Source organism: Myxococcus sp. CA039A, assembly GCF_013336645.1.
GTDB lineage: Bacteria > Myxococcota > Myxococcia > Myxococcales > Myxococcaceae > Myxococcus > Myxococcus llanfairpwllgwyngyllgogerychwyrndrobwllllantysiliogogogochensis.
Window position 1 is genome coordinate 1 of sequence record NZ_JABUMQ010000016.1, and the last position, 57,671, is coordinate 57,671.

At 67.7% G+C, this 57,671-nt stretch carries 33 protein-coding genes, 1 tRNA gene and 1 pseudogene (1 of these 35 running past the window's edge); 26 read left to right on the plus strand and 9 right to left on the minus strand.

Annotated features, from left to right (window positions below):
• Nucleotides 1-30 precede the first annotated feature (30 nt).
• The 3 genes from HR086_RS04115 to thrC all read left to right on the plus strand — a co-directional run bounded on the left by HR086_RS04115 (nucleotide 31) and on the right by thrC (nucleotide 2,687).
• Nucleotides 31-675, plus strand: a complete 645-nt coding sequence (locus tag HR086_RS04115) for a protein-L-isoaspartate(D-aspartate) O-methyltransferase (protein ID WP_174464921.1) — start codon at nucleotides 31-33, stop codon at nucleotides 673-675.
• A 117-nt stretch (nucleotides 676-792) separates the two neighbouring features.
• Nucleotides 793-1,353 (plus strand): hypothetical protein, encoded by a 561-nt coding sequence (locus tag HR086_RS04120; RefSeq protein WP_174464922.1) that lies wholly within the window; start codon nucleotides 793-795, stop codon nucleotides 1,351-1,353.
• Entirely contained in the window at nucleotides 1,350-2,687 is a 1,338-nt protein-coding gene (gene thrC / locus HR086_RS04125) for a threonine synthase (RefSeq protein WP_174464923.1), read from the plus strand. The genes HR086_RS04120 and thrC overlap by 4 nt, the downstream gene beginning before the upstream one ends.
• A gap of 69 nt (nucleotides 2,688-2,756) precedes the next feature.
• Here thrC and ribB read toward each other — a convergent pair whose 3' ends face one another.
• Complete coding sequence (gene ribB / locus HR086_RS04130; RefSeq protein WP_174464940.1) at nucleotides 2,757-3,911, minus strand: 3,4-dihydroxy-2-butanone-4-phosphate synthase; 1,155 nt, start codon at nucleotides 3,909-3,911, stop codon at nucleotides 2,757-2,759.
• 214 nt (nucleotides 3,912-4,125) lie between these two features.
• Between ribB and HR086_RS04135 the strand changes: the two genes are divergently transcribed.
• Together HR086_RS04135 and tmk are read left to right on the plus strand one after the other, a co-directional pair.
• A complete protein-coding gene (locus HR086_RS04135) occupies nucleotides 4,126-4,464 on the plus strand; it encodes a hypothetical protein (protein WP_217440105.1) in 339 nt (112 codons plus the stop codon).
• Complete coding sequence (gene tmk / locus HR086_RS04140; RefSeq protein ID WP_141641270.1) at nucleotides 4,461-5,117, plus strand: dTMP kinase; 657 nt, start codon at nucleotides 4,461-4,463, stop codon at nucleotides 5,115-5,117. Before HR086_RS04135 ends, tmk begins: the two co-directional genes overlap by 4 nt.
• A 9-nt stretch (nucleotides 5,118-5,126) precedes the next feature.
• On the opposite strand, the gene HR086_RS04145 is transcribed toward tmk, so the two are convergent.
• Nucleotides 5,127-5,750 carry a hypothetical protein gene (locus tag HR086_RS04145; protein WP_174464924.1) on the minus strand — a complete coding sequence of 208 codons (624 nt, stop codon included), beginning with the start codon at nucleotides 5,748-5,750 and terminating at the stop codon, nucleotides 5,127-5,129.
• 162 nt (nucleotides 5,751-5,912) lie between these two features.
• Between HR086_RS04145 and HR086_RS04150 the strand changes: the two genes are divergently transcribed.
• Entirely contained in the window at nucleotides 5,913-6,650 is a 738-nt protein-coding gene (locus HR086_RS04150; RefSeq protein WP_174464925.1) for a molybdopterin-binding protein, read from the plus strand.
• 24 nt (nucleotides 6,651-6,674) lie between these two features.
• Here the strand turns inward: HR086_RS04150 and HR086_RS04155 are convergent, their stop codons facing one another.
• The 4 genes from HR086_RS04155 to HR086_RS04175 all read right to left on the minus strand — a co-directional run bounded on the left by HR086_RS04155 (nucleotide 6,675) and on the right by HR086_RS04175 (nucleotide 28,578).
• Complete coding sequence (locus tag HR086_RS04155) at nucleotides 6,675-11,753, minus strand: tetratricopeptide repeat protein (protein ID WP_174464926.1); 5,079 nt, start codon at nucleotides 11,751-11,753, stop codon at nucleotides 6,675-6,677.
• A 207-nt stretch (nucleotides 11,754-11,960) separates the two neighbouring features.
• Nucleotides 11,961-13,262, minus strand: a complete 1,302-nt coding sequence (locus HR086_RS48285; protein WP_254614409.1) for a hypothetical protein — start codon at nucleotides 13,260-13,262, stop codon at nucleotides 11,961-11,963.
• 63 nt (nucleotides 13,263-13,325) lie between these two features.
• The gene (locus HR086_RS04170; protein WP_174464927.1) at nucleotides 13,326-25,454 is read right to left on the minus strand and encodes a non-ribosomal peptide synthetase; all 12,129 of its coding nucleotides are present in this window, start codon (nucleotides 25,452-25,454) and stop codon (nucleotides 13,326-13,328) included.
• A 178-nt stretch (nucleotides 25,455-25,632) separates the two neighbouring features.
• Nucleotides 25,633-28,578, minus strand: a complete 2,946-nt coding sequence (locus tag HR086_RS04175; protein ID WP_254626163.1) for a hypothetical protein — start codon at nucleotides 28,576-28,578, stop codon at nucleotides 25,633-25,635.
• A gap of 69 nt (nucleotides 28,579-28,647) precedes the next feature.
• On the opposite strand from HR086_RS04175, the gene HR086_RS04180 reads away from it, so the two are divergent.
• The 7 genes from HR086_RS04180 (at nucleotide 28,648) to HR086_RS04210 (ending at nucleotide 38,769) form a co-directional block, all read left to right on the plus strand.
• Nucleotides 28,648-29,595: a pirin family protein gene (locus HR086_RS04180; protein ID WP_254614411.1), complete on the plus strand. Its 948-nt coding sequence runs from the start codon at nucleotides 28,648-28,650 to the stop codon at nucleotides 29,593-29,595.
• Nucleotides 29,596-29,883: 288 nt separating this feature from the next.
• Nucleotides 29,884-31,620 (plus strand): alpha-keto acid decarboxylase family protein, encoded by a 1,737-nt coding sequence (locus tag HR086_RS04185; protein WP_174464928.1) that lies wholly within the window; start codon nucleotides 29,884-29,886, stop codon nucleotides 31,618-31,620.
• Nucleotides 31,621-32,138: 518 nt separating this feature from the next.
• Entirely contained in the window at nucleotides 32,139-33,443 is a 1,305-nt protein-coding gene (locus HR086_RS04190; RefSeq protein WP_174464929.1) for an FAD-dependent oxidoreductase, read from the plus strand.
• Nucleotides 33,440-36,451, plus strand: coding sequence for an iminophenyl-pyruvate dimer synthase VioB (vioB, locus tag HR086_RS04195; protein WP_174464930.1), 3,012 nt, complete (start codon nucleotides 33,440-33,442; stop codon nucleotides 36,449-36,451). The genes HR086_RS04190 and vioB overlap by 4 nt, the downstream gene beginning before the upstream one ends.
• Nucleotides 36,452-37,741 (plus strand): NAD(P)/FAD-dependent oxidoreductase, encoded by a 1,290-nt coding sequence (locus HR086_RS04200; RefSeq protein WP_174462063.1) that lies wholly within the window; start codon nucleotides 36,452-36,454, stop codon nucleotides 37,739-37,741.
• 7 nt (nucleotides 37,742-37,748) lie between these two features.
• The gene (gene vioE / locus HR086_RS04205) at nucleotides 37,749-38,378 is read left to right on the plus strand and encodes a violacein biosynthesis enzyme VioE (protein WP_174455285.1); all 630 of its coding nucleotides are present in this window, start codon (nucleotides 37,749-37,751) and stop codon (nucleotides 38,376-38,378) included.
• A 115-nt stretch (nucleotides 38,379-38,493) separates the two neighbouring features.
• The gene (locus tag HR086_RS04210; protein ID WP_174462064.1) at nucleotides 38,494-38,769 is read left to right on the plus strand and encodes a hypothetical protein; all 276 of its coding nucleotides are present in this window, start codon (nucleotides 38,494-38,496) and stop codon (nucleotides 38,767-38,769) included.
• 87 nt (nucleotides 38,770-38,856) lie between these two features.
• Here HR086_RS04210 and hutH read toward each other — a convergent pair whose 3' ends face one another.
• Nucleotides 38,857-40,383 (minus strand): histidine ammonia-lyase, encoded by a 1,527-nt coding sequence (hutH, locus tag HR086_RS04215; RefSeq protein ID WP_174462065.1) that lies wholly within the window; start codon nucleotides 40,381-40,383, stop codon nucleotides 38,857-38,859.
• A gap of 107 nt (nucleotides 40,384-40,490) precedes the next feature.
• On the opposite strand from hutH, the gene HR086_RS04220 reads away from it, so the two are divergent.
• The 5 genes and pseudogenes from HR086_RS04220 (at nucleotide 40,491) to HR086_RS04235 (ending at nucleotide 46,231) form a co-directional block, all read left to right on the plus strand.
• Nucleotides 40,491-41,768, plus strand: coding sequence for an aspartate kinase (locus tag HR086_RS04220; RefSeq protein ID WP_174464931.1), 1,278 nt, complete (start codon nucleotides 40,491-40,493; stop codon nucleotides 41,766-41,768).
• Nucleotides 41,769-41,772: 4 nt separating this feature from the next.
• Complete coding sequence (locus HR086_RS04225) at nucleotides 41,773-42,189, plus strand: helix-hairpin-helix domain-containing protein (RefSeq protein WP_174464932.1); 417 nt, start codon at nucleotides 41,773-41,775, stop codon at nucleotides 42,187-42,189.
• A 9-nt stretch (nucleotides 42,190-42,198) separates the two neighbouring features.
• Nucleotides 42,199-42,297: pseudogene (locus HR086_RS49695) on the plus strand (zinc-ribbon domain-containing protein); the annotation flags it as partial.
• Nucleotides 42,298-42,411: 114 nt separating this feature from the next.
• Nucleotides 42,412-44,877: a hypothetical protein gene (locus tag HR086_RS04230; RefSeq protein WP_254626164.1), complete on the plus strand. Its 2,466-nt coding sequence runs from the start codon at nucleotides 42,412-42,414 to the stop codon at nucleotides 44,875-44,877.
• A gap of 169 nt (nucleotides 44,878-45,046) precedes the next feature.
• Entirely contained in the window at nucleotides 45,047-46,231 is a 1,185-nt protein-coding gene (locus HR086_RS04235) for a glycosyltransferase family 2 protein (protein ID WP_174462067.1), read from the plus strand.
• Nucleotides 46,232-46,292: 61 nt separating this feature from the next.
• Here the strand turns inward: HR086_RS04235 and HR086_RS04240 are convergent, their stop codons facing one another.
• The gene (locus tag HR086_RS04240; protein WP_141641285.1) at nucleotides 46,293-47,159 is read right to left on the minus strand and encodes a CHAP domain-containing protein; all 867 of its coding nucleotides are present in this window, start codon (nucleotides 47,157-47,159) and stop codon (nucleotides 46,293-46,295) included.
• A 136-nt stretch (nucleotides 47,160-47,295) separates the two neighbouring features.
• Here HR086_RS04240 and HR086_RS04245 point away from each other — a divergent pair, with 136 nt between their 5' ends.
• The 6 genes from HR086_RS04245 to HR086_RS04270 all read left to right on the plus strand — a co-directional run bounded on the left by HR086_RS04245 (nucleotide 47,296) and on the right by HR086_RS04270 (nucleotide 53,693).
• Nucleotides 47,296-48,987, plus strand: coding sequence for a HEAT repeat domain-containing protein (locus HR086_RS04245; RefSeq protein WP_174464934.1), 1,692 nt, complete (start codon nucleotides 47,296-47,298; stop codon nucleotides 48,985-48,987).
• 53 nt (nucleotides 48,988-49,040) lie between these two features.
• A complete protein-coding gene (locus HR086_RS04250; protein ID WP_174464935.1) occupies nucleotides 49,041-51,122 on the plus strand; it encodes an ATP-dependent helicase in 2,082 nt (693 codons plus the stop codon).
• 89 nt (nucleotides 51,123-51,211) lie between these two features.
• Nucleotides 51,212-52,831, plus strand: a complete 1,620-nt coding sequence (locus tag HR086_RS04255; protein ID WP_141641288.1) for an Hsp70 family protein — start codon at nucleotides 51,212-51,214, stop codon at nucleotides 52,829-52,831.
• A gap of 6 nt (nucleotides 52,832-52,837) precedes the next feature.
• Nucleotides 52,838-53,263 (plus strand): hypothetical protein, encoded by a 426-nt coding sequence (locus tag HR086_RS04260; protein ID WP_141641289.1) that lies wholly within the window; start codon nucleotides 52,838-52,840, stop codon nucleotides 53,261-53,263.
• A gap of 14 nt (nucleotides 53,264-53,277) precedes the next feature.
• Nucleotides 53,278-53,547 carry a hypothetical protein gene (locus HR086_RS04265; RefSeq protein ID WP_141641290.1) on the plus strand — a complete coding sequence of 90 codons (270 nt, stop codon included), beginning with the start codon at nucleotides 53,278-53,280 and terminating at the stop codon, nucleotides 53,545-53,547.
• Between the two features lie 74 nt (nucleotides 53,548-53,621).
• Nucleotides 53,622-53,693 (plus strand) — tRNA-Val (locus HR086_RS04270).
• A 155-nt stretch (nucleotides 53,694-53,848) separates the two neighbouring features.
• Here HR086_RS04270 and HR086_RS04275 read toward each other — a convergent pair.
• Nucleotides 53,849-54,835, minus strand: a complete 987-nt coding sequence (locus HR086_RS04275) for a TerC family protein (RefSeq protein ID WP_174464936.1) — start codon at nucleotides 54,833-54,835, stop codon at nucleotides 53,849-53,851.
• Nucleotides 54,836-55,185: 350 nt separating this feature from the next.
• Between HR086_RS04275 and HR086_RS04280 the strand changes: the two genes are divergently transcribed.
• Together HR086_RS04280 and HR086_RS04285 are read left to right on the plus strand one after the other, a co-directional pair.
• Nucleotides 55,186-56,256: a carbohydrate-binding protein gene (locus HR086_RS04280; RefSeq protein WP_174464937.1), complete on the plus strand. Its 1,071-nt coding sequence runs from the start codon at nucleotides 55,186-55,188 to the stop codon at nucleotides 56,254-56,256.
• A 245-nt stretch (nucleotides 56,257-56,501) separates the two neighbouring features.
• Nucleotides 56,502-57,671, plus strand: the 5' portion of a protein-coding gene (locus HR086_RS04285; RefSeq protein ID WP_174464938.1) for a Rieske 2Fe-2S domain-containing protein. It continues 447 nt past the right edge of the window; 1,170 of the gene's 1,617 nt are visible here — the first part of the coding sequence; it begins with the start codon at nucleotides 56,502-56,504; the stop codon falls past the right edge of the window.

Genomic DNA, 57,671 nt, shown 5'->3' on the forward strand with positions numbered 1-57,671 from the left:
CGCCCACCCCGTCATGGTTAGACTCAATGCATGGGTGATCGGGGACGCGCCGAGTACCTGTCGAGTCAGGGCATCCGTGATGGACGGGTGCTGGAAGCCATCTCGCGACTGACGCGCGCGGACTTCGTGTCGGAGGCAGAGCGTCTCGAGGCTGGCGCCGACGTGCCGCTCCCCATCGGCCATGGCCAGACCATCAGCCAGCCCTATGTCGTGGCGCTGATGACCGAAGCGCTGGCCTTGAAGGGGCATGAGCGCGTCCTGGAGATAGGCACCGGCTCCGGCTACCAGACGGCGGTCCTGTCGCTGCTCTGCCGCGAGGTGTACACGGTGGAGATCGTCCCAGAACTCGCCCGCTCGGCGCGATGGCGGCTACTGCGACTGGGCTTCGAGAACATCTACTTCCGCCAAGGCGATGGCACCGAGGGCTGGCAGGAGCAGGCGCCCTTTGATGCCATCCTCGTCACCGCCGCGCCGGCCGAGGTTCCCAGCACGCTGCTTGGCCAGCTCCATCGCGGTGGCTGGATGGTCATCCCCGTGGGGCCCACGGGGGGCACCCAGGAGCTGCTGCGCATCCATCGAGCACGAGAGCCGGGGGCCTTGCCCCAGGTGGAGTCCCTGCTTCCCGTCCGCTTCGTCCCGATGACGGGGGGACCGCCTCGTCCGGTTCTCCCCTGAAAGCTGTCGGCCTTGGCCTGGCGCGGAGGAAGGGATGGTTCGCCCGGATGCTTGAATGCCGTCAGGGCCCTCGAAGGCGCGTTGCCCCCGAGCAGGGCCGCCCGCTAACGTCGCGCAATGATCATCTGCCCGGTCTGCGACCACGTTCAGCCCGAAGGGACCGAATGTGACGTCTGCGGAAAGCGGTTTCCCACCGCCGTGAATGTGGCGACTCCCCCCGTGGCACAGCTGCCGGAGCTGGAGCTGACGCCGCATGCGGGGGGCCGTGACGCGGTGGACGCGCCCGTGCTGCCGGAGCTGGACGGAACGCGCTTGCGCAGTGGGCCGGACCTGCCGGCCCAGGTGGTGCAGGACCTGGAGCTGACGCGCGCGGCACCGACGGGTGAGATGCCCGTGGCGGCGCTCGAGGAGCTGGACACGGGGCGCGCGCAGGATGACGGCGTGAGGACCCCAGCCCCGCTGGGCGCCGTCACCTGCCGCTACTGCCGCAACGTGCAGGCGGTGGGACTGCTCTGCGACAACTGTGGCATGCGACTGCCGCGCGCTCGGATCGCGGCGACCGCCGTGGCGGCGAAGGGGGATGAGGACGGGTGGATGGCCTGCCCCTCGTGCCATACCCGAGGGCGGCCCGGACGCGCCTGCTCCGAGTGCGGCACCCGGCTCCAGGAGGGGGCGTGAGCGCCTCGGAGCCCGGCTTCCGGGCGGAGTACGCGTGCAGCGAGGGCTGTGACTTCCGCGCCTCGCTCCTGGACGTCGTCTACCGGTGCCCTCGCTGCGAGGGGCTCCTGGAGGTGCGTCACGACGTGGCGGCCCTGCGAGCCGTGCCCGCGGCGGAGTGGAAGCGGCGCTTCGAGTCGCGCTTCGGCTCGGCGCGGCTGCCGGATGGCTCGGGCGTGTGGGGCAAGCGTGAGTGGGCCTACCCCCAGCTTCCCGTGGAGGACATCGTCTCCCTGGGCGAGGGCCGCGTGCCCTTGAAGCCCCTGCCGCGCATGGCGTCGGAGCTGGGGCTGGCCGCGTTGGACTTGAAGGAATGCGGCGTGTCGCCCACGGGCAGCTTCAAGGACTGGGGCATGACGGTCCTCGTCTCCGCCGTGAAGCACATGCGGGCCCAGGGCGTGCCGCTGCGGGCCGTGGCGTGCGCGTCCACCGGTGACACCTCCGCGGCGCTGTCCGCGTACTGCGCGGCGGCGGGCATTCCGGCGGTGGTGTTCCTGCCCCGGGACAAGGTCTCCCTCGCGCAGCTCGTGCAGCCCATCGCCAATGGCGCGCGCGTGCTGTCGCTCGACACGGACTTCGATGGCTGCATGCGACTGGTGCAGGCGGTGACGGCGGACACGGGCCTGTACCTGGCCAACTCGATGAACTCGCTGCGCATCGAGGGGCAGAAGATGGTCGCCGTGGAGCTGTGCCAGGACCTGGGCTGGGAGCCTCCGGACTGGGTGGTGATTCCGGGCGGCAACCTCGGCAACGCCAGCGCGCTGGGCAAGGGCTTCGAGCTGATGCTGGAGCTGGGGCTCATCACCCGCCGGCCGCGCATCGCCGTCGCACAGGCGGAGCGCGCCAATCCGCTGACCCAATCCTTCCGGGGCGGGTTCAAGGAGCTGGTGCCCATGCAGGCGCGGAGCACGCTGGCGTCCGCCATCCAGATTGGCAACCCGGTGTCCTTCCGACGCGCGGTGCGAATCCTCAAGGCCTTCGACGGCGTAGTGGAGGAAGCCACCGAGTCGGAGCTGTCCAACGCCGCCGCGCGCGCGGACAAGGAGGGCACCTTCACCTGTCCCCAGACGGGCGTGGCGCTCGCGGCGCTGGAGAAGCTGGTGGCCCAGGGAGTCATTGCGAAGGGCTCTCGCGTGGCGGTGGTGTCCACCGCGCACGGGCTGAAGTTCGCGGACTTCAAGGTGGGCTACCACCGGGGCACGCTGGCGGACGTCACCAGCCGCTATGCGAACCCTCCCGTGCAACTGCCCGCGAACCTGGACGCCGTGCGCGAGGCCCTGTCGGACCTGGGCTGACGCCGCGCGGTGCGGCAGGGCGGGGCTCCCGTAGGAGGGGAGCCCCCGGGTTTTCCGAGCGCGGGTGCTTCAGTCCGCGAGCAGCGGGACGCGCTTGTCGATGGTGAGGCCGAAGCCGGCGAGCCCGCGGTAGGTGATGTCCGTGTTGGTCATCACCTGGAGCGAGCGCACGCCCAGGTCATTGAGGATCTGGCAGCCCATGCCCAGGTCTCTCGTCTCGTGCGGGCCCGTGCGGATGTCGGCGCTGCCGTCCGTGTTGCGCTTGTGGCTGATGCCGAAGTCGCCCCCGTGCATCCCGGGCAGGTAGACCAGGACGCCGGTGCCCTCGCGGGCGATGCGCGCGAGCGACTGGTCCAACAGCACGTTGCAGTTGCAGGTGGGGGAGCCGAACACGTCGCCCAGGGTGCAGGCGGCGTGCAGGCGCACCAGGGCGCTCGGGCGGGAGGCGGGGTCACCCTTCACCAGCACCAGCGACTTGGCGCCGTCCGGCAGCCACGTGTAGGTGAGCGCGGTGAAGTCGCCGTAGCGCGTGGTGACGGTGTGCTGGCCGGGCTCGCGGCGCACCAGCCGGTCCTTGCGGCGGCGGTACTCGATGAGGTCGGCGATGGTGATGACGGCCAGCTTGTGCTCCAGGGCGAAGGCCTTGAGGTCCGGCATCCGCATCATGGTGCCGTCGTCCTTCACCAGCTCGCACAGGATGCCGGAGGAGCCCAGGCCCGCCAGCCGCGAGAGGTCCACGGTGGCCTCGGTGTGGCCGGCGCGGCGCAACACGCCACCATCGCGGTAGCGCAGCGGGAAGATGTGGCCGGGGCGCAGGAAGTCGTTCGCCTGGCTCTCCGGATCCGCCAGGGCCAGGATGGTCTTCGCCCGGTCCGCCGCCGACACGCCCGTCGTCGTGCCATGCCGGTAGTCCACGGAGACGGTGAAGGCGGTGCGGTGGGACTCGTTGTTGTCCGCCACCATCTGCGGCAACCGCAGGGCGTCCAGCCGGTCCGCCAGCATGGGCATGCAGACGATGCCGCTGGTGTAGCGCACCATGAAGGCCAGGTGCTCCGGCGTCACCTTCTCCGCCGCCATGATGAGGTCGCCCTCGTTCTCCCGGTCCTCGTCGTCCGCGACGATGACGAACTTGCCGTCGCGGATGTCGCGGATGGCGTCCTCGATGGAGGAGATCTGGAGGTCGTCAGGGCGCATGGAGGATTCGGTCCGCTCGCGAGTCTGCATGTGTTGGCGCATGTAGCGTCTGCGTCCGGGGCTGGCAAGCCAACCTGCTTGACGCCGTGCGCTCGGGTGATGGGGTGGATGAGCCATTCGCGAGGGCTCCCTCGCTCGCCCGTTGCGGTGTCGCTGGAATTAGTTGGGACCCAGAAGGTTGGAGTCGCCAGGGGCGAGTGACTCGACGCGTGGGACAGGCTGCTGTAGGGTGCCCGGCTCCGTGATGAGCGCCGATACCCAGGATTTGAGGACGCAGCTCGACCAGCTCCAGGAGAGCCTGTCCGTCCGCCAGAGCACCACCCACTTCGCCCACACGGGGGTCGCCACCCTGGCGGCCCTCATGTTCGCGGGGGCCGCTGGCAAGCTGTTCTATGACTCCCTTCGCACCCCGCTGATGGCCTGGGGCGTGACGCTGCTGGCGCTGGGCCTGCTGGCGTACGCGTTGCGCCGCTACGTGGTGGGGCGACGCGTGCTGGCCGACGAGCTGACGCGCTTCCAGACGCTGCTGGAGCTGCGCAGCCAGCTGCGGCTCGACGACCCCGCGGCGCTGCTGCCCCGGTGAGCGCGGCCCGCAAGTCCGCCCGACGGGGGCGGTTCATCGTCCTGGAGGGGCTCGACGGAGCCGGCACCACCACGCAGGCGGAGCGGCTGGCCTCCGCCCTCCGCGCCGAAGGGCACGCGGTGCTCACCACGCGTGAGCCCTCGGATGGCCCCGTGGGAACGTTGATTCGCCAGGCCCTCACCGGACGGCTGGGCCTGCCGAATGGCGCGGGCCCGCTGGCGCCGGAGACGCTGGCGCTGCTCTTCGCGGCGGACCGGACGGACCACCTCGCGGCGCGGGTGCTGCCCGCCCTCGAGGAGGGGAAGCTCGTCCTGTGCGACCGGTACGTCCTGTCCTCGCTGGCCTACCAGGGGGCTTCGTTGCCCATGGCCTGGGTGGAGGCGGTGAACGGGTACGCGGTGTCCCCGGACCTGACGCTGTTCGTCGGTGTGGCGCCGGAGGTGGCGGCGAAGCGCCGGGCGGCGCGCGGCGGGGCCGCGGAGCTGTTCGAAGCGGATGAGGCCCAGCGGCGAATCGCCAAGCAGTACCTGGCCGCCATCCGCCGCCGCGCGAAGAAGGAGCGCATCGTCCACATCGACGGTGAGCAGGGGATTGAAGCGGTGACGGCGGCTTCGCTGGCGGAGATTCGCAAGCTGCTGGGCCGCAAGCGCTGAAGGAGCGGGTCAGCGCGCGACGTCGAAGCTCAGCGCGACCTCCGCCCCATCTCCCGAGCAGCGGCCCGCCGTCTTTCCGACGCTGCGCAGCACCAGTCTCCCGCGGACCCGGGTGTCGCTGTTCTCCTCGAGGACGAGCTGCCCGGCCACCTCTTGCGTCAGGGCTTCCTTGGGGACGGTGCCGTAGCAGCCCGTCGCCACGAAGACGGCCTGGAGCTCCGGGGAGTGTCCCTTGCGCGGGGTGAAGGTGATGTCCCGGAACGAGTCCGTGGGGGCGGCGATGGCGTCGCCCGCCACCGCGAGCGTCACGGGGCCCGCGCCAAGGACCTCCTTGTCGAAGCGCACGGAGACGCATGCGGAGGTCTCGTCGTCGGCCACGACGCTCGACGGGTCGTTCAGCCCGCACAGGCGAAGCGTCCGAGGTGCTCCGCTCTCGAATTCGGCGGAGCGGTGCTGGTCGAACGCCATCCAGCCCTCGTCGTACGTCACGCGAAACGTTTCGCCCGAGTCCTCATAGTGCTCGATGGACGAGTCGAGGGGCGGGTCGCTCACCGCGTCGTCACCGCAGGCGGCGAGGGACAGCAGCGACGCGAGGAGCAGGGCGGACGGACGTCGGGCGGACCGGGGGGGCATGGAGCGCATGCCTCCCGGAAATGCAATCCGGATGCCCTTGTCCCCCGGGGAGAGAGGCCCTCCGGAGGGGGTCTGCCGCGCCTCGGAATTCTGACGCGACGACGGATCCTCGTGACTCGCGCGGCGGACTCCCTGGCCGTTGCGCTACAGTCCGCCCTTCCTATGGAGCGCACTGGCGCGGCGGCAATCATCATCGGCAACGAGGTCCTGACGGCGAAGGTCCAGGACCAGAACGGCCCGCACCTCATCAAGAGGCTGCGCGAGGTGGGCATCGTCCTGCGCTCGGTGGAAACCATCCTGGACGACGTGGACGCCATCGTCGATGCGATGAACCGGGCGCGTCAGCGGGCCCGCTACGTGTTCACCAGCGGCGGCATTGGCCCCACACACGACGACGTCACGGTGCGGGCGGTGGCGCTGGCCCTGGGCAAGCCCGTGGTGCGGCTTCCGGAGATGGTGTCCCTCATCGAGGCGCGAGCGCCCGATGGCAAGGTGACGCCGGAGGGCATGCGGCTGGCGGACGCCCCGGAGGGAGCGGTGCTGCTGCCGCAGGCGGGCACCTGGTACCCCGTGCTGACGGTGGGGGACGTGTTCCTCCTGCCCGGCGTTCCCCAGCTCTTCCGGATGCAGTTGGAGACGGTGCTGGCGCGGCTGAGCGGCACCCCGGTGGTGCTCAGTTGCCTGTACCTGCGACTGGGCGAGAGCGACATCGCCGCCGTCCTGGACAACGTGGCGCTGAACATGCCGCACGTGGCCATCGGCTCGTATCCGGAGTTCGACCCGGGGAAGGACTACCGGGTGAAAATCACGGTGGAGGCCGCGGAGAGCGGCCCCGTGGAGGAAGCCGTCGCGCGAATCATCGGCGGGCTCCCCGAGGGCGCGGTGCTGCGGCGGGAGTAGCAGCCCTCCCGCCGTGCGCCTCGACTACAGCGACAGTCCCAGCCGCTGACGCAGCCGGAAGAAGTCGTCCGTGAAGGACCAGGCGAGCAGGGTGCGCAGCCGCTCACCCTCGCGCACGGCCTGAATCATGGGCTCCGGGGTGTCCAACCTGGCGCCCGCGAAGTTCGGGTCCTCGCGCAGCACCATGCCCAGGCCCACGGACACGTCGCCGGCGATGAGGAGACCGGCGCGGTCCGCCGAGTAGTCCAGCGCGTCCAGCCACGGCGCCAGCTCCAGCTTCTGCACGTCGCCCAGGGCCATCGCCGGCCCTTCCAGCGCCTTGATGGCCTTGCGCGAGAAGGCCTTGCGCAGCTGCTTCACCGTCTCGTCGTTGCGACGGCCGAGCGCGGAGAACTGCTGCGCGTGGATGCGGATGGCGCTGCCGAACAGCTCCGCCGTCTCGCCCTGCGACAGCTTCTCCAGCACCGCCGCCTTGTTCAACAGGCCCAGCGCCGCGCGGCCCAGGAGGAACTTCTGCTCGCGCGCGTTGAAGCGCCGCACCACGTCCTGGCCGATGCACACCGACAACGGCTCGGTGGTCTCCAGCACCGTGAGGCCGCGCCGCGCCTGGTACGCGTCGAACTCCTCCACGCCGAACACCTGCGCGACGGTGCGGATGGCCTTGTAGACGGCGCTGTCCGTCTTGAGCTTGTCCGTCTTGGGGTTGACGCCGACGATGTCGAAGCTCGGGGGGTAGACCTTCTCGAGCTGGTCGCCCATGGCCCGCAGGACCTCCAGCAGCGGCCCCCGGACGCCCGGGTGCAGCAGCATGGAGTCCACGTCCGTCGACGTGAGCCCCTCGCGAACCTCCTGCGCCAGCCGGGTGCGGCCCTCCGTGTAGAAGGCCAGCTCCGCCTCGTTCGTGGAGCGCAGGAACTGGAGCACGGACGCCACGCAGAAGGCCTTGTCGAGCTGCTTCAGGCCCTCCCACAGCTTGAACAGCGCGTGCAGGCTGTCCACCCGCGTCGGGTCCTGGCGGAGGATCTGCCGGTGCTCCTCGACGGCGAGCGGCACGGACGAAGTGTCCCGTGCGTACAGGCCCGCCAGCGCGGTGCGCGCAGTGAGGTTGGTACCGTCGCCTTCCACCACCTGCCGGTACAGCGCGGTGGCGCGCGCGGGCTCGGACAGCGGGCCGGCGAACAGCTCCGCCACGCGGATCCGCAGCGCCGCCGCGCGCTTCGGGTCCGTGGCCGCCGTCGTCTGCGCCTGCGCCTCCAGCAACTGCGCAAGCTCCGGCAGGTTGCGCGCGCGCTCGTACAGCGTCACCAGCCGGTCCACCAGCGTCGGGTCTCCGGGCGTCAGCTCCAGCGCGCGGCGGTACAGCGGCGTGGCCGCGCCCGCGTCGCCCAGGCCTTCGTCATACGTGCGCGCCAGCTCCAGCGTGAAGCGCGCGCGGGACTCGGCGGGCAGCTCCTGCTGGAGCAGCTTGTGCAGGCAGTCCACCGCGCCCGACCAGTTGCGGCCGTGGGCATGCAGCGTGGCCAGTCGCTCCAGCGCCTCCAGATGGCGCGGCTGCGCGGAGAGCACCGTCATCAGGTGCGAGGACGCGCGGCCTGGATCATTCAGGTGCGTTTGGTACAGCGAACCCAGCGTGAGGTGGAAGGGCGCGAGCGTCCGGGCGTCTCCGCCCTGCTGCACGCGCTGGCTCAGCATGGCCGCGGCCTCCGCGTACTGCTGTGCCTCCAGGAGCAGCGAGCCGCGCAGCTCCAGCGCCTCGATGTGGCCCGGCTGCGCGGCCAGGGCCTTCTCCAGCAGCGCCACCGCGCGCGTCCGGTCTCCCAGGGCCGCGTGGTGCAGTCGCGCCGCGCTCACGAAGCCCGTGGCCGCCGCGGTGTGGTCCTTCTGCGCCAGCTTCGCGTCGGCGCGCCGCTCGTGCAGCGCGGCCAGGTCCGCGGAGCCTCCACGGTGGGCGAGCAGCTCCTCCAGGCCCGCCTGCGCGGCCGGGTGCAGCGGATCTCTCTCGAGCGCCTGCTTGTAGAGGGCCGCCGCGCCGTCGGTGTCCTTCTGGACGAACGACGCCAGCCGCGCCGCGCCGATGAACGCATCGATGGCGCCGCGCGGGTCCTTGCTGAGCCGGGCCTCGGTCTCCAGCGCGGCCCGGGCCTCGGCCGCGTCTCCGCGCCGCATCGCCACGCGCCGCGTGCCCTGCAGCGCCGGAAGGCACTGCGGATGCAGCTCCAGCGCCTGCTTGTAGAGGGCCGCCGCGCGCTCCAGGTCGCCGAAGCGGATCTCCGCCAGCTCCGCCGTGCGCAGGAGCATCTCCAGCGCCTCTTCCGCGTCGCGCGCGTGCGCCAGTCGCAGCGTGTAGAGCCGGGCCAGTCCCGACACGTCACCGGCGAGCTTGAGCGAGCGCTCCAGCGCGAAGGCCAGCCGCGCGTCGCCAGGGTCCGCCTCGAAGGCGCGCTTGTATGCCTCCAGCGTGCCCTCGGCGGGGCCCTTGTCCAGGTCCACCGCGGCGGACAGCCGCAGCGCGGTGGCCAGGCGTGGATCATTCACGCGCTCGGCGATGCGCTGACGCAGCTCCGCGCGGCGCGGCCGGTCCGACGCGCGAATGCGCTCCAGCAGGGTGAGGGCGGTGAGGTTGCCCGCGTCCAGGCCGAGCACCGCTTCGCAGCACAGCGCCGCGCGCGAGGGCTCCTGGAAGCGGTCCAGGTACAGCCGCGCCAGCTTCAGGTAGGCCGTCACCTTGGCCGTGGGCGTGCCGCCCACCTGCGTCTCGCGGTCCAGGATGGACACCAGCTCCTTCACGTTGTCCTGCGCGAGGAACAGGCGCTCCAGGGCGCGCAGCGTGGCGGCGTGGCCCGGCGTCAGGCGCAGCACTTCCTGGTACGTCTCGATGGCCAGCTCCGGCCGCTTGAGGGCGTCCTCCCAGATGGCGGCGGCCTGGAAGAGCGCGTTGGCGCGCTCCAGCGGGTCCGTGCGGTTGGCGGCCTCCTCGCGCAGCATCTCCACCAGGTTCTCCCACGCGCCCTGCGCCCGGTAGATGCGGGCCAGCGCGCGCAGCGCCGGGAAGTAGCTGGGCGCCAGCATCAGCGCCTCCTGGTACGACGCAATGGCCTCGTTCTCCTGCGACAGCCGCTGCTCGTACAGCTCGCCAATCTTGTAGATGAGCGCCGCGGCCTGGTCGGTGGAGGGTGAGCTCTCCGACTCCGCCCGGTACATGTCCACCAGCTTCGCCCAGCGGCCGTCCTGCGCGTACAGCCGGCCCAGCGCCTTGAGCGCGGGCAGGTACGACGGCGACAGCGCCAGCACGCGCTCGTAGGCGGAGATGGCGCCCGGGCGGTCCTTCAGGTTCTCGTCGAGGATCTCCGCGTTGCGGTGCAGGAGCGACAGCACCTGCTTGGTGTCGCCCGCGAGCGACGCCTCCAGGTCATGCGTCTCCAGCAGCTCCCGGTAGCGGCCCGCGCGCTCGTACAGCCGCGCCAGGTTGCGGATGGTGGGCAGGTGGTCCGACGCCAGGTCGAGGATGCGCTTCATGCACTCGATGGCGTGGTCCAGGTCTCCCAGCCGGTCCTCGTACACGCCCGCCATCTTGTTGAGCGTGGTGATGAGCTGATCCCTGTCCGACGTCTGGAGCAGGTCCTGCTCGAACATCGCCACCAGCTCCGCGAAGCGGCCCTGGCGCTCGTAGAGGCGGGTGAGCGCCTTCTGCGCGGGGAGGTAGCCGGGCTGCAACTGGAGGCAGGAGTTGTAGCGGGAGATGGCGTCTTCCTGCCGACCCAGCCGCTCCTCGAGGATCTCCGCGGCCTTGTACATGCGCGCGGCCTTCTGCTTGGCGTCCTCGGCGGCGGCGACCTCCGCGTCGAAGACGGCGACCAGACCCTCCCAGTTCTGCATCCGGTAGTTCAGCTTGCCCAGACCCGCGAGCGCCGCCGCGTGGCCGGGGATGCGCGCGACGATGGCCTGATATCGCGCCGCCGCGTCCACCTCGCGCTTGAGGACCTCCTCGTACAGCGCGGCCAGGCGCAGGTTGGTGGCCACCAGCTCGCTCTCGTCGTTGAGCGAACCCACGCGCGCCAGCAGCACGTCCGCCAGCTCCTCGTAGCGGCCCTGCGTTTCGTAGATGCCGGCCAGCTCGCTGAGCACCAGCGGCTCATGGGGCGCGGCGTGGCGTGCGTCCAGCAGCGCCGCCAGGGCCTCTTCCTTCTGGCCCAGGCGCTCATGCACCTTGGCGATCTGCAGATAGGCGGGCGCGGCCTGGGAGCCCAGCGCCGTGGCCTCGGCGGTCAGCGCCGCGAGCAGCTCCTCGGTGCGTCCCTCTCGCTCGGCCACATGCTTGAGCGCGGCGAGCAGCAGCGGATCCGAGCGGTCCAGCGCGAAGGCCTCGCGCAGCAGAGCGGCGGCGGGCTCGCGCTGCTTGAGGCGCTCGTCGAGCAGCAGGCCCGCGGAGGTCAGGTAGTGCGCGCGCAGCGACGGCTGCTGCATGGTGGCGGCGAGCAACCGGTAGACTTCCACCAGCGCGGCGGCGTCGTTGCGCGCGGCGTAGACGGACTCGAGCTGCGTGAGCACGACGACGTCCGTGGGCCGCCGCTCCAGGCACTGGCGCAGGCAGGCGCTGGCCTCGTCGTCGCGAGACAGCCGCTCCTGGAGGACGATGCCCTTCTCGAACAGGAGCGCGGCCTGGTGGCGCGCGTCCTCGGTGGCGGCCAGCTCCGCGTCGAGCAGCTGGATGACCATCTGCCAGTTGCCCACGTCCGCGAAGAGTCGCCGCGCGGCGCGGATGTTGACCAGGTACCGGGGCGCCAGCTTGTAAGCGTTCTGGAAGGCGACCGCCGCGTTGCGGGGGTTCTTGAGCGGCTCCTCCCAGAGCAGGCCCACCTCATGGAAGAGCTGGGCGGCCGCGGGACCATCCGTGGTGCTCAGCGTCCGTGCCTCGCGCTCCAGCGAGGCGATGCGCTCGCGGGCCTCGTCTTCCGCACTGGGCGCGGGCGTCGCCTGGGGCGCGGCCTGCACGGACTGCGTCAGCACTTCGGTGGCACTGGGGCCGGACTTCGCGGGCGCCCCTGAAGGCGGAGGAGGGGCGACCGTGACTGGGGGTCGCGGGATGTCGTTGCGCTCGCTCATGGAAGGCCGGCTCCGGGGGCCAGTTCTGAGAGGAGGAGAATGGCCGGGAGCGGTCGTAACACGCGCTTGGCCGGTCCCTCAACTTCCCGTCTTTCCTGGCGATTTGGGTGTCCGGATACCCGGGGAGCAGGCAGGCCCCCGCTCTGGACTCCTGGTGGGCGCCTCGCTTGCGCCCACCGTCTCTTGTCGGCTTCAGGCCCGTGAAGCTCAGAGCCCTTCGCGCAGGTTTTCCTCGGCGATGTGGATCAGCCGGGTCACATGCTTGTGAAGCCAGAGCCCGAAGGGCTGGATTCGACCCGCCGGGGTCTTCTTGGGGAGGTCCTGGATGCCCTCGTCGAAGGAAATGACGGCGTGCTCGCCCGTGGGTGACGTCGTGCGCTGGTCGAAGGCGAAGGACCGGCCGACGTGCCACCCGCCGTGGAACACGAAGAGGTTCTCCAGGTCCTTGTTCTCGGTGGCCTCGACGAGCCCGTCGATGTCGTACACGTCGTCGGCGATCTCCAGGCAGCTCCAACCGCCGCCCGTGACGTTGCCGCAGGGAAACGTGGGCAGGCCGCGGTCCATGGCGTTGTCCACGATCCACGTGACAGTGCCGTACACGCGCTGGAAGTAGTCCCAGCTCGACTCCTTCTTCAGGGGCTTGAGCGCCTTCGCTCCCTCCCAGCTCCCGATGCGGTGCTTGTACTGGCGCTTGAAGATGGACAGCTGCTGGTCGAGGGAGTCCATGCGCTCGGGCTCCTTCTTCACGTCGAGGTGCTCCGCGACGAAGTGCGCCTTGGGGTAGCGGTCGTGGAGGTCCTTCAGCATCGCGATGGCCGTGTCGACGGCCTCGTAGGCGTTCTTGGGCTTCGTGAACGACGGGCCCTTGGGCGCGGAGGGCTTCTTCGGCGCGCCCTTGGGTGCCTTCGGTTCCGGATTGGGATGCGAGGCATCGCGGAGGTCGATGGTCCGCAGGACGAAGCCGACCTTCTCCTTGGCGCGGATGCGCTTCTCCGCCCGCTCGATGGCCGCCTCGTGGCTCTCGGTGGCGGTCTCCTTGTCGTAGCCGTCCATGATGACAGGCCCATCGACCTTCATGGCCCAGAACGTGGAGTCGCCCTGGATGTATTCGCGAATGACCACGCGCTTCTTCGTCGCGTTCCACGGGTTGGCGTCGCGGAATCCGAGCGTGCGATAGCGGGCCACCAGGGCTTCGCCCGTCGTTGCGTCGAGGAGCGAGACGTTGAAGGCGCCGTTGATGGTGCCGCGTCGGACCACGGCCTGGGCTCCTCGTACTTCCACGTCGACGAAGAGCAACGACATGGGCTTGAAGAGCGTGAATCGCGCCTGCACGGGCGAGCTGAGCTTCAACGCCTCGGGCTGATTCTTGGAGAGGGTTCCGTCGCTCCAGACCCGCAGCTCACCACCCGCAGAGTAGAGCCAGACCTCGCCCTTCAGTGAAAGCTGGGGGTCGGAGTACCAGATGGCCTCGCCATTGTTGAGCTTCTGCAGGTGCTTCCAGTTGGGCATGGGCGATTGTTCGCACGGGACGAGGGAGGGGTAAACGGGTGAGTTGACTCGCGAGGGGGGCGCTCAAGTCCCCGTGGATTTCGGAAGGACCGCTTCTTCGATTCGCCGCATGAAGTCGTTCAGGTGCCGGGCCATCACGGTGACCTGGGGCGGTTCAATCATCGTCTGGTGATTGCCGGGGACGCCGATGAGTTCCAGTCCGCCTTTGACGAGTTCCTGCCACGGCCGCTCGGGGTGTCGAGGGTGTGGCGGGACGTACTCCTGGGCGCGCAGGTAGATGGCGGTGCCCTCGGTGGGCGACGGCTCGTAGCTGAACAGCGCGCGCATATGGGCCTTCCAGACGGAGAGGAAGACCTGGAGGTCCACGAGGGAGAACGAGTCGGGTACCACGGCGCCGTCGCGGGCGCGTCGCAGCACCTCGAGCATCTGGGCCTGCGGGTCCAGTCCGCGCAGGAGGGAGATGAGCGCCTCCGACGAGTCACCGAACGTGGCGGCGAGCAGCTCCGCGTCGTCCTCGAAGCGCTTGGGGAGCTGACCTGGCCCTGGCGTGTCGAGGAACACGAGCAGCGAGGGTGGGACTCCCAGACGCCGCAGGGTCTGCGCCATGTCGTAGACGATGGTGCCGCCCATCGACAGGCCCACGAGGTAGTACGGCGGGCGCGGACGCAGTTGGAGCAGGGCGTTCAGGTGGACGGAGGCGAGCTGCTCGATGGTCTGCAGTGGCTCGCATTCGCCATTCACGCCCGGGGCCTGGAAGCCGTAGACGGAGCGCTCCGGACCGAGCGCGCGCACGAGGTCCTGGTAGCAGAAGACGGTTCCGCCAATCGGGTGCATGCACAGGAGTGGCGGGAGGTCGTCGCGTCCGCGTTGGAGCAAGACGATACCGTCGGGAAGCGCGGGCGCGGTGTCGAGTTCACCGGGCGTCAGCTTGTCTTGAACCCAGGAGGCGAGCGCCGCCACGGTGGGACTCTGGAAGAGGACCTGGAGCGGGACCTTGAAGCCGAAGCGCTCGGACAGCTTCGCGACGAGCTGTGCGGCGAGCAGCGAGTGTCCACCCAGGTCGAAGAAGCTCGCCGTCACGCTGATGGACTCGCGGCCGAGGACCTGCGCCCACAGGGATGCGATGTCCTCCTCCAGCGGCGTGCGCGGCGCCACGCGTGCATTCGAGTCATCCCCTGCAGCGGAGGGTCGGGGCAGCGCACGGTGGTCGACCTTGCCGTTCGCCGTGAGCGGGAGTGACGGGAGGACCACGAAGTCGGAGGGGACCATGTGCGAAGGGAGGGTCCCCTGGAGGAAGGTGCGAAGAACCGTGGACGTCAGCTCCAACTCTGTCGCGACGTAGCCGACAAGGCGCCTGTCTCCCGGCGTGTCTTCGCGCACAAGGACGATGGCATCGCGCACGTCGGGGTGTGAGCGGAGCGCGGACTCGACTTCGCCAAGCTCGATGCGGAAGCCGCGCAGCTTCACCTGGTTGTCGCGGCGACCGATGAAGTCGAGAGCGCCGTCGTGGCGAAGGCGGACGAGGTCACCGGTGCGGTAGAGGCGCGCGCCGGGAGCCGAGCTGAAGGGATGGGGGATGAATCGTTCGGCGGTGAGGTCGGCCCTGTCCCAGTAGCCCCAGGCGAGGCCATCGCCACCGACGAAGAGTTCCCCGGTGACGCCCGTGGGGACAGGCCGCAAATGCACGTCGAGCACATAGGCGGTGCTGTTGGCGATGGGCCTGCCGATGGGAACGGAGAGCTCGTGGTGGAGGAGGACAGGGTGCCAGGAGCTGAAGGTGGTGTTCTCGGTAGGGCCGTAGACGTGGAGGAGACGCTGAGGAGGCCCGAGAGAGAGGACGCGGTTGACGCAGGAGGTGTCCGCGTTCTCGCCGCCGAAGAGGAGGAAGCGGAGACGGGAGAAGGCGGAGGGCTCGGAGCGCGAGACGAGGTTGAAGAGAGCGGTGGTGAGGAAGAGGGCGGAGATGCGCTCGTCGAGGAGACGGCGGGAGAGGATGGAGGGGTCGATGACGTCATCCTTGTCGAGGATGACGAGGGAGGAGCCGTTGAGGAGGGCGCCCCAGATTTCGAAGGTAGAGGCGTCGAAGGCGACAGTGGCGGCCTGGGCGACGCGGTCATCATGTCCGAGCTGGACGTAGTCGGAGTCGAGGACGAGTCGAAGGACGGCGCGGTGGGGAATGCAGACACCCTTGGGGCGACCCGTCGAGCCCGAGGTGTAGGTGACGTAAGCGAGATCGTCGGGCCCCATGTCGTGAGTGAGCCGAGGAAGCTCGTCATCGGAGACAGGTGGCAGGGCATCGATGCACAGCGGCTCGATGTCACCGTGGGGAACGCGCACGGACAGCGAGGTCTGCGTGACGATGCGCTGGACCTGTGAGTCGCGAGCCATGAAGTCGAGGCGCTCGGAAGGGTAGTCAGGGTCGAGCGGGACGTAGGCGCCGCCTGCCTTGAGTATGGCGAGCAGCGTGACGATCAACTCGGGAGAGCGGGGCAGGCAGACTCCGACCTGGGGACGTGCTCTGTCGACCCCCTGCGCACGGAGGATGCGCGCGAGTCGAGTGGAGCGCATGTCGAGTTCGCCATACGAGAGCGAGTCGGAGCCGTGCTGCACGGCGATGGCGTCGGGACGCAGCGCGGCCTGGGTGGCGAATCGCTCGACGATGGACGAATGGGCCGGATACGGCCGGCCGGTGTCGTTCCATTCGACGAGCCACTGGCGACGCTCGTCGGTTGAGAGCAGCTCCAGGGAGTGGATGGAGGCGTGCGGAGTCCGGACGACCTGCTCCATCAAGCCGCGGAGATGGTCCACCATGCGCGAGATGGTCGCGGGCGTGAAGAGCGCGGTGGCGAACTCGAAGACACCGTTGAGTCCGTGAGGCGTCTCTTCCAACGACAGGGTGAGATCGAACTTCGACGTGCGCGGGTGCAACTCCAGGGTATCGACCACAAGTCCCGGGAGCTGAAGCTGTCCAGCCGGAGCATTCTGGAGAGCGAACATGACCTGGACGAGAGGGCCATGGCTCAAGGAGCGCTGGACGTGGAGTTCCTCGACGAGCTTCTCGAAAGGAAGCTCCTGGTGGGAGTAGGCACCGAGGCAGGAGTCGCGAGTGCGAAGGAGGACGTCGAGGAAGGAAGGGTTGCCGGAGAGGCGAGCGGGGAGAGGGAGTGTGTTGACGAAGAATCCGATGAGGGATTCGAGCTGAGGACGGGTGCGGTTGGCGATGGGAGAGCCGACGAGGAAGTCGAGCTGGCCGGAGTAGCGGGAGAGGAGGAGCTGGAAGGAGGAGAGCAGTGCCATGAAGAGGGTGGCACCGTGGAGACGGGAGAGGGAGTCGAGGGAGTCGCGAAGGTGGAGGGGAAGGGAGAAGCGGTGAGTGGAGCCCTCGAAGGATTGAAGAGAGGGACGAGGAAAGTCAGTGGGAAGAGAGAGGACGTGAGGGACGCCGTCGAGGAGGCGAGTCCAGAAGGAGAGCTGGGAGGAGAGGGTGTCGCCAGAGAGCCAATGACGCTGCCAGGAGGAGAAGTCGGCGTACTGGATGGAGAGAGGGGGAAGGGGTGAGGCCACGCCCTGAAGGCGAGCGAGGTACTCGGCGGAGAGCTCCTGGTAGAGGACGCCGAAGGACCAGCCGTCGGAGATGATGTGGTGGAGGTTGAGCAGCAGCAGATGCCGCTGAGGCGCGAGGAGGAAGAGACGCGCACGGAAGAGAGGACCGAGGGCGAGGTTGAAGGGAGCCTCGGCATCGAGCTGGAGGAGGCGAAGGGCTTCGTCGTCGGGGCTGGGAGCGGCCGAGAGGTCGATGAGTCCCCAGTCGAAGTCGGGAGCATCGGAGATGCGTTGGGAAGGCTCGCCGTCGCCCGGGAAGCGAGTGCGGAGAGCCTCGTGACGAAGGACGAGCGCGCGGAGGCTGTCGTGGAGTGCTGAGACGTCGAGAGCACCCTCCAGACGAAGCGCGAAGGGCATGTTGTAGACGGCCTGCTGCTCATGGAACTGGTTGAGGAACCAGAGGCGCTCCTGCGCGAAGGAGAGCGGCAGCGGTGCATCCCTGCTCACCGTCGAAATGAGCGAGGTGTTCTGAACCGTCTGCGCTGATTGGAGGCGCTGATCCACGGCCTGTGCGAAGGACTCGATGGTCGGTGCTTCGAAGAGCATCCGCACGGCCAGCGGAACACCGAGACGTTCCTGGCTCCGCGAGATGATCTGCGTGGCGAGCAATGAATGCCCACCGAGGTCGAAGAAGGTCGCGGTGACGCTGACCTTGTCGAGCTGAAGCACCACTGCCCAGATGACTGCGAGCTGCGACTCCAGCTCCGTGCGTGGAGCGACGAACGCCTCACCGTCGACGCGATTCGCCTCGGGCGCGGGGAGTGCGCGGTGGTCGATCTTCCCGTTGGGCGTGAGGGGCAGCGCGGCGAGGACGATGACCGTCGAGGGAACCATGTGGCTGGGAAGTTGTTTCCCCAGGTGCTCGCGCAATACGGAGCCGGCGAGCTCCGTCGCGACGTAGGCGACCAGTCGCTTGTCACCCGGCGAGTCCTCCCGCACGAGTACGACGGCGTCGCGCACGTCGGGGTGAGCCCGGATGGCGGACTCGACTTCACCCAGCTCGATGCGGAAGCCACGCAGCTTCACCTGGTTGTCGCGGCGGCCGATGAAGTCGAGAGCACCGTCAGTGCGAAGCCGGACGAGGTCACCGGTGCGGTAGAGGCGAGCGCCGGGAGCCGAGCTGAAGGGATGGGGAATGAAGCGCTCGGCGGTGAGGTCGGGCTTGTTCCAGTAGCCCCAGGCGAGGCCATCGCCACCGACGAAGAGTTCCCCAGTGACGCCCATGGGCACGGGCTGCAAATGCACGTCGAGCACATAGGCGGTGCTGTTGGCGATGGGCCTGCCGATGGGGACGGAGAGTTCCTGGTGGCAGAGGGTGGGGTGCCAGGTGCTGGCGGTGGTGTTTTCGGTGGGGCCGTAGCCGTTGACCAGTCGCTGAGGAGGCCCGGAGGAGAGGACGCGGTTGATGCAGGAGGGGTCCGCGTTCTCACCGCCGATGAGGACGAAGCGGAGGCGAGAGAAGGCGGAAGGCTCGGAGCGGGAGACGAGGTTGAAGAGAGAAGTGGTGAGGACGAGGGCGGAGATGCGCTCGTCGCGGAGACGACGGGCGAGGACAGCCGGGTCGATGACGTCATCCTTCTCAAGGATGACAAGGGCGGCGCCATTGAGGAGGGCGCCCCAGATTTCGAAGGTGGAGGCGTCGAAGGCGACGGTGGCGGCCTGGGCGACGCGGTCGTCGGGCCCGAGTTGAACGTCATTGGAGTTGAGGACGAGGCGGAGGACGCCTCGGTGGGGGATGCAGACACCCTTGGGTCTACCCGTCGAACCCGAGGTGTAGAGGATGTGCGCCAGGTCATCTGGACCGAGGTCGCACTCCAACGGCGCCTTGCCGTTCGCACTCAGCGCTTCGCGAAGCAGGTCAAGACTCAGGAGTCGCCAATCACCCGAAGGCACGCTCTCTCTGAGCGACTCGTGAGTGATGACGGCGACGACTTGTGCGTCGCGAGCCATGAAGTCGAGACGCTCGGAGGGGTAATCCGGGTCGAGCGGGACGTAGGCGCCGCCCGCCTTGAGGATGGCGAGCAGCGTGACAATCAGCTCGGGAGAGCGAGGCAGGCAGACCCCGACCTGAGGACGCGCCCTGCCAATTCCGTGAGCACGAAGGATGCGAGCGAGCTGGTTCGAGCGAGCATCCAGCTCGCCGTACGAGAGCGAGTCGGAGCCGTACTGCACGGCGATGGTGTCGGGACGCAGCGCGGCCTGGGTGGCGAAGCATTCGACGATGGACGAGTGGGCCGGATACGGCCGGCCGGTGTCGTTCCATTCGACGAGCCACTGGCGACGCTCGTCGGCGGAGAGCAGGTCCAGTGAGTGGATGGAGACGTGCGGAGTCCGGACGACCTGCTCCATCAGCCTGCGAAGGTGGTCCGCCATGCGCGCGACGGTGGCTGGCGCGAAGAGCGCGGTGGCGAACTCGAAAACGCCGTGAAGGCCATCCGGCGACTCCTCCAAAGAGAGCGTGAGGTCGAACTTGGAAGTGTGGGGATGGAGTTCGACGTGTTCGACGCTGAGCCCCGGGAAGGACGGCGGTGCACCGGGCGCGTTCTGGAGAGCGAACATGACCTGGACGAGAGGGCCATGGCTCAGGGAGCGCTGGACGTGGAGTTCCTCGACGAGCTTCTCGAAGGGAAGCTCCTGGTGGGAGTAGGCACCAAGGCAGGAGTCGCGAGTGCGGAGGAGGACGTCGAGGAAGGAAGGGTTGCCGGAGAGGCGAGCGGGGAGAGGGAGAGTGTTGACGAAGAATCCGATGAGGGATTCGAGCTGAGGACGGGTGCGGTTGGCGATGGGAGAGCCGACGAGGAAGTCGAGCTGGCCGGAGTAGCGGGAGAGGAGGAGCTGGAAGGAGGAGAGCAGTGCCATGAAGAGGGTGGCACCGTGGAGACGGGAGAGGGAGTCGAGGGAGTCGCGAAGGAGGAGGGGAAGAGAGAAGCGGTGAGTGGAGCCCTCGAAGGATTGGAGAGAGGGACGAGGAAAGTCAGAGGGAAGAGAGAGGACGTGAGGGACGCCGTCGAGGAGACGAGTCCAGAAGGAGAGCTGGGAGGAGAGGGTGTCGCCGGAGAGCCAGTGACGCTGCCAGGAGGAGAAGTCGGCGTACTGGATGGAGAGAGGGGCGAGGGAGGAGGCCACGCCCTGGAGGCGAGCGAGGTACTCGGCGGAGAGCTCCTGGTAGAGGACGCCGAAGGACCAGCCGTCGGAGATGATGTGGTGGAGGTTGAGCAGCAGCAGATGCCGCTGAGGCGCGAGGAGGAAGAGGCGCGCGCGGAAGAGAGGACCGAGGGCGAGGTTGAAGGGAGCCTCGGCATCGAGCTGGAGGAGGCGAAGGGCTTCGTCGTCGGGGTTGGGAGAGGACGAGAGGTCGACGAGTTCCCAGTCGAAGTCGAGGGAGTCGGAGATGTGCTGAGAGGGAACGCCGTCGCCGGGGAAGTGAGTGCGGAGGGACTCGTGCCGAAGGACGAGCGCGCGGAGGCTGTCGTGGAGTGCGGCGACGTCAAGAGCGCCCTCCAGACGCAGCGCGAAGGGCATGTTGTAGACGGCCTGCTGCTCATGAAGCTGGCTGAGGAACCAGAGACGCTCCTGCGCGAAGGAGAGCGGCAGCGGCGCGTCTCTGCTCACCGTCGGGGCGAGGGCCACGTCTGTCGGAGCAGGAACGGCGTTTCGGCGCTGCTCGACGACGCGAGCAAGGGCCTCGATGGAGGGCGCCTCGAATAGCGCGCGAACGGGAATCAGCGTGCCCAGGTGCTCCTGGATGCGAGAGATGACCTGGGTGGCGAGCAAGGAGTGCCCGCCCAGGTCGAAGAAGTTCGCGGTGACGCTGACGCTGTCGAGCTGAAGCACAGCGCCCCAGATGGCCGCGAGCCGCGACTCCAGCTCCGTGCGCGGAGCGACGAACGAGTCCGTCTCCAACGCTCCGAACTCAGGCGCCGGCAATGCGCGCCGATCCACCTTGCCATTGGGTGTGAGTGGAAGCGCGTCGAGGACGACGACCGCCGAGGGCACCATGTAGCTGGGAAGCTGTTGTCCCAGGTGCTCACGCAACAGTGTCCCGGAGCTTCGCGTCACGACGTATGCGACCAGTCGCTTGTCACCCGGCGAGTCCTCTCGCACGAGCACGACGGCGTCGCGCACGGCGGGATGGGCACGCAGCGCGGCCTCGACCTCACCCAGTTCGATGCGGAATCCGCGCAGCTTCACCTGGTTGTCGCGGCGGCCAATGAAGTCCAGCTCTCCGTCCTGACGGAAGCGAACGAGGTCGCCCGTGCGATAGAGGCGCGCGCCCGGAGTCGTGCTGAAGGGATGGGGAATGAAGCGCTCGGCGGTGAGGTCGGGTCTGTCCCAATAGCCCCAGGCGAGGCCGTCGCCTCCGACGAACAGCTCACCCGCGACACCCCGAGGAACAGGTTGCAGATTCGCATCGAGCACATAGGCGGTGCTGTTGGAGACAGGCCTTCCAATGGGGACCGACAGCTCGGTGGAGGGCTGGGCCTGATACCAGGTGCTGTACGTGGTGTTCTCGGTGGGGCCGTAGCCGTTCACCAATGCGACCGGTGCTCCGTGTGTGAGCACGCGTTGAACAGTCGTTGCGTCGGCGGCCTCTCCTCCGAAGATGACCCAGCGCAACCCCGCGAACGCATCAGGGTGCGTGCGCGCGGTGTGGTGGAAGATGGCGGTCGCGACGACCAGCGCGGAGATGCGCTCCTCCCGCAGGTGGCGCGCGAAGACGTCGGGCTGGATGACCTCGTCCTTGTCGAAGATGACGAGCGCGGCGCCATTGAGCAGCGCACCCCAGATCTCCAAGGTGGAGAGGTCGAACGTCACCGTGGTCACCTGGGCGACCCGGTCGTCTGGCCCCAGGCGGACCTGGTCCGGGTCGAGCGCCATGCGAACCACACCCCGGTGTGGAATGCAGACACCCTTGGGACGCCCCGTGGACCCGGAGGTGTAGATGATGTGCGCCAGGTCATCGGCGGTGCTGTCATCCACCCACGGAGTTGACGCCGAACCCTCCAGCGCATCCCCGAGCCGATCCAGGTTCACCACGTGCCACGGTCCCTCGGGAAGCCGCGTGCTCAGCGCATCGTGAGAGACGATGGCCGCGAGTCGGGCGTCATGGGCCATGAAGGCCAGTCGCTCCGTGGGGTGCTCGGGGTCGAGCGGAACGTACGCTCCGCCGGCCTTGAGACTCGCGAGGAACGCGACGATGAGCTCCGGGGACCGAGGCAGGCACACGCCCACCTGCGGATGCCGGCGGTTGACGCCCTGGGCTCGCAGTACCTGGGCCAGCGCATTGGCGCGCGAATCGAGCTGGGCATAGGTGAGCGCGCGCTCTCCCTGTCGAACCGCCACGGCTTCGGGCCGCAGCGCCACCTGTGCATTGAAGAGGCGCACGAGAGACGACTCGGACGGGTAGGCGCGCGCCGTGTGGTTCCAGTCGATGAGCCACTGGCGTTGCTCGTCGTCGGAGAGGATCGGCACTTGTCCGCAAGGACGCTCGGGTTCCCGGACGAACGCCTCGACGAGTCGCACGAAGTGCTCCGCCATCCGTTCGATGGTGTGCGGAGCGAACAGCGCGGTGGAGTACTCGATGGAGCCCCGGAGTCCCTCGGGGGATTCCTCCAGCGCGAGGAACAGCTCGAACCGCGACGTCCGTGTCTCCAGATCCAGCGGAGCGACCTGGAGCCCTGGAAGCTGAAGCTGTCCCCCGGGAGCGTTCTGGAGCGCGAATAGGACCTGGACCAACGGACTGCGTCCGGGCTCGCGCTCGACGTGGAGTTCCTCGACGAGCTTCTCGAAGGGAAGCTCCTGGTGGGAGTAGGCGCCTAGGCAGGAGTCGCGAGTGCGAAGGAGGACGTCGAGGAAGGAAGGGTTGCCGGAGAGGCGAGCGGGGAGAGGGAGGGTGTTGACGAAGAATCCGATGAGGGATTCGAGCTGAGGACGGGTGCGGTTGGCGATGGGAGAGCCGACGAGGAAGTCGAGCTGGCCGGAGTAGCGGGAGAGGAGGAGCTGGAAGGAGGAGAGCAGTGCCATGAAGAGGGTGGCACCGTGGAGACGGGAGAGGGAGTCGAGGGAGTCGCGAAGGTGGAGGGGAAGAGAGAAGCGGTGAGTGGAGCCCTCGAAGGATTGGAGAGAGGGACGAGGAAAGTCAGAGGGAAGAGAGAGGACGTGAGGGACGCCGTCGAGGAGGCGAGTCCAGAAGGAGAGCTGGGAGGAGAGGGTGTCGCCGGAGAGCCAGTGACGCTGCCAGGAGGAGAAGTCGGCGTACTGGATGGAGAGAGGGGCGAGGGAGGAGGCCACACCCTGGAGTCGAGCGAGGTACTCGGCGGAGAGTTCCTGGTAGAGGACGCCGAAGGACCAGCCGTCGGCGATGATGTGGTGGAGGTTGAGCAGCAACAGATGCTCATGTTCGTGAGCAGCGGTCGTCACCAGCAGCGCTCGAAAGAGCGGACCACGTGCGAGGTCGAACGGACGTTCCGCCGCGGCACGCAGCAGGGCGTGGGCCTGTTCGACTGAACTCACGGCGCTCCGCTCCAACCGCACGGACACGGACTCCGCCACGAGTTGCACGGGAGCGCCTTCGCCCGGGAAGGTCGTGCGCAGGGACTCGTGACGGTCAACGAGTGCCTGGAGGCTTTGCTCCAGGGCCGTGACGTCGAGAGCCCCCTCCAACCGGAACGCCATGGGCAGGGAGTAGACGGCCGTGTCCGGCATCCACCGGTCGAGGAACCACAGGCGCTGCTGCGCGAACGATGGGCTCAGGCGCGCCTCGCCCTGGGCGGGTCGGATGAGGTCCTCGGAGAACGCGCTCGTGGTCTCCTCAAGATTGGCGCACAGCTCGCGAAGGACGGGCCTATCGAAGAGCGCACGCAGCGGAAGGTGGAACCGTGTCTCCTCGCGCATCCGGGTGATGACCTGCGTGGCGAGCAGCGAGTGGCCCCCCAGGTCGAAGAAGTTCGCGGTGGCGCTCACGGCGTCCATGCCCAGCACCTCCGCCCAGATGCGCGCGACGGCGGTCTCCAGGGCCGACTCCGGCGCGATGAAGTCCTCGGAGTGCGCCTGGGGTGTGGGCAGCAACGCGCGGTCCACCTTGCCGTTGGGCGTGAGTGGCAGTGCGTCCAGCACCACGATGGCGGCGGGCACCATGTACCCGGGGAGCAGGCGTTGCACGTGCTCGCGCAGCTCGACGGAGGACGCTCGCGCGACGACGTACGCGACCAGCCTCCGGTCTCCCGGTAAGTCCTCTCGCACGAGCGCGAGGGCCTCCAGCACGGAGGAATGCTGGCGCAGCGCACTCTCCACTTCCCCCAGCTCGATTCGGAAGCCACGCAGCTTCACCTGGTGGTCGCGACGGCCGATGAACTCCATGACTCCATCGACGCGCCGCCGCACCAGATCTCCGGTGCGGTACATCCGCCCACCGGGCGTATCGCTCCAGGGGTCGGGCAGGAAGCGCTCTCCCGTCAGGTCCGCGCGCTCCCAGTATCCCCACGCGAGGCCCAAGCCCCCCGTGTACAGCTCACCCACGGTTCCGACGGGAACGGGCCGCAGCGCCTCGTCCAGTACATACATCCGCGTCCCGGAGATGGCGCGGCCAATGGCGACGGCCGTGGTGTCATCTGTCTCCAGTGCTCCGCGCATCGGGTGGAAGCTGGTGAACGTCGTGTTCTCGGTGGGCCCGTAGAAGTTGACCAGCCGGATGTGCGGAAGCTGCTCCAGCGCCTTGCGCGCATGGGGCACGGAGAGGACCTCGCCTCCCGTGAGCAGCTCGCGCACGCGGCCCATTCCAGGCAGGCCCAGCTCGACGAGTTGATGGAAGAGGCCCGTCGTCACCCAGACCACCGTCACTCCCTGCGCCTCCAGGAAGGGACCCAGCTCGTCCAGCCCCGCGGCGCCCTGGGTGAACACGGCGAGCCGCGCGCCATTGAGGAGCGCTCCCCAGATTTCAAAGGTCGACGCATCGAAGGCCACGGGCGCGAGCTGCAGCAGCACGTCGTCGGGGCCCACGTCCACGTAGTTGGCGCCCAGCACCAGCCGCAACACGCCCCGGTGGGGAACACAGACGCCCTTGGGTTTGCCCGTGGAGCCCGATGTGAAGACCACGTAGGCGAGGTCGTCCGGGCAGACCTCCCGCTTGGGCGGATGCGCGGGAAGCGCGTCCAGCTCCGCCTCCAGTGCGTCCAGGCACAGCGTGGGCACACCGCCCGACGGCAGGCGGGAGCGCAGGCCCGTCTGCGTGACGATGGCGTGGACCCCCGCGTCCTCCGCCATCAACCGCAGTCGCTCGGACGGGTAGTCGGGATCGAGCGGAACGTAGGCGCCGCCCGCCTTGACGATGGCGAGGAGGGTGACCAGCAGCTCCGCCGAGCGCGGGAGACAGACGCCCACCTGGGGATGCTCTCGACCGATGCCCTGGGCGCGCAGGCGCCACGCGAGCTGGTTCGCCCGCGCGTCGAGTCCCGCATACGTCAGGCTCACGCTGTCGCTGCTGACCGCGACAGCGTGAGGACGCAGCGCTACCTGGGCTTCGAAGGCGTCCGCGATGTTGGAGGGAAGAGAAGCCGGAGAGGGAGCCGACAAGGAGAGGGCGTCGAGCATGTCAACGCGTCGCCCTCACAGGATGAGAAAGCGACGGCTGCCGCGGGGGGCACGGCAGCCGATGAGACGGGGCGGAACGCGTGAGTCATATCTAGGAGGCTTGCCGAGACATGCGCAAGATTGGCTGGTCCTCCCCGCCCTGATGAGGCGGATCTCCGTTGAGTTGTGTTTCAGTTTATTACGGGTGACTCGTCGGGTCCGCCGGGTTCGTGCCAGCGGAGCGCTCGTCGCCATCGCGGAAGCCGTCGAGGTCCCGGTCGATGCCGATGCGCGTTCCCGAGCCCGGGGGCACGCACGTGTACGTCAGCACGCCGTTGCTCGCCGTGGTGGCGGCGCGAAGGTTTGCGTCCGACACTCCTGGCAGACCCTGTCGGTCGACGATGAACTGACCTCCTCCCACGTAGAGGAAGCCCGCATCGTGCGGGCCCACCCGGCCCTTGGCGACCAGGTCGCACTCGCCCGCGTTCGCTCGCGCCACCAGCAGGTTGATGCGCGGCCCCACCACGGCGGCCTGGGCTGCCGTCAGCGTCACCTGCTGGCCGACGATGGGCGCCAGGTTCGTGTCGAAGACGAAGATGAACTGCTCCATGTTCTTCTTCGCCGCGACGCCCTCCGGCGTATCCGGGATGCCCACCGAGTTGAAGATGGGGTGGAAGTCGAAGCCGCTGTTGAACGTGAAGAGGGTGGGGACGGTGCCGTCGCTGTTGAAGCCGAAGCCGCGCACCTGGTCTCCCATGAAGGGATCCACGGGCAGGTTGCCCGTGGCGAAGGGCGCGCCGAACATTCCGACCTTCTGGTACGCGTTGCGCAGGTGCGGCACCTTGGGAAACTGCGGCACCACGTCGAACGACGACCGACCGTCCGTGCCGAAGAAGCCCTTGAAGACACCTTCGCCAGGGTTCGCGTTGGGGTCGAGCGTGTGGCACGAGCCGCAGGGCCCGTGGAAGAACGTCGTCGTGTTCAGGAAGAAGTCCCGGCCCGCCTGCTGCGTGGTCGTGAGGGAGTTGTCCAGCTTGCGGATGGGGTTGGGCGGATAGACGACCTGGAGCGCGAAGTCGGTGAACTTCTGGAGCTGCTGCGGCGTGAGCTGGGCGTTGCGGCCCAACAGGTCCATGAAGGCCGGGTTGAACTGCTTGAAGGCCTCCGACTCATTGAAGGAGCCGTTGTTGGGCTGGGCGTTCGCCGCGCTGTCTCCGCCGTTGCGGTCTCCTCGCCAGTGCATGGGGCCGTGGTTGGCCATGCCTCGGAGGCTCTGCGTCGTCATCGGGCCCTTCAGCGGGTGGAAGGCCGTGCTCTGGCCGAACGTCGGATCGCTGCCGAACTCGGGCATGATGGGGACGACGGGGCTGGGGTTGTTCTTCACCGCGCCGTCCGGGTTGCCCAGGTCCCAGGCCAGGCTGTCGAAGTCGCCGAAGATGTGGCAGCTGGCGCACGAGGAGTCGCCGTGGCTGGAGCTGTTCCGGGCGTCGTAGAGGAACGGACGGCCCTCCACCACGCTCGCGGGCTCCGGGTTGTACATGGGCAGGTGGGCGATCTCCTGGCGCGTCGTCGTGTTGATGACGGAGATGGCGTTGTCGAAGCGGGTGAGCACGTAGAGCCGCCGCCGCGCCTCGTCCAGCACCAGCCCCGTGGGGCCGCCGCCGGTGAGCTGAATCTGGTTCGCGGCGTTCGGCACGAAGGTGTCCGCCTCCAGCGCCGCGGTGGAGTAGACGCCCAGCTTCGAGGAGCCGAAGGCCGTGACGAACAGCGTGGCGCCGTCGGAGGTCACCGCCATGCCCAGCGGCTGCGCGAGGCTCTTCTCGCTCTCCGGATTGGGCGTGGGCGCGCAGCAGGTGCCGTAGTTGATGTGCTTGTTGAGGTGGCGCGGCGTGACGCTGGTGGGGCCGAGCACGGTGATGCGGCTCTCGTGGATGTGGCCGCGCAGCGTGGTGTTGGCGAAGGTGCCGGGCCCCTCGAAGCGCAGGTCATTCCGGGCCTCGGTGTTGCTGACGTACACCTTCCCGTTGGCGGGGTTGACCACCATGTTGAACAGGATGGTGCCCACGCCGGCGTAGACGCTCCCGCTGCCGGTGAGCGGCGCGGGCGGGTTGGAGGTGGCGTCGATGGCGAAGACGTCCTTGTCCGGCAGGGACAGGCGCACCTGCGGCGTCCACGAGCGGTTCACCACGTCCACCCAGTCCTGCCCGTTGTACTTGACGATGACGGAGACCTCCGGGGCGGGGACGCCCGCGAAGTTGGTGTTGGGGCTCGGAACGCCGCCCGCGGCTTCGCCACCGTTGGGAATGGCCGCCTCGTGCAGCACCGTGGTGCGATTGCCGGAGTGGAAGGCCGCCGCGTACACCCGCGAGCCGTCGGGCGTCGTCGCCAGGGCCCGGGGCGTGTCGGAGAACAGCGACAGGATGGTGAGCGGCGTGCCACCCAGCGAGCTGCCCAGGTGGTCCGAGTCGAAGACCCAGACGTCGGCCCGGCCCACGCCCGGCGTGGTGAGCTGGGGGTCGAACGGCGCGTTCTGTCCGCGATGCGCCGCGGTGATGAACGCGCGCCGCCGGCCCGGGCCCGCGAAGACCAGGTCGCGAGGCTCGTCACCCACGAGCAGCGTGCGCGTCACGATGCCGCTGTTTCCCTCACCGTCCACGCGGACGATGCTGACGCTGTCAGACAGGTGGTTGACGACCCAGACCTCGTCGTTCGTCCTCGCGGCGACGGCCACGGGCTCCAGGCCCACCGGCACCGAGCCCCGGTGGCTGAGGCCACTGTTGCCGACGCGGAAGATCTCCAGGCGGTTGTCCGGAGTGTTGACGGCGAACAGCAGCCTTCCGTCAGGGGAGAGGGCCAGGGGCCGCACCTGTCCGCTTTCGAAGAGCGTGAAGGGCGCCGCCACGGCTTCGCGGCTTGAAAAGACTCCCGCCAGCAGCAACGTCAAGACAACGCTTCTCAGCGAACCAGCTCGAACGGCAGTGCACCGGGGTTTCACATCATCCTCCAGGGGAGAGGGACTCTTCCCTCCCTCCGTCGAGGGAGTGACGGTTGGAAGGGAATGCGGAATCTTCCGTGGATACGGTGTGAACCGTAAATACTGGCATTCGCTTTCGTGGAAATGCCCGTGACGGTGACGCAGTCTCATGGGTCTGGAGTGTCCGGACCTACCCATGGCATGTCCGGACGGAGCGAATTTTTACAGGAGTGTGAGCCGATGGCCTGGAAGATGCCCGAGGAACCCTATGTCGACGCGGAGCCTGGCTCCGCGCTGGAGACCGTCATCGTTCCGCGCACGCGGGACCTGGGGGATGGCTTCGAGGTGCGCCGGGCGCTGCCGTCGTCGCGGCGGCGGATGGTGGGCCCGTTCATCTTCCTGGACCAGATGGGGCCCTCGGTGCTCCAGGCGGGCAAGGGGCTCGACGTGCGGCCCCATCCGCACATTGGCCTGGCCACGGTGACGTATCTGTTCGATGGCGAGGTCCTGCACCGGGACTCGCTGGGCGTGGTGCAGACCATCCGGCCCGGCGCGGTGAACTGGATGGTGGCGGGACGCGGCATCGTCCACTCGGAGCGCACGCCGCCGGAGGCGCGCGTGAAGGCGAACCGGCTGTTCGGCATCCAGTTCTGGGTGGCGCTGCCCGGCAAGCACGAGGAGGTCGCGCCGTCCTTCGTACACACGCCGGTGGAGGCGCTTCCGGTCATCCAGGACCACGGCCTGGAGCTGAGGCTCATCGCAGGCGAGCTCTTCGGCGAGCGTTCTCCGGCGAAGACGCAGTCAGAGCTGTTCTACGCGGACGTGAAGCTCGACGTGGGCACCCGGCTTCCCGTGCCGTCCGTGCATGAGGAGCGGGGCCTGTTCATCGCGGAGGGGCAGGTGGAGGTCGGCGGCGAGAGCTTCGGTCCCGGTCAGCTCCTGGTGCTGCGTCCGGGCGCGGACGTCGTCGCCCGGGGCGGCGGGGCCACGCGCTCGCGCTTGTTGCTCTTTGGCGGCGAGCCCATGGATGGGCCGCGTCACATCTGGTGGAACTTCGTCTCCAGCTCGAAGGAGCGCATCGAGCAGGCCAAGGAAGACTGGCTCGCGGGGCGCATCGGCCAGGTCCCGGGTGAGACGGAATTCATTCCGCTCCCGGAGCCCGAGCCAAACGTGCCCCGCTATCCCTGACACGCCCGCAAGGTTGATTGAGACAGCCCCGCAGGAGGTCCTTCTGCGGGGAGTGTCTGTGTGCCCCGAGGCAGCTCAATCCTTGTGCAAACACTCTCCATTTCAGTATCCGCCGCTTGGATTGATGGGAAGCCGACGGGCGAGGGAGGGCAGGGTTTTCACGGATTGAGTTGTGAGGCTCGCGATGCAAATCCTTTCGCAGTGACCTTGGGTGTCTGGAGATGCCCGAGCGAGTCTCTTGTGCGGGGAGGAATCGCCGTGAGCCATCCGAACATGAAGTCGCGAGAAATGTCCGTCTCTGTCGGAGATTATCTGCTGGCCCGCTTGCAGGAGCTGGGCATCCACCATGTCTTCGGCGTCCCGGGAGACTTCAACCTGGGCGTGCTCGAGCAGTTGCTCAAGCATCCGGGGCTGCGGTGGGTCGGGTGCTGCAACGAACTCAATGCCGCCTACGCCGCGGACGGGTATGCCCGCATGCGAGGGGTTGCCGCGCTGCTGACGGCCTATGGCGTGGGGGAGCTGAGCACCATCAACGGCATCGCCGGCGCGTATGCCGAGCGGGTGCCCGTGGTGGCCATCACCGGAGCCCCTCCGCTGTCCCATCTCCAGAAGCGCTCCGTGATTCACCACAGCCTGGGGGATGGAGACTTCGGCAACACGCTGGCGAGCGTGGCGCCCTTCACTGTTGCGCAAGCGGTGCTGACGCAGGCGAATGCACCCCAGGAGATCGACCGGGTGCTGCGCACGTGTCTCCGGGAGCGGCGGCCCGTGTATCTCCAGCTCCCCTCCGACGTGACGTTCCAGCACGTCCCAGCTCCCGAGGCGCCGCTGGTGCAGGAGGCTCCACGGAGCGACCCCGACAGTCTTCGGCTGCTCCTCGAGGAACTGGTGCCAAGGTTGAGGGGCGCCCGACGGTGCGCGCTGCTGGTGGACAGCGATATCCAGCGCTTCGGCCTCGCGCCGAAGGTGCTCGCGATGGCGGAGGCCGGCCGACTTCCTATCGCGTTGCTCAGCTCCGCGCGGGGCCTGGTCGACGAGGGGCATCCGGCGTTCCTCGGCTTCTATGGCGGGCGCCTGTCCGATGCATACGTGCGGGATTGGGTGGATGGCGCGGACTGCGTGGTGGCCCTGGGCACGCGCTTCACGGACCTCAACACGCACTCCTTCTCTCATCGCCTGGAGTCCGCCCGGCTGGTGGATCTCCAGCTCTTCAGCGCCGCGCTGGGGCAGGGGACGCAGGGTGAGCCACCGTCCCTGTACAGCGGATTGGTGTTGAGCGAGGTGCTGGAGGCGTTGACGGAGTCGCTGGGCGCTCGGGGGGCCCAGGACTTTGTTCCCCGCTCCGCCCGGCTGCGAGCCACGGCGGCGGCCCGGGCGCCAGTGCCCATCCCCAAGACCGGGACGCCGCTGACCCACGCGCAGCTCTGGCCCGCGCTCGCGGGGGTGCTGGAGCCGGAGGATGTCCTCGTCGTCGAGGCGGGCAGCCCCATGGTGGGCTTTTCATCCACGCAGCTTCCCCGAGGCGTGAGCTGGGTGGCCCAGCCGCTGTGGTGCTCCATCGGCTACACGCTGCCGGCGTTGCTGGGCACCAGCCTGGCGGCGGCCCCGGAGCGGCGCCACCTGCTCTTCATCGGCGACGGCTCCTTCATCATGACGGCCCAGGAGCTCTCCACGTTGCTGCATTTGAAGCTCAAGCCCCTCGTCTTCCTCATCAACAACGCGGGCTACACCATCGAGCGCCTCATCGTCGGTCCGGAGTCCGTCTACAATGACATCCCGAAGTGGAACTACCCGGCCGTCTGTGATGCGCTGGGGGCTCCAGGTCAGTCGCTGACCTTGCTCATCGAGAAGCCGGAGCAGGTGGCGCCTGTCTTGGCCGAGGCGGTGCGTGCCCAGCGCGGCGGACGGCTGGTGTTCGTGGAGGTTCGGCTGGCTCCGCTGGACGCCCCCGCGGGCCTGGCTCAGATGGGGGCCTCCCTCTATTCCTTGTCATACCGGGACGACAGCGGACTGCCTCGCTTCTGAGCCCCTGGTGCATTCCCTTGCGGGGCGGCGGGATGGGGAAGTTACTCCCAGTGTGTTGGTCTGGGAGTGCCGTACACCCCATAAGCTGTCCTCGACTACTCCACCGCGGCGCGTACGGTGATCGTGGGGTACAGCGGCTGCGGACCCTGGACGAGGTGGGGCCAGACGACGACATACACTCGTGCCACGAGTCTGTGCCCCACGCCGCCTGAAGCATGAATGAGCAGACGTCGTCGTGAATCGAAAACGGCCCGCCCCGGAATGTCTCCAGGGCGGGCCGTCGCATTTCCGCTTCCTGAGCAGTCGAGAGAGTGATTGGCAAAGCCCGTTAACTATCGGGGCGGCGTTTATCAACATTCTCCTAGTACTGCCTGGTCGGTTGTATTCAGCGGGCGAGCGTGACTTACTCCAGGGGCCATCAGATCTTCGTCGGCTGGATTCCGAGGGCTGAGCCATGCTTTTTGCTCAGCACGATGAGGATCCGCCCCAGTGGTCCCTCTTCTGTCCAGAACCTTGAGATGACACATCATTCAGATGTCTGCATTGTTGGTGCCGGAATCGGAGGGCTGACCTGCGCCACTGGATTGGCGACTTCCCCCCTGAGCAACCGTCTGCGCGTCAGAGTGTTTGATTTGAATGCCAGCGTGGGAGGCCGCATCCAGTCAAGAAAGCTGGACGGTGGGGAAATCACCGAGCTGGGGGCCGCTCGCTACTCGCCGCAGTTACATCCACGTTTCCAGGCGCTCATGCATTGTTTCCAACATCAACATGAGACCTACCCATTCACTCAGGCCGTATTTCAAGACGACATGCAGGGAAAGCTGAGAGCGACCTTGCTCGGCTTGCTCTCCAATCTGGATGAGCATCCCCAGGCCTCATTCCTGGAATTCGTCAGCCACTATCTGGGGGAAGGGGAGGCCAGGAAGATCATCAAGGCCATGGGGTATGACGCCCTCCTTCTGCCGATGGTCTCTGCGTCCATGGCATACAGCATCATCAAGAAGCACCCGGAAACGCAAAGCCTGGTGGATGACGCAAGCAACCAATGGCGCTATGCCCCGGAAGGCTACGGCCAGCTGCTGGCGCGCCTTCAGTGTCAGGCACAGGAGGGCCGGGTCGAGTTTCGGATGGAACACCGGTTGCTCTCCGTTTCGCGCGCTGGAGATGGATACGGCCTCGCCTTCAGTCATCAAGACAACATACAAATACATCGGGCGCGGCACGTCATATTGGCCATCCCACCCTCCGCCATGACACCGCTCAATCTCGGCTTTCCCACCCATTGGAGTCCCTACCAATATGGCTCCCTTCCCTTGTTCAAGGGGTTTCTGACCTTCAATAGCGCCTGGTGGCGAGACTGTCATATGACCGACAAGGTCCTGGTGGTTAACAACCCTTTGAGGAAGATCTACTTCAAAGGCGAAAAATACGTACAGTTCTACACCGACGGCGAAAACGCGACGTATTGGCAGGACAGCCTGGAGCAAGGCGAGGACGTCTATTTGAAGAGGGTGCGCGCCTGCCTGGAACAGGTTCTCCCCCTCGGTGGAAAGCCCCTACCTCCCATCAAGGACCATTTTCACAAGCATTGGCCACATGGAGTGGAGTTCTGTCTGGAATCCAAGGCGGATCAGCCCACCGCCTTGGTTCATCGCGATGGTGTCATCGCCTGCTCAGATGCCTACACGCCGCATGGCGGCTGGATGGAAGGTGGACTGCTCAGTGCGCATCAAGCAGTTCGGCTCTTGCTGGAACAGCTCACCAGCGCTTCAGAGAACCGGTATCAACAAAGCCCTCGTAGCACCGCTTGTCGAACGCCATGAGTATCCTCTATTTTCCTCGGCTGTTCTTTCGAGGCTTTGCTCGCGCCAATGTTCCAACCGCGAATCGAAACACGCATGGCCAGATCGACATCGCCACGAATACCGTCTTCATGGAGGGCGCTCCGTTCGATCTTCGCCGTCCGCCGTCCGAATTCCACGAGCATCTGAAGCAGCTGGCTCCCAGATTCGACGCGGAGGGGAGGGCGGCCTCCGGAGGAATCTTCAGCGAGGCCGCCGGCTATAACTTCGGCGGCAACAATCACTTCTCCTGGGAGAACGTCAGGATCACGGGCGTGCAGTTGCGGGAAGGGGACCTCGACACCAGCGACAGTCTGGTGGGGGCCCAACTGGCACTCTGGGGAAACTACAACGAATACCTTCGCACGACGTTCAACCGCGCCCGATGGGTGGACAACAACCCCAGCCGGGCCGACACCACCTTGATATACGCCGGACAGGTGACGCTGAGCGACAGGCACGCCACGCCTCACACTCCGGCTCTGCTCACGGCGACCATTCCGCGGGCTCATTCCGTTCGTTGGGTGGGGACAGGGCATGTCGTCGAGCGCAACGAGCACTTCCTCGCCGAAGAGTTCACCCGCTCGCGGCTGTTTCAATTCTCCGTTTCAAAAAACGACTCCCAGTTCCTGCTCACGTCGCAAGCTTCTTCATCCCCTGGTCTGCGGGCCGTGCTGCAAGCGCTGGAGGGCGACGAGGTACAGGGACTGACGGTCCAGTACGCCTTGTTCAACATGTCGACGCCGCGGGGGGCGGATTCACCTGTCTTTTATGATCTGATTGGCACCGTGGGCCTGTGGTGCCGGCATGAGCTGGAAACCTATCCGGCGGGGCGTCTGCTGTTGCCGCGCCAGCCCGGCCTGGGACCGGTCGTGGTGAGCGTGCAGTCGGACCGGGTGTCACTCAACATGCCGACCGCCGTCCCTTTCACGACTCGAAGCGCCCAACCTGTCTCGGACCAGCATCCCACCCATGCCTTGGGCGGAAAACTGCCGCTGGGAGATCTTGCACTCCTCAACCAGTCCGGCGCACTGGTTGCCAGAATCCCTGAAAAACTCTACCTCGATTATTGGCGCCATCATGGCGTGCTGGATGTGCCGCTGTTGAACTCCGCCACGGATTCGCTTCTCCTGACAAGCGAACACGCCCAGTGGAGAGAAGCCGATTGGGTGGTGCAGTCCGACAGCAATCACCTGTTTCTGGAGGCGCCCAACAAGCGGAAGGACCAGGTCTTCCCGGAGACCATCACCGTGCAAAGCCGCCTCCGTGGCGAACTGGCATCACACTCGGCGCTCGCGGTGCAGGCTGAAGACTCCGGCATGCTGACCGCGCACCTGGCTCCTTCGCCGCAGGGGGCTGGCTATGCGCAACTCACCCTCACGGGCCAGCGCCCTGGCGCGACTCGCGTTGCGCTGAGCGCCGGAGAAGACAGCCAGTCCATGGGCGTCAGGGTATTGCCCGACGACTGGCACCTGGATGAGGTCCCCGCCGAGCAGGTGGACTATGCATTCTTGTATCAGCACGTCATGAGCTATTACGAGCTGGTATACCCCTTCATGTCGAACAAGGTGTTCAGCCTGGCGGACCGCTGTAAATGCGAAACGTATTCCCGGCTGATGTGGCAGATGTGCGATCCGCTCAACCGGGACAAAAGCTACTACATGCCGAGCACCAGGGAACTCTCCCTGCCCAAGTCCAAGTTGTTCCTGAAATACCTGACGCACCTCGAAGCGGCCTCCAGGACCTCCCTTCCTGAGCCTCCTGGTCCGCAGCCGATCAGCAGTAGGGCCCACCTGGTCAAGGAGTTGAAGAGAGCGATCGACCTGGAGCTGTCCCTGCTGTTTCAGTATCTGTATGCCGCCTACTCCATTCCCAACTACGAACAAGGGCTCAAGCAGGTTCAGGCGGGCCGTTGGCAGATGGCGGAGCTGGAGCTGGCCTGCGGCACCGAGGACAGGCGCCGCAACAGTGGTGTGCGCGGCACGTTGCTGGAAATCGCGCATGAAGAGATGATTCACTATCTCGTGATGAACAATGTGCTGATGGCCTTGGGCGAACCCTTCCATGCGGGCACCCCCATGGTGGGAGCGCAGGCGCGGCTCCATTTTGGTCTGGATACCGAGTTTTCCTTCGAGCCCTTCTCGGAGCATGTGCTCGCCAGGTTCGTTCGGTTTGAATGGCCTGGACATATCCCCGTGCCAGGAAAGTCCATCGCGGATTTCTACAGCTCGATTCGCCAGGCGCTTCGTGAGCTGCCTGACCTGTTCGACACCCGCCCCGGCAAACGCGGCGGGGAACATCATCTCTTCTTGAATGAACTGACGAACAAGCTGTTCCCAGGGTATCAGCTGGAGGTTTTTGATCGGGACAGCGCGCTCTTCTCCATCGACTATGTCACCGAGCAGGGAGAGGGTGTCGCGGTCGATGCCCCATCCTTCGAGTCCTCGCATTTTCAAAGACTGCGCCGCATGGCCACCCGATTCAGCGCCCAGAAGAAACCGTTTGAGCCGGCCGTACCGGCATTGAGGAATCCGGCCCTGGAGCCACGCGACGATTGTGTCCAGGTGGTGAACGAGGATGCCAGGTCGCTGATGGGCCTGTATCAAGGGTGTCATGAGTTGATGGTGCTACTGATGGCCCATCATTTCGCGCAAAGACCGCTGGGCAGTTTGCGCCGCTCCCGCTTGATGAATGCCTCCATCGACATCATGACGGGTCTGCTGCGCCCTTTGTCGATCACCTTGATGAATACGCCGTCGGGTCTGCCCGGGCGCAATGCCGGACCGCCAGTGCCCGAGCCAGTCAAGGGCCAGGTCGGCGGCGATTACGCCTCGGGATGCCAGATGCTGGCTCAGAAATGCCTGACATTGGCGCAGGTGGCCCGCGGCATTGGCGCGGACCTTGTCGGCGTGGCACCGATAGAAATGTTGGAGTTCTTCAATCGTCAACTGACCGATCTGGCCCAGGGGAACATTCCAAGGGAGGCCTGAATGCACAAAGCCATCATTGTGGGCGGCGGACTGGCAGGCAGCCTGACCGCCATTTATCTGGCGCGGCGTGGGTACGACGTTCGTGTCGTCGAAAGGCGGAGAGACCCGCTGCAGAACACCTTCTCCTCCCTGGAGATGACCAGCTCGCGCGCCATCGGCGTCAGCATGAACGTCAGGGGCATCAAGGCGGTGCTGCGGGCCGGGATTGAGCCACAAGAGTTGAAGCGGTGCGGCGAACCCATCGCCGGCATGGCCTTCTCTGTTGGCGGAAAGTACAGGATCCGCGAACTCACTCCGTCCGAGGGGATTTCCCCTCTGTCCCTGGATCGGTTGGCGTTTCAAAGGCTGTTGAACAAGCACGCCGCCCTTCTCGGCGTGAAGTACCACTTCGAATCCAGATGCCTGGGTGTCGACCTGGAGAAGAAGTCAGTCCTCGTCCAGGAAAACGACGGTGGGGTCCAGCGCCATCAAGGGGATTTGATCATCGGCGCGGATGGCGCACACTCCGCGGTACGCCAGTCCATGCAGAGCGGCCTGCGGCGCTTCGAATTCAAACAGACCTTCTTCCGCCACGGCTACAAGACGCTGGTCCTCACCAATGCCGCGGAGTTGGGCTATCGGAAGGACCTGTTGTATTTTTTTGGCATGGACTCCAAGGGGCTCTTCGCCGGCCGCGCGGCGACCATCCCCGGTGATAGCATCAGCTTCGCGATTTGTCTGCCATACACGGGGGCCCTGAGCCTGGCGACGCAAGATGGAGACACCCTGCGCGCCTTCTTCAACCACTATTTCGGGGGCCTGCCGCTCGCCCGCCGGCAAGAAATGCTGGAGCAGTTCATGACACTGCCCAGCAACGACCTCGTCAATGTTCGCTCCAGCACCTTTCACTATCGTGGGAATGCAGTGCTGATGGGCGATGCGGCGCATGCCACCGCACCCTTCATGGGGCAAGGCATGAACATGGCCCTGGAAGATGCCTATGTCTTCTCCACCCTGCTGGACAAACACGCCCATGACCTTGAGGTCGTGCTCCCGGAGTTCACCCGCCAGCGGAAGGTGCAGGCGGATGCGATGCAGGACATGTCCATCGCGAACTACGAGATGCTGAGCAATCCTCGCTTCATCTTCTTCTTGCGGGCCCAGTATGCCCGCTACATGCATCAGAAATTTCCCAGCCTCTATCCGCCGGACATGGCGGAGAAGCTGTATTTCGATTCGGTCCCTTACGACGAGTTGCAGCGAATCCAGCGGAAGCAGAATGTGTGGTACAAGCTTGGAAGGATGAACTAGCTCGGCCATGCAAGCACATCCCCCTCCGCCGCTCCTGCCAATGCAGTGGAGTAGCGCCTATGTCTCCTATTGGTCGCCCATGCTGCGTGGCGACCAGATGACTTCTGGCTACTGCTGGTTCAACTACGCTCGCGATGTCTGCCGAATTGACGGGCTGTTCAATCCCTGGCCCGAGAAGGAGAGGGGGGAGCACCTCTGGATGTCGGAGGTCGGCGATGTCGCGCGCGGACAGAGCTTCAAGAGGAAGATGGCCTACTGGAAGAAGGCGACCCCCATCGGGGAACGCCTTTGTGAGACCTTGTTGCCGGATGAAAGGTCGTCGTTCCATGAGTTGTTCCTGCCTCGCACCGTATTGCTGGACGGGAACGCGCGTCATGCTGGATGTGACCCTGTGCTGGGCCAGTTGGCGGATGTCTGGACCATCGAGAGGCCGAACAAGGCGCCCCTGACGCTCTACCTCCAGGCTGGAACCAACCTGCTGCTCCGCATGGTTTCCGGCAACGACAAGGTGCACGTCTCGGTGCGTGATTTCCCGAACGTATTCGTCGGAGACATCCCCGAGAGTGTTTTCGCGATGCCGAGAACCCCGTTCCCACCCGGCATGGCCGGGGAGGTCCCGCGCGTCGTTGAAACTTGAAGGGGACTCGACTCGATGCGGCATCCCCTCTCATGCCTGGCGAGATTCTCGCAACCTGTCCAGTGTGCTAAACTGGAAAAGTCGTACAGACCATGGACTGTCCCTGGAGGCACGAATGCAGGCTGGAAGGTTCGTCAGCGGTGCGTTGCTTGCGGTGGGGTTGATGCTGGCTGGCTGCGGTGGTGCGGCGGTGGAAGACACCGAGGCCCAGGACCTCACCTCGCGCGAGGACGCCGCCCAAAACTGCGATGGGCTCAACTACGAGTACACGTATTACAGCGACGCGACGTACACCACAATTGTGGGCGGCCGGGGCTGTGACTGCTCCTTCTGGTCGGCCTGGGGGAAGATTACGGCTTTCCGCGAGTACGTCGGCGGGACCTGCTGGTAACGCGCGCTCCGCGTCTCGTTGAATGAAGACGGCCCGCCCCCGAGTGCTTCCGGGAGCGGGCCGTCGCACTTCAGTCTGGCATTGCGCTCAGGCGGTGGCGGAGCGCACGGCCGCGAGCAGCTCGCCGGAGTCGACCAGCTGGCTGACGGCCTCGATGTCCTTGTGCAGCTCGCGGTCCCTGTCCATGTGCGGCACCTTGGAGCGGATGAGCTCGTAGGCCGCCAGCGCGCCCTTGCCGGGCTTCCCAGGCAGGCGGAAGTCCAACGCCTGCGCGGCCACCAGCAGCTCGATGGCCAGACACGAGCGGGTGAAGTCGCTCACCTGCCGGCCCTTGAGCGCCGCCGTCATGCCCATGGACACGTGGTCCTCGCGGCCCGCGGAGGACGGAATCGAGTCCACCGACGCGGGGTGGCTGAGCACGCGCGACTCGGCCACCAGCGCCGCGCTCGTCACCTGGGCAATCATGAAGCCCGAGTTGAGCCCGGAGTTCTTCGCCAGGAACGCGGGCAGGCCCGACAGCGACGGGTTCACCAGCTGCTCCACGCGGCGCTCGCTGATGGAGGACAGCTGCGTGAGCGCCATCGCCACCACGTCCATCGCCAACGAGATGGGCTGGCCGTGGAAGTTGCCGCCGGAGACGATGCGCTCCGTCTCCGTGAAGACGAGCGGGTTGTCCGTGGCGCTGTTGACCTCCACCTCCAGGATGCGCCGGGCGAAGGACAGGCCCTCGCGCGCCGAGCCGTGCACCTGGGGCATGCAGCGCAGCGAGTAGGGGTCCTGCACCTTGCTGCAGTTGACGTGCGTCTCCACCAGCTCGCTGTTGACCAGGATGCGCCGCAGGTTCGCCGCGCAGGCCTTCTGGCCCGGATGCGCCCGCACGTCGTGAATCTCCGGGATGAACGGCTTGTGGCTGCCGAGCAGACCTTCCAGCGTCATCGCGCCCGCCACGTCGGCCAGCTCCGCGAGGGACTCGGCGCGAAGCTGGAGGAGGGTGCCCACCGCGCACATGGCCTGGGTGCCGTTCACCAGGGCCAGGCCCTCCTTGGCCTCCAGGACGACGGGCTGGAGGCCCGCCATCTCCAAGGCCTTGCGCGCGGGCAGCCGCTGTCCCTCGTGGAAGGCCTCGCCCTCGCCGATGAAGACGAGCGCCAGATGCGCCAGCGGGGCCAGGTCACCGGAGGCGCCCACGCTGCCGCGCTCGGGGACCACGGGGATGACGCCCCGGTTGAGCATCTCCAGCGCCAGCGTCAGCGTCTCCGAGCGGATGCCGGAGTAGCCCTTCGCCAGCACGTTGCAGCGCAGCAGCAGCAGCGCGCGGGCCTCGGGGAGGGGCAGGGGCGTGCCGACGCCACAGGCGTGGGAGAGGATGAGGTTGCGCTGGAGGTCGCGCAGGTCCTTCTTGTCGATGCGGACCTCGGCCAGGGTGCCGAAGCCGGTGTTGATGCCGTAGGAGGGCGTGTCTCCGGCGGCGACCCGGTCCACGAGGGCGCGCGCGGCGCGGACTCGGGTGGCGGCCTCGGGGGCCAGCTCCACGGTGACCTCGTTCCGGGCGACCTGGAGAATCTGCTCCAGCGTCAGGGTGTCTCCGTCGATGAGGATGCGGGGGCGCGACATTGGGGCTCCAAGGGAAGGCGTATTCAGGGGTCTTCGGCAGCGGGGCTTTACACCCGGGAGCCGTGCTCGTATAGGTCCGCCGACTGAAGAGGGAGGTCACGGACTCCGTGGCGCTGATCGTCCAGAAGTATGGCGGTACCTCAGTGGGTGACACCGAGCGGATGAAGAATGTCGCTCGCCGCTGTCTGGCTGCCCAGGGGGCGGGCCATGACGTGGTGGTCGTCGTCTCCGCGATGTCGGGAGAGACCAACCGGCTGCTCAAGCTCGTGGCGCAGATCACCGACCGGCCAGACGAGCGGGAGCAGGACGTGGTGGTGGCCACCGGCGAGCAGGTCTCCATCGGTCTGGTGGCGATGGCCATCCATGCGCAGGGGGGCAAGGCGACGAGCTTCCTGGGACATCAGGTGCGCATCGTCACCGACAGCACCTTCTCCAAGGCGCGCATCAAGAGCATCGACGCGCAGCCCATCCGCGCGGCCCTGTCCAAGGGGCACATCGTGGTGGTCGCGGGCTTCCAGGGCGTGGACGAGGAGGGCAGCGTCACGACGTTGGGGCGCGGTGGCTCGGACACCACGGCGGTGGCGGTGGCGGCGGCGCTCAGCGCGGATGCCTGTGAAATCTACACGGACGTCGACGGCGTCTACACCACGGACCCGAACATGGTCCCCGCCGCGCGCAAGCTGGAGCGCATCGCCTACGAGGAGATGCTGGAGCTGGCGAGCGTGGGCGCGAAGGTGTTGCAGATCCGCTCCGTCGAATTCGCCATGAAGTACAAGGTGCCGCTCTGGGTGAAGTCGTCGTTCTCCCAGGACCCGGGCACACTCGTGTGTGAGGAGGACAAGTCCATGGAGGACGTGCTGGTCCGCGGCGTGGCGTATGACCGGAACGAGGCGAAGATCACCGTCTGTGGCGTGCCGGACGTGCCGGGCGTCGCCGCGAAGATCTTCGGACCGCTCGACGAGAAGCACATCGTGGTGGACCTCATCGTCCAGAACCCGTCGCGGGATGGGCGCACGGACCTGACCTTCACGGTGGGCAAGTCGGACTTCCTCAAGGCGCAGGAGGTGGTGCGCGAGGCGGTGAAGGAGATTCACGCCGCCGGCATCGAGACGGACGAGAACATCGCCAAGGTGTCCATCGTCGGCGTGGGCATGCGCAACCACTCGGGCGTGGCGGCGCGGATGTTCACGGCGCTGTCCTCCGAGGGCATCAACATCCAGATCATCTCCACCTCGGAGATCAAGGTGTCGTGCGTGGTCCACGCCAAGTACACGGAGTTGGCGGTGCGGGCGCTGCACACGGCGTTCGGGTTGGATCAGCCGCTGCCTCCCGAGGGTGTCGCCACCGTGTCGGAGACGGCCGCGCTCAAGGGCGAGAAGGTCTGAGCCGGTGGCAGGGCGCACCGCCGCGCTCGCCGTCGTCGCGCTGGGAGTGATCGGGCTGGGGGCGGTGGCTCGCTGGCGCTGGCCGGATTCCGAGCCAGCGCTGGATTGTGCTCCAGAGTCCGTGCGGCTTCGGGCCGATGGCGTGGCCACGTGTGGCGAGGGTGAGGTGCCGACGGGGGCCACGGCGTTGGCGCTGGGGCGGCGGTTGGACCTGAACGCCGCGACGGAGGAGGAGCTGGCGCTCTTGCCGGGCGTGGGGTCGTCGCTGGCGCGGGGGCTGGTGAAGGCCCGTGAGGCGGCGGGTGGCTTCAGGAGTTGGGACGCGGTGGACGAGGTTCCCGGGGTGGGTGCTGCCCGGTTGAAGACCCTCCAGGCGGCCACCCTGTTGGGGCCGACTCCGGATGCCGGGCCCGTGTGGTAAGCACGCGACGTGCAGATCGCCTGCCCTCAGTGCTCGATGCAGTATGTCCTTGATCCCCGCCTGCTGCCGCCGGGAGGGGCATCGGTCCAGTGCACGCGTTGTGGCCATGTGTTCATGGCCTCGCCGCAGGCGGAGGCTCCGCGTCCGCCACCGGTGGACCCCGCGGGGCCACGCACACCGAGCGGCTCATGGGCCTCGGCCTCGAGTCCCGCCGCGTCGAGCATGCTGAGGACGCAGATCTTCGGCTCGGGCCAGAATCAGGGCGCGTCCGGTGCGGTGCCTCCTGTGGACGCGGGGACCGCTGCACATGGCGCGGTGCCGAACACGACGCAGACGTTTGGCGCGGTGCCGCCGGTGCGCGCGGGTGCGGGTTCCCAGGGAGCGGTGCCAAACACGACGCAGACTTTTGGCGCGGCGCCTCCGGTGCGCGCGGGGGCGGGTTCCCAGGGAGCGGTGCCAAACACGACGCAGACGTTTGGTGCCGTGCCTCCGGTGAGTGCAGGGCCGCACGGCGCGGTGCCGAACACGACGCAGACGTTTGGCGCGGTGCCGCCGGTGCGCACGGATTCGGGCCCGCACGGCGCGGTGCCTCCGGTGCGCACGGATTCGGGGCCGCACGGCGCGGTGCCGAACACGACACAGACGTTTGGCGCGGTGCCGTCGGTGCGCACGGATTCGGGGCCGCACGGCGCGGTGCCTCCGGTGAGTTCGGGGCAGCACGGCGCAGTGCCGAACACGACGCAGACGTTCGGTGCAGCGCCTCCGGTGCGTTCGGATTCAGGCCCGCATGGCACGGTGCCGAACACGACGCAGACGTTCGGTGCAGTGCCTCCCGTGCGCTCGGATTCAGGCCCGCACGGGGCGGTGCCGAACACGACGCAGACGTTTGGTGCAGTGCCTCCCGTGGGTGCAGGCCCGCACGGGGCGGTGCCAAACACGACGCAGACGTTCGGCGCGGTGCCTCCGGTGCGCTCGGATTCAGGCCCCCATGGGGTGGTGCCGAACACGACGCAGACCTTCGGCGCGGTGCCTCCGGTGAGTGCGGGCCCGCACGGCGCGGTGCCCAATACGACGCAGACCTTCGGTGCGGCGCCTCCGGTGAGTTCGGGCCCGCACGGGGCGGTGCCAAACACGACGCAGACGTTCGGCGCGGTGCCTCCGGTGCGCGCGGATTCGGGCCCGCACGGCTCCGTGCCGAACACGACGCAGACCTTCGGCGCGGTGCCGGGCCCGGCGCACGCATCGAGTGGGGATCCCTCGGGCCAGGGCTCCTCCGCCGGGGGTGTGAGGCAGTCCACCCAGGTCTTCGGTCTCGCGGCCCAGGGAAGCACCGTGCCGCCCTCGATTGCGCCGGTGACGGGGGGCTCGACCGAGGCCCCTGCGTCCCTTGGACGGACCCTGACGTTCGGCGCGATGGCCGCTCAGTCCACACCCTCCGCCCCCGGCGAGGCACCGTCGCTCGCGGGTGAGGCCCAGACTCGCGCCTATGGGGATGCCCCTGGCGGCACCCAGAGCTACGGAGCCATCGGTTCCGAGTCGTCGCCCACGGGCCTGCTTTCGGCGCCGGTGGAGCGCAAGACGACGCTGTACGGCGCGGCCCTGGGGCCTGGGGCCCAGTCCGGGAGTGTGCGGTTGCCGCCCGAGGACATGTCGGGTGTCGGGACCTTTGGCGCGGGAGCCAGTCTCGGAGCCTCCGAGCCGAGAACCCCGTCCTCGCGCCGGGTCCCCGTGTCGCTTCCTCCCGAGTTGCTGGCGGCGGGCAGGGACGACTCGGAGTTCCCCGGGATGGCCCCGTCGAGTCGGTCCTCCCGGCTGTGGCTCGGGTTGCTGGTGGCGGCGGGAGTGCTCCTCGCGGGAGTGCTCGCCTATCCGGCCTGGAGGGATCGCAACGCGAACATGCCGGCGGACGCTGTGGCGGACAAGGACCGCGCGGCGGCGCTGCTTCGGAGGGATGACGCGACCTCCAGGGACCAGGCCATCAAGACCCTCCGGGGGCTGACGACCGTCCATCCCAAGTACACCGAGGCACGGGCCGAACTCGTCGGCGCGCTGTCCTTGCGTCTGGGAGAGCTCCAGGCCCAGGCCGAGCGACTTCGAATGCGGAGCGAGTACCTCCAGCGCGAAATCGAGATCCTCACCCGGACCCGCGAGTCGGTGGATTGGGAGAGCCGGGTCAACGTGCTGCGGGAATCGACGGCCGAGGTCGTTCAGCTCAGCGGCCCGCTGCGGGTCGAGGTCGACACGCTTCGCAAGGAAGTAGACGTCCTCGCCTCCGAGCTGGAAGCCGCGCCGGAGGTGGAGCCCGCCCCGGCCCTGGCGGCTCGGGTGAAGGCGCTGGCCCTGCACGCGGGAGTGACGGCGGCTCCGGATGCCCTGGCCCTGGCGGAGCGCCTGCGCAACGTGGAGAGCGCCCCGAAGATCTGGAGCACCGTGGCCAAGGCCGAGTACGTGCTCAGCTCGGGTTCTCCTCCGGACTCCGTGGCCCAATCCGTGAGCGAGCTGGAGGCATTGCGCCAGGCCGACGGCACGCTCCTGCGCGCCCATGTCCTGGGTGCTCGCCTGGCCCTGCGTCAGAAGAAGCCGGAGGCGGCGCGTTCACTCCTGGACGAAGTGATTGCCCTCAATCCGAACCACGAGCTGGCGCGCAAGCTGCTCGAACAGTTGGATGCCACGGGCTTCCAGCCCTGAAACGACGTCCGTCGCGTTCCGAGGCAGGCTGGAGAAAGTCCAGTCCCTCCATGGCGATGATCCTCGCCTTTCCCAGGTTCTTCGGGCGGAACGCGCGCCCGTACGCGGGGCATGCCTCTTGCTGGTCACCCGTGCGGAGTCGGGGACTGGGTCTTGGGAGGCATGGTCGATGGCGGAGGTCTTCTTCTGGTGTGCCGCGCTGCTGTTGGCGCACACGTACTTTCTCTACCCATTGAGCCTGTTCGTGCTGGATGGGGCGGCGCAGGTGGCGCAGAACATCCGGGCGATGCGGGGTGGGGCGCCGCGTCGGAGCCTAGCGGCCAGTCGGGGGCCGGCTCCGTCGGTGAGCCTCGTCGTGGCCGCGTACAACGAGGTGTCCTGCATCGAGCAGAAGCTGGAGAACAGCCTCGCGCTCGATTATCCGGTGGAGCGCTTCGAGGTGGTGATTGGCTCGGACGGCTCGACGGATGGAACGAACGAGCGGGTCCTCCAGTGCCAGGATGAGCGGGTGCGGTTGTCGCCGGCGCCGCGCGCGGGCAAGACGACGGTGCTCAATCGCTGCATTCCAACGGCGAAGGGCGACATCGTGGTCCTCTCGGACGCGAACACGATGATTGAACCGGAGGCCATCCAGAAGCTCGTGCGCCACTTCGAGGACCCTGAAGTCGGGGCCGTCTGCGGCAAGCTGCGCCTCTACAATCCGACGAAGCAGGACTACGAGGAGAGCGCGTACTGGAGCTACGAGTCCCTCATCAAGATGTACGAGGGGCGCCGGGGCGCGGTGGTGGGGGCTAACGGAGGCCTGTACGCCATCCGTCGCACGCTGTTCACGGAGCTGCCGCCGTCCACCATCGTCGACGACTTCGTCATCCCGCTGCGCATCCTCGAGAAGGGCTACAAGGTCGCCTATGAGGAAGAGGCCGTCGCCCATGAGGAGACGACGGAGGACTACGGCAAGGAGTTCGGCCGTCGCGCGAGAATCGCCGCGGGCAACTTCCAGAGTCTCCGCATGGTGCCGGGCCTGCTCCTGCCCACCGCGGGCTTCCCCGCGTTCGCGTTCTGGTCGCACAAGCTCTTGCGCTGGTGTGCGCCCGCGCTGATGGGACTGGCGCTGATCGCCAACCTGTTCCTGCTCGACAGCGTGTTCTACCGCTTCACCCTCCTGGGGCAGGGCCTGTTCTATGCCCTGGCCTATCTCGGAAAGGTGGGGGTGCTGAAGCGCGGCGCGGCGAAGCGAGTCGCCTCGGTGGCCTACTATTTCGTCACCATGAACCTGGCCATCGTCGTGGGCTTCTGGCGCTTCCTGCGCAACTCGCAGCGCGCCGCGTGGGACCGCACCGCTCGCGCGTCCTGAGTCGCGAGCACGTCGTGCGTCCTGGCGCTCGGTCCCTCTGGGGGCCGGGCGCCTCGTCGTTCTACCGCAGCGAGGCGACGGGGACGGGTGCGGGCTTCTTCGTCGCGGGGCTGGGGGGCAGCACGCTGCCGAACGAGGCGAAGAGCTGGCCGGTGAGGACCGGGTCCTTGTTCGGACCCGCGTGGCGCAGCAGGTCGTTGAGCACCGCGCCCGTCTTGGGGTCCCTGGGCAGGTGAGGGCGGGCCAGGTTCATCCGGTAGCGCACGACGCCCCGGCGCACCCGGTGGATGACGGTGACGGTGCCCTGCGCATCCACGGAGTCGACGATGCCCACGTGCGTGAGGCCGTCGTTGCGGCGGCCGTCCCGGTTCTGGTCATACGTCTCGTTGAAGAAGACCAGGTCCCCCGCAGCGGGGCGACCTTCCGAGTACACGCGGCCATTCGCGCGGGCGTAGCGGTAGAGGGCGGTGACGCCGTTGTCGCCGGGCTTGAGCGTCCCTCGGAAGGACAGGCCTGCCTGGGCGTAGACGCCCTCGATGAGTCCCGTGCAGTCCGCCGGGTACTTGCGTCCGTCGAGCGTCACCTGGGGTTTGCCCACCAGTGATCGGGCCGAAGCGAGCACCGTCGCGCGCGCATCGGCCGAGGCGGGCCGCACGCGCGTGCTCGCCGGAACGGTGGCGGGCTTGCCCTTCGTGGGGCGGGCGGCGGTGGCGCGCGCGGGCGTGCGCTTGACGGGGGCGGCCTTCCGCTCGGCCGTCTGGGCCTTGGGGGCCACGGGGCTGGAGAGCGACTCGCGCGGAAAGGCGGGCGGAGACGCGGAGCGGTAGCGCACGGCGTAGGAGTCCAGCCACGGCTCCAGCCGGTTCGACGGGGTGGCGCAGCCCGTCGCCGTCATCGCGAGGATTCCCATCAGCGTGAGCCACCGCATGCGCGACCTCCCTGTAGCGTCCTGAGGCACCCATGGTCGCCCCGGTGGCTTGTGTCGTCAAAAAACCTACCCAGGCAACCGTCCGTGACGGCTCGGGTTTCCGGGGGCGCCCGGGTGCGGTATTGCTCCCAGGAGAATGGTCTCCCTCCGCCGAGCCCTCGCCATCCTCCTGCTGTCCGCTGGCTGTCTGCCGTCGCCGTATGACCGCGCCGCCAGGACCGACACCGTGGAGGGCTACCGCGCCTTCCTGCGTGAGAACCCGACCCACCCGGACGCGGACGCCGCCGAGTCGCGCTTGGAGGAACTGGAGTTCGAGGACGCGAAGAAGCTCCACACGGTGCTCGCCTACAAGCGCTTCCTGGAGGTGTACCCGGACGCGCCGCACACGCGCACCGCGAAGACGCTGCTGGAAGGGCTGCGCTTCAACGCCGCGAAGGAGGCCGCCACGGTGGCCGCGTGGCGGCAGTTCCTCCAGGAGCACCCGGAGGGTCTGCAGCGCGACGAGGCGAAGCGGCTGATGGCGGAGGTGGAGACGCGGGAGCTGGCGACGACGCAGGACCCCCGGCGTCTGGCCGAGTACCTGCGCGAGCGCCCGGATGATCCGCGCCGCATGGAGGTGGAGTCGCGGCTGGACGGGCAGGCCTTCGCGCAGGCCAGGTCCGGGGGCGCGGCGAAGCTCTTCGCGTACCTCAAGGACTTCCCGGCGGGGACGCACCGCGAAGAGGCGCGCGGCCTCCTGCTGGAGCTGGAAGTGGAAGGGCTGCTCGTCTCGGGCCTGGTGGACGAGGCCGAGGCCCGGGTGAAGACGCATCCCCTGGGGCCCACACTCACGGGTTTTCCGGCGCGGCTGGCTCGCGCTCGCGCGGAGAAGGCCGCGCTGGCCCAGCCGGAGCCGCTGGTGCAGGCGGCGTACGTGGGGCACTACCTGAGGGACTTGGAGGACCTGAAGCGCGCCATGGTGGCGCCGGATGCGTTGGACCGGTGGCAGGCGGCCGAGGAGATGGGTCAGCATGTGTCCGTGCGCGCGGTGGATCCGCTGCTGGATGCGCTGCGCTCCGCGCGCAATCCGCTCATCCGGCAGAACGCGCTCGAGTCGCTGCGCACGGTGCTGGCCTCGCTGCCGCGTCCGGTGGCCGACTACGAGGTGGCCTCGCGGCTGGACGCCTTGCGCGAGCGGGCCGGCAGCGCGGAGATGTACCTCACGGTGGCGGTGCTGCTGGACCTGTCCGGTCAGCTCGCCCAGGCCTCCACGGAGTATCAGCGCGCCTTCGATACGGGCGTGCCGGACCCCGTCGTCCTGCGACGCTGGGTGGACATCCGCGAGGCGCGCAAGCAGCCGTTCTCCGCGGCGGTGGCCGCGCGGCAGCTCGCCGTGTGGGCGCTCGGCGTGGCGCGCGAGGAGACGGTGACGGCGGAGGGCCGCGTGCCCCTGGCCTCCGCGCGGCAGCTGTGCGCGGCGGCCGTCAACGCTCGCTTCGCGGCCGGGGCCATCTCCCGGGCCCGCGCGGCGTCCAACGAGTTTCCCGAGGACCTGGCCGAGTTCGAGCGTCGGGCGGAGGAGGCGCGGCGGCTGGCCGAGGCGCGACTGGCGGACGCGGAGCTGCTCCTGCGTGAGCAGAGCCCGGGCGTGCGCACCTGCGCGGACCGGGGTGTCAGCGAGCGGCTGGAGGGTGGGGTGAAGGAGCGCACCGCGGCGCTGGCCACGGTGGGAATGAAGCTGCCGCAGGTGGGACGGCTGCTCCTGGAGCTGGCGCGGGAGAGAGACCCCTCGCCCCAGGTCCGCGAGGCGGCCTCCGCGCGGCTGACGGCGCTCAAGCCGGTGCCCTGAGCCGACTGATCCGTTCGTCCCCGGAGGGCGGGGCGGTTAGAGTTCGCCGCCCCATGGTCACCCTGCCCACCCCTCGGACCGTCGCTCCGACGAGCGCCTCGTCGCGCATCGACTACGCCGGCCTGCTCAACGAGGAGCAGCTGCGGGCGGTGGAGGCGGAGGCCGGGCCAGTGCTGGTCATCGCCGGCGCGGGCTCCGGCAAGACGCGCACGCTCACGTTCCGCGTGGCGCGTCTGCTGGAGCGTGGCGTCCAGCCCGAGAACCTCCTGCTGCTGACCTTCACCAACAAGGCCGCGCGGGAGATGACCCGGCGGGTGGCGGACCTGGCGGGCTCGTTCGCGGACGTGCGGCGCATCCTCGGAGGGACCTTCCACCACGCGGCGCACCTGCTCCTGCGCCAGCACGCGGGGATGCTGGGCTACTCGGATCGCTTCACCGTGCTGGACCGGGAGGATGCCCGGGACTTGATGGTCACCTGTCTGGCCGAGCGCAAGCTCAAGAGCGACAAGCGCTTCCCCCGACCGGAGCTGGTGTTGGACCTGGTGTCGCTGGCCACCAATCTCCAGCAGGCCGTCTCCGAGGTCCTCTTCGACCGGCGGCCCCAGTTTCTTCCCCTGGCCCCGGAGATCCTCGCGACGGCGGCGCGCTACCGGCAGCGCAAGGCGCAGCTGCACCTGATGGACTTCGATGACCTGCTGCTCAACCTGAAGCGGCTGCTCACCGAACACCCCACGGTGCGCGCCCAGCTCACCGAGCGCTTCCACAGCGTCCTCGTGGACGAGTACCAGGACACCAACAAGCTCCAGGGAGAGCTGGTGGATCTGCTCGCCGGCGAGCGCCGTGACTTGACGGTGGTGGGGGACGACTGCCAGTCCATCTACAGCTTCCGGGGCGCGGACTTCTCCAACATCATCGGCTTTCCCGAGCGCCATCCCGGCTGCGCCGTCTTCACGCTCACTCGCAACTACCGCTCGACCCCTGAGGTCCTCCAGCTCGCCAACGCGGCCATCTCCCGCAACGAGCGGCAGTTTCCCAAGACGCTCGTCGCGGAGCGTCCTTCGGGGGCCCGTCCCGTCGTCGTCCCCGCGCTCGACGCCGCTGACCAGGCCGCCTGGGTGGCCCGCCGCGTCCTGGAGCTGCGCGACGGGGGCCTGTCCCTGGAGGCGATGGCCGTCCTCTATCGCGCGCACAACCACTCGCTCGAACTCCAACTGGAGCTCACGCGCCTGGGCATCCCGTTCCGAGTCCGCTCGGGGGTGCGGTTCTTCGAGCAGCCCCACGTCAAGGACGTGCTGGCCCACCTGCGGCTGGTGAACAACCCCGGGGATGAGCTCGCCTTCAAGCGGGTGGTGCGCGCGGTGCCCGGGGTGGGGCCCACGACGGCGGAGCACCTGTGGACATCCCTTCGCGCGCTGCCGGAGGGACTGTCCCTGGCGGAAGGCCTGTCGCGCGATGAGGTCCGGACCCATCTGTCGCGCAAGTCGCGCCCGGGCTTCGAGCGCTTCGCCGTGCTGATGGGTCGGCTCGGACGTCCGGAGGCCGCGGCTGACCCGGGTCTTCTCATCGAGGAGGTGTTGGCGGGAGGGTACGCGGAGGTCCTCGCGGCGGAGTCCTCACCCGAGGAAGGCCGGGAGGACGACCTGCGGCAACTGGCCGAGTACGCGCGCCGGTTCGAGGACCTGCCCCGCTTCCTGTCGGAGCTCGCGCTCGTCGCGGAGTTCGCCGCGAAGGAGGCCCTGGGGGCCGGGGCTCCCGGAGAGGTCCTGACACTCACCACCGTCCATCAGTCCAAGGGGCTGGAGTGGCGGGCCGTCTTCGTCCTCTGGCTGGTGGACGGGCGGTTTCCCATGTCCCAGGCCGCCCGCTCGGCGGAGGAGGAAGAGGAAGAGCGACGACTCTTCTACGTCGCCACCACCCGGGCCCGGGACCACCTGGCGCTGGTGTACCCCTTGTCGGTGCTGCCCCGGGAGGGGGAGCGCATCCTCCTGCGGCCGTCCCGCTTCCTGGAAGAGCTGCCAGCCGGGGAGGGGGCTCCCTATGATCGGCTCGTCCTGGCTTCCGCCGAGGCGGTACTGGGGGGGCTCCCCCTGGGGTTGCCTGGGCCTGGGCCGATGGGGTCCGAGCCGGAGGACTGAGCGGACGCCCAGAAACGCGCGCGCGAAGTCGCGACGTGATACAGAGTGGGACGAGGGCGTGCGTCTTGTGACCCGCGCCTGTGAACTTCATGGCGGACAGACCTCGCATCGTCGGGATTGACCTGGGCACCACCAACACGCTGGTGGCGTCCGTGCGCAACCGCATCCCGAAGATCGTCCCCACGGACCGCGGCAATCTCATCCTCCCCTCCGTCGTCGCCCTGTCGTCCAAGGGTGACCTGCTGGTGGGTGGGGTGGCCAAGGATCAGATGGTCACCAACCCCCGCAACACGCTGTGGGGGACCAAGCGGCTCATCGGACGGAAGTACCATTCCAAGTCCGTGGAAGACCTCCGCGGTGCCTTCCCGTACGACATCGTCGAAGGCCCTGGCGGTGACGCCGCGGTGATGTTGGACGGCAAGCTCTACTCGCTGCCCCAGGTCTCCAGCTTCGTGTTGTCCCAGCTGAAGACCATCGCCGAGCAGTTCCTGGGCGGTCCCATCGACGCGGCCGTCATCTCCGTCCCGGCCTACTACAACGACAACCAGCGCCAGGCGGTGAAGGAGGCGGGCCGGTTGGCCGGCTTCGACGTCAAGCGCATCGTCAACGAGCCGACGGCGGCGGCGCTGGCCTACGGTTTCAACCGGGGCCTGGACCAGAAGATCCTCGTCTATGACCTGGGCGGCGGCACCTTCGACGTCTCCGTCCTGCACCTGTCCGGCAATGTCTTCGAGGTGCTCGCGACGGGCGGCGATACCTTCCTGGGCGGCGCGGACTTCGACAACCGCATCATGGAGTACGTGCTGGAGCGCTTCCGCGAGGAGACCAAGGTCGACCTCGCCGAGAACCCCATCGCGCTCCAGCGCATCAAGAACGCCGCCGAGGCGGCGAAGATCGACCTGACGCTCATCCCCAACGTCGTCATCGACCTGCCCTTCATCGACGAGCGGAAGGGCAAGCCGTTGGACCTGCGCATCCCCCTGACGCGCGAGTTCCTCAACAGCCTCACCGGCGACCTGGTGGACCGGACGTTCGACATCTGTGATCGCGTGCTGGCGGAGAAGGGCATCGCCCGCTCGGAGATCGACGAGATCATTCTCGTCGGCGGGCAGAGCCGGATGCCGCTCGTGCAGCAGAAGATCCAGGCGCACTTCGGCAAGCCGCCTCGCAAGGGCGTGCACCCCGACGAGTGTGTGGCCCTGGGCGCGGCGCTGCTGGGTGACTCGCTGGGCAGCATCGACGCGGTGACGCTGCTGGACGCGCTGTCCATGCCCATTGGCTACGCGCTGCCCAATGGCCGCGTGAAGCGCATCATCGAGAAGAACTCGCTCATCCCCATGGTGAAGAGCTTCCGCCTGCCTCCTCCCAAGGAGCCCGGCGCGCCCTTCATCGAGCTGGACATCTTCCAGGGCGACAGCGACCTGATGGTGGACAACGAGTACCTGGGCACCGTCCGTGTTCCTTCCGCCGCCGCCGGTCGCAAGATCGACTTCCGCCTCACCGAGGAGTGTCTGCTCCAGGTGATGGTGGAAGAGGCCAGCGGCATGCGGAAGGTGGACCTGGCGACCCGAGACACCCCGGAGCAGCTCAAGAAGGCGCTCCAGGAGGTCGTCATCAAGCGCGACACCCAGCCGGTGCCCAGCTCCAACGGCACCAACGATGACCGGGGCCTCCTCTCGAGCATCAAGAGCATCTTCCGGAGAGGTTAGTGGGGCATGGCGAAGTTCCCGTCGAAAGAGTGGCTGGACGAAGCGGTCCGGCTCACGAACGAAGATCCCGAGTGCGCGGTGGCCGGCAGGGGCTGGAAGGGCGACTTCGGGGCGGTCATCGAAGCGGAGCCCGGCAAGCTGGCGAAGGCGTTCGTCATCCACGTCGTCCCCGGTGACTGCCGCATCGAGAAGGCGCGTGTGCTCGCGGACCCGGACGACCTGGATGAGCTCGAGCCCATCTATCTGGCGCGCGCCCCGTACACCGTCTGGAAGCAGCTGCTCCAGGGGACGTTGGACCCGGTGGAGGCGGTGCTCAAGCGCCGCATCACCATGAAGGGTGACCTGCAGCCGCTCATCGAGCGCATGAAGTACAAGGGCATCGCGGACCGAGTCTTCGCGAAGCTGCAGACGCAGTTCGTCGACGAGCCGTAGGCCGGGGGGCAATCATGGGTATCCGTGACGACTTGAAGAAGCAGGCGCTGGAGGTCTCCAGCAAGGCGGTGGAGAAGCTGATGGCCGACGAGAGTCGCGCCATGGCCATCGCCAACGCCATTGGCAAGGTTCAGCGTGGCAAACAGGCGCTGGACCGGGGCCAGGAGGAGCTGTTGAAGGCGTTCCACTTCGCGCCGCGCAGCGAGTTCAAGGCCGTGGGAAAGCAGCTCTCCGGACTCAAGCGTCGGCTGCGCGAACTGGAAGAGAAGCTGGATGGGCTGTAGTTGAAATTGCGTTGACACCCACGGGGGCAGATGGCATTTACCCCCTCGTCGCGTCTCGGTCGCACACGAAGCGCGGGCGCATAGCTCAGTGGTAGAGCACTGCCTTCACACGGCAGGGGTCGCAGGTTCAAGCCCTGCTGCGCCCAACAGAAGAGGCCGTGAATCCAAGGGGAAACCCAAGGGTTCACGGCCTCTTCGCTTTTCGGCTCAGGCGGTGCCGGATGTCTCTTTGGAGCATCGGCTCGGCGCGCCCGGGCATGGACTCCCAGGCGCGCCGCGAGTTCCCCGTGCGGGGTGGACTTCAGCCCTCCGACGGCTTGGCAAGCGGCTCGGCGCCGGGCGTCACCGGCGCGTGGGGCGGCGTGTTCCGCGACTTGATCAGCGACGCGACGATGCTGACGCCCAGCAGGCCCGCGATGACGCCCAGGGACACCGCGGGGTGGATCTTCACGAAGTCGATGATGGCCATCTTCGTGCCCACGAAGACGAGCACGCCCGACAGGCCCACCTTCAGGTAGCTGAACTTCTCCACCGCCCCGGCCAGGAGGAAGAACAGCGAGCGCAGGCCGAGGATGGCGAAGATGTTGGACGTGAAGACGATGAACGGATCCCGCGTGACGGCGAAGATGGCGGGGATGGAGTCGAGCGCGAAGAGGATGTCCGACGCCTCCACCAGGATGAGCGCCATCAACAGCGGCGTGGCCAGCTTGCGGCCGTTCTCCACGGTGAAGAAGTGGTGCCCGTCGAAGCGGGGCGTGGAGGGGATGGTCCGCCGCGCCATCTTCATCATCCACCCGTCCTCCGGGTGGTCCTCCTTGTTGCGCTGGAAGAAGAGCTTCAGGCCCGTGAGGATGAGGAACGCGCCGAAGACGTAGATGAGCCAGTGGAAGCGCTCCAGCATGGCCACGCCCGCGAAGATCATGATGGCCCGCAGGACCAGCGCGCTGAGGATGCCCCAGAAGAGCACCCGGTGCTGGTACAGCGCGGGGATTCGCAGCGCGGAGAAGATGACGACGAAGACGAAGATGTTGTCGACGGAGAGCGACTTCTCGATGAGGTAGCCGGTGAGGAACTCCACCGCCGGACCCCCGCCGAACTTCCACCACAGCCCCGCGTTGAACACGAGCGCCAGGCTGATCCACACCGTGCTCCAGCCCAGCGCCTCCTTGAAGCCGACCGCGTGGGCCTTCCGGTGGAAGACGCCCAGGTCCAGGGCGAGCATGGCGATGACGAAGGCAATGAAGCCGCCCCACAGGGCGGGACTGCCGACGGTTTGTAGGGATTCCATAGGTGGATTTCAGATAAGAGCGCCCGTTCTCATCGACAAATAGGGATTCCGGTTGCGCTCCATCGAGAAAACCTAAGAGATGCCGGGAGCGGATGGAGGCCTGTCCCGGGAGGGGCCAGCCCGAGGGGGGCTGGAGCGGGCGACGCTGGCTGGGGAAGGGTTGCGGGACGTGGTGGGTTTCGGCCCGTCCGGTTGGAACTCGACAGTCACCGGGCCATTGAGACCAACCAGGCGTCCGCGCTCGGAGGCATTCCTGGCCTCCGGCGGGACGGGCGCGGCGAGGGCTCGCAGGGCGATTGGCGTCCGCGGCTCCTGTCACTCTCGTGGCCCCTCGAAGAAGGACCGCCCTTTTGACCCGGAACCGTCTTCTCTCCTCGATTTGCGGGGCCTTGCTTGCCCTGTCCGCCACGGCTTGTGGCGCTGACTCCTCTGGTACGACGTCCCCCGGTGGTGGCACCGAGTCGCCTCCCGAGCAGCCCCAGGTCCCCACGCCTGACCCCACGCCCACTCCGGACCCGACGCCCACGCCGGACCCGACGCCGACGCCCAATCCGGACCCGACGCCGACGCCCGATCCGGACCCGACGCCGACGCCCGATCCAGACCCGACGCCGACGCCCAATCCGGACCCCACGCCCGAGCAGCCAGGCGCGGACGCGTTCGGCGTGACGATGCTCTATCCCTCCAAGGCAGGGGGCGAGGCCTGGTCACTGTCGGACAACCCCACGTCGGACTCGCGGTTCGATCCCCAGGGCACCATCACCCGCAACTCGGATGGCTCCTGGAAGATGAAGAGCAGCCAGGTTCGCATGGGTGTCACCACGTCGACGGGTTACTCGGCGGCGAAGATCCCCACCTATGACCGGGACGTGCTGGCCAGCCGTGGCTACATGCAGGCGGCGAACGATTGGAAGAACCTGGAGATGACGGGCTTCGTGAAGCTCAACTCCGCCTCCGACGGCTCGGACAACTTCGACTGGTATGCGCGGGGCGGGAAGCACAACGACAAGGAGTCGGGGTGTGAGGGCAGCAGCTACAAGGGCGGTCTGCACTACGACGGCCGTGCCCGCTGGCAGAAGGAGACGTGGCACGTGTCCTACGAGCAGGCGCCCTACAAGCCCGCGACGTCGGCGTTGAAGGGCCGCTGGGTGGGCTTCAAGGCGGTGATGCGCAACACCACCGTCAGCGGCAAGGAGGCCGTGAAGCTGGAGCTGTACGTCAACGAGAACGCCGACAAGGTGACGTGGAAGAAGGTCCACGACATGGTCGACGCGGGAGACTGGGGCGGTGACGCCGAGCACTGCGGTGGTTCCGTCGGTCCCATGCCCATCACCTGGGGTGGCCCCATCGCCACGTTCCGCTGGGACAACGCGGAGGACGTCGACTTCAAGTGGCTGTCCGTTCGTGAAATCCAGCCGTAGTTGATGGGGCGTCACGGACCGCGGTGGACGCGGCCGTGTCAGGGCGCGGAGGGCGGAAGCCTTCCGCGCCCTTTTTCGTGTCCGGGGGCTTCATGTCTCCGCGCCAACGAGGTGCGAGACCCCAAGGCAGGTGGCCGGAGTGTCCGGGAACGCGCAGCCTTCTTCGCGCCGGCGCGGGAGCGGACGGCATCCGAGGGTGTGGGCGCGGCGCTTCGCCGGTCCACTTCGGGCGAGGGGCGGCGTTCATGCGAATCACCTTCCTGGGCCATGCGGGCTTCGCCGTGGAAACCGCGCGGAGCGTCGTCGTCATGGACCCGTGGCTGACCGAGCGGGGCGCCTTCGACTCGGCGTGGATGCAGCTGCCGCGCAACCACCACCTGGCTCCGCGCGTGCGCGAGCTGCTGGAGACGCCGGGCCGGGAGCGCTTCCTCTACGTCAGTCACGAGCACAAGGACCACTTCGACCCGGAGTTCCTGGCCACGCTCCAGCGCCGCGACTTCACGGTGGTGATTCCTCGTTTCCTGCGCTCGGAGCTGCAGGACATCTTCGCGAAGTACGGCTGCAAGCGCGTCATCGCCTGTGAGGACGGCCGCGAAATCCCCTTCAAGGGGGGCTACCTCAAGCTCTACGTGTCGGAGCAGGGCACCAACCGGGACTCGGCCGTCATGGTGCGAGGGGACGGCCAGTGCTTCATCAACCTCAACGACTGCAAGCTGCATGACCGCCTGGCGCGCATCACCGAGGAGGAGGGGCCCATCGACGTCTTCACGGCCCAGTTCTCCGGCGCCATCTGGCATCCCACCTGTTACGAGTACTCGCCGGAGACGTACGCGGCCATCTCGCTGAAGAAGCGCGACAGCAAGTTCGAGGCGGTGGCGCGGGCGCTGGAGGTGGTGCGCCCTCGGGCCTACCTCGCGTCCGCGGGGCCAGCGTGCTTCCTGGACCCGACGCTGTTCCACCTCAACTTCGAGAAGGTGAACATCTTCCCCAATGCCACCACGCTGTTCCGGTTCCTGGAGCAGCGTCTTCCGGGGGCCGCGTCGAAGTACCTGGAGCCGATGCCCGGGGATGTGCTGGACATCGGCTCGCTGGATTTCGTCTCGCTCGACCAGGAGCGCGTGACTCAGGAGGGCTTCGATGCGTACCTCCGGAAATACGCGGACGACATGGCGCCGCTGTTCCGGGAGCGGCGCCGCAACATGCTGCGCGCAGAGGTGGATGAGATTCACGCGCGGCTGCGCGTGGAGCTGCAGCGCAAGCTGGACCTGTTGGACCTGCACGAGCGCGTGGGCATGCCGCTGTACGTGGAGCTGACGGAGTTGCCGGAGCGGTTGTTGCGGGTGGACTTCAAGGGCCGGCGCGTGGACGAGGTCTCCGAGCTTCGCGAGACGACGCGCTACACGATGAAGGTCTCC

What these genes read in the sequence shown, in the direction of transcription:
- HR086_RS04115 (WP_174464921.1), top strand. Translation starts at nt 31, where the DNA reads ATGGGTGATCGGGGACGCGCCGAGTACCTGTCGAGTCAGGGCATCCGT.
- HR086_RS04120 (WP_174464922.1), top strand. Translation starts at nt 793, where the DNA reads ATGATCATCTGCCCGGTCTGCGACCACGTTCAGCCCGAAGGGACCGAA.
- ribB (WP_174464940.1), bottom strand. Translation starts at nt 3,911, where the DNA reads ATGCAGACTCGCGAGCGGACCGAATCCTCCATGCGCCCTGACGACCTC.
- HR086_RS04135 (WP_217440105.1), top strand. Translation starts at nt 4,126, where the DNA reads ATGAGCGCCGATACCCAGGATTTGAGGACGCAGCTCGACCAGCTCCAG.
- HR086_RS04145 (WP_174464924.1), bottom strand. Translation starts at nt 5,750, where the DNA reads ATGCCCCCCCGGTCCGCCCGACGTCCGTCCGCCCTGCTCCTCGCGTCG.
- HR086_RS04150 (WP_174464925.1), top strand. Translation starts at nt 5,913, where the DNA reads ATGGAGCGCACTGGCGCGGCGGCAATCATCATCGGCAACGAGGTCCTG.
- HR086_RS04155 (WP_174464926.1), bottom strand. Translation starts at nt 11,753, where the DNA reads ATGAGCGAGCGCAACGACATCCCGCGACCCCCAGTCACGGTCGCCCCT.
- HR086_RS48285 (WP_254614409.1), bottom strand. Translation starts at nt 13,262, where the DNA reads ATGCCCAACTGGAAGCACCTGCAGAAGCTCAACAATGGCGAGGCCATC.
- HR086_RS04170 (WP_174464927.1), bottom strand. Translation starts at nt 25,454, where the DNA reads ATGCTCGACGCCCTCTCCTTGTCGGCTCCCTCTCCGGCTTCTCTTCCC.
- HR086_RS04175 (WP_254626163.1), bottom strand. Translation starts at nt 28,578, where the DNA reads ATGAGACTGCGTCACCGTCACGGGCATTTCCACGAAAGCGAATGCCAG.
- HR086_RS04180 (WP_254614411.1), top strand. Translation starts at nt 28,648, where the DNA reads ATGGCCTGGAAGATGCCCGAGGAACCCTATGTCGACGCGGAGCCTGGC.
- HR086_RS04185 (WP_174464928.1), top strand. Translation starts at nt 29,884, where the DNA reads ATGTCCGTCTCTGTCGGAGATTATCTGCTGGCCCGCTTGCAGGAGCTG.
- HR086_RS04190 (WP_174464929.1), top strand. Translation starts at nt 32,139, where the DNA reads ATGACACATCATTCAGATGTCTGCATTGTTGGTGCCGGAATCGGAGGG.
- vioB (WP_174464930.1), top strand. Translation starts at nt 33,440, where the DNA reads ATGAGTATCCTCTATTTTCCTCGGCTGTTCTTTCGAGGCTTTGCTCGC.
- HR086_RS04200 (WP_174462063.1), top strand. Translation starts at nt 36,452, where the DNA reads ATGCACAAAGCCATCATTGTGGGCGGCGGACTGGCAGGCAGCCTGACC.
- vioE (WP_174455285.1), top strand. Translation starts at nt 37,749, where the DNA reads ATGCAAGCACATCCCCCTCCGCCGCTCCTGCCAATGCAGTGGAGTAGC.
- HR086_RS04210 (WP_174462064.1), top strand. Translation starts at nt 38,494, where the DNA reads ATGCAGGCTGGAAGGTTCGTCAGCGGTGCGTTGCTTGCGGTGGGGTTG.
- hutH (WP_174462065.1), bottom strand. Translation starts at nt 40,383, where the DNA reads ATGTCGCGCCCCCGCATCCTCATCGACGGAGACACCCTGACGCTGGAG.
- HR086_RS04230 (WP_254626164.1), top strand. Translation starts at nt 42,412, where the DNA reads ATGCTGAGGACGCAGATCTTCGGCTCGGGCCAGAATCAGGGCGCGTCC.
- HR086_RS04235 (WP_174462067.1), top strand. Translation starts at nt 45,047, where the DNA reads ATGGCGGAGGTCTTCTTCTGGTGTGCCGCGCTGCTGTTGGCGCACACG.
- HR086_RS04240 (WP_141641285.1), bottom strand. Translation starts at nt 47,159, where the DNA reads ATGCGGTGGCTCACGCTGATGGGAATCCTCGCGATGACGGCGACGGGC.
- HR086_RS04245 (WP_174464934.1), top strand. Translation starts at nt 47,296, where the DNA reads ATGGTCTCCCTCCGCCGAGCCCTCGCCATCCTCCTGCTGTCCGCTGGC.
- HR086_RS04250 (WP_174464935.1), top strand. Translation starts at nt 49,041, where the DNA reads ATGGTCACCCTGCCCACCCCTCGGACCGTCGCTCCGACGAGCGCCTCG.
- HR086_RS04255 (WP_141641288.1), top strand. Translation starts at nt 51,212, where the DNA reads ATGGCGGACAGACCTCGCATCGTCGGGATTGACCTGGGCACCACCAAC.
- HR086_RS04260 (WP_141641289.1), top strand. Translation starts at nt 52,838, where the DNA reads ATGGCGAAGTTCCCGTCGAAAGAGTGGCTGGACGAAGCGGTCCGGCTC.
- HR086_RS04265 (WP_141641290.1), top strand. Translation starts at nt 53,278, where the DNA reads ATGGGTATCCGTGACGACTTGAAGAAGCAGGCGCTGGAGGTCTCCAGC.
- HR086_RS04275 (WP_174464936.1), bottom strand. Translation starts at nt 54,835, where the DNA reads ATGGAATCCCTACAAACCGTCGGCAGTCCCGCCCTGTGGGGCGGCTTC.